Origin of the sequence: Ruminococcoides bili (assembly GCF_040093295.1) — a bacterium.
Taxonomy (GTDB): Bacteria; Bacillota; Clostridia; order Oscillospirales; family Acutalibacteraceae; genus Ruminococcoides; species Ruminococcoides intestinale_A.
The window spans coordinates 1-56,248 of the sequence record NZ_JBBNJY010000011.1 but is presented as its reverse complement, the minus strand read 5'-3'; the positions used below and the strand labels follow the sequence as shown (position 1 = coordinate 56,248).

Genomic DNA, 56,248 nt, shown 5'->3' with positions numbered 1-56,248 from the left:
CCTCAATTTGCGCCTGTAAAGCCTCAATCTGTGATTTGCAAGTTGCTATTGCGGTTTCAAGCTGCGGCTTTTGATTGTTTTCAAATTCACTTTTTGCGGCATTGAATTCATCTTCTTTTTCGGCAAGAGTTTCTTCCGCTATGCTGATTTTTGAATTATATTCTTCAACGCCTGCATTATATTCGGCTTTTGCACTGTCAAGTTCCGCCTGTGCAGAAGAAAGTTCGCTTTCACCTGTCGCAATGCCGTTTTTGTATTCTTTTTTAGCAGTTTCAAGCTGACTTTTTCCGTCATCTATCTGCTTTTTGGCTGTGTCAAGTTGCGATTGTGCATCTGAAATCTTATCTGTATATTCTTTTTCCGAATTATCTAAAGTTGCTTTTGCATCATCAAGTTTTGTAAGAGCCTCGGATTTTTCGGTTTCATAATCGTTTTTACTGTCCTCAAGTTCCTGTTTTGCTTTGCCTATAACATCTTTATCAAATGCCTCACAGCGTAAATCGGCGGTATTTTCAAGAACAGTTGTAAAGCTTTCAATGTCTTTTTCATATTCGTCATCAAAGACTGAACCGTCGCCGTCAGAAAAAACGGTTTTCACATACATTTCCGTATATCTTTCGGTTACAAAATCATCCTGATAAATATACATAAATGCTGCAATATTGCCGTTGCCGATTGTAGTTGAGCCACGCTGATACGAAATATACATAGGTGATTCCACTTTACCGACGACAGTATATTCAAGCGTATCTACCATATCAAGTGCATTGGATTCTCCGCTTTCACTTCCAAATACAACCTTGTCGCCGATTTTATAATCACTGCTGCCGACACTGCCGTATTCAACAAGGATTTCACCCTTTTTCTCGGGTAGTCTTCCCTCTTTTATGTTTAATGTATTAAGAGTTTTATTATTGTTATAACTTTTAGGTGCAGCGGTTACTCTTATAACCTTGCCGTTACCGCCGTTTCCGTTTGATTTTAAAACAAGGTCGGCAAAATACGATGGCATAACATCGGTTACATTGTCAAGATTTTCAACCGCTTTTACATCATCTTTATCAAATCCGACAGTAGATACAAGCCTGTAATCCATAAGATCGGATTGAGAATAATACTCGTCTGCCATATTGTACATTGACGGAATCGTAGCTTTGATTCCGGCAAAAAATCCAACACCGAGTGCAATAATCGCAAGTATAGAAATAAACCTTGCTTTAGAATTTGCAATTTCTCTGAAAGTATTTTTTAACAGGGTTTTAGTCAATGTCCTCTCCCCTTTCGCAGAAAATATGAATTACCATTCGATTTCTTCAACATTTTTAGGTTCATCATTGTGAACATCCATAATTACCCTGCCGCTTCTCATCTTTATAATATGATCTGCCATTGGGGTAATTGCTGAATTATGGGTTATGAGAACTACCGTCATATTTTCTTTTCGGCAGGTTTCCTGCAAAAGTTTTAAAATCTGTCTGCCGGTGTTATAGTCAAGAGCACCCGTCGGCTCATCGCAAAGTAAAAGTTTAGGTCGCTTGGCAAGTGCTCTTGCAATAGAAACTCTCTGCTGTTCACCGCCCGAAAGTTGAGCGGGAAAGTTTGCACTGCGCTGTGAAAGTCCGACGCTTTCAAGCGCCTCTGTACTGTCCATCGGATTTTTACTTATCTGCGTTGCAAGCTCTACATTTTCTTTTGCGGTAAGGTTAGGCACAAGGTTATAAAACTGAAATACAAAACCAATGTCAAACCGTCTGTATTCAATAAGCTGTTTGTCTTTCAGCTTGCTTATATCTCTGCCGCCGACAATAATACTGCCTTTTGTACAGGTATCCATTCCGCCGAGAATATTAAGTACGGTTGTCTTGCCTGCACCCGATGCACCGACTACCACGCAAAACTCGCCCTGCTCTATATTAAAAGAAACACCCTCGACAGCGTTAATAGTCACTTCGCCCATTTTATATATTTTATAAACATCTTTAAATTCAACAAGGCTCATAATATCCTCCCGTAACGGTAAATTTTCTTTGCTTTTTAAAGTGCTGAATATACAGAATAAACCTGCTTATAATATAATATTATAGCACTTTTTGCACCTCTTATCAATATACAAATACAGTGTTGATGTCGAATAAACCACAATACGACAAAACCGACCAAATTAATTGGCAATTGGCTTGACGAGGGTAAAAAATTATGCTAAAATACTTAAGAACATAGGTTATTGCAGTGTAGATTGTTTGGTAATTACAACTCACCGCAAATTCTGATACTATGTAATTTAAGAAACAGAAAGGTTGATACTGAAATGGCAAAGATTGATTTAACTAAGTATGGTATTACCGGTACTACTGAAATTATCCACAATCCTTCCTATGACGAACTCTTTAACGAGGAAACAAAGGCTGATTTGGAAGGCTATGAGGTTGGACAGGAAACTGAGCTTGGCGCAGTTAATGTTATGACCGGTATTTACACAGGCCGTTCACCTAAAGATAAGTTCATCGTTATGGACGAGAATTCAAAGGACACTGTATGGTGGACTTCTGACGAATACAAGAACGACAACCATCCTGCAACACAGGAAGCTTGGGAAGCTGTAAAAGCGCTTGCTAAGAAAGAGCTTTCAAACAAGAAGCTTTATGTTGTAGATGCATTCTGCGGCGCTAACCATGATACAAGAATGGCAGTTCGTTTCATCGTTGAGGTTGCTTGGCAGGCTCACTTTGTAACAAATATGTTCATCAAGCCATCTGCTGAAGAGCTTGAGAACTTTGAGCCTGATTTCGTTGTTTACAACGCATCAAAGGCTAAGGTTGAAAACTACAAGGAGCTCGGTCTTAACTCTGAAACAGCTGTAATGTTCAACATCACAAGCCGTGAGCAGGTTATCGTAAACACATGGTACGGCGGTGAGATGAAGAAGGGTATGTTCTCAATGATGAACTACTACCTCCCACTTAAGGGTATTGCTTCAATGCACTGTTCAGCTAACACAGATAAGAACGGCGAGAACACAGCTATCTTCTTCGGTCTTTCAGGTACAGGTAAAACTACACTTTCAACAGATCCTAAAAGACTTCTCATCGGTGATGACGAGCACGGTTGGGACGACAACGGTGTATTTAACTTCGAGGGCGGCTGCTATGCTAAGGTTATTAACCTTGACAAAGAGTCAGAGCCTGACATCTACAACGCAATCAGAAGAGATGCTCTTCTTGAGAACGTAACAGTAGATAAGGACGGTAAAATTGACTTTAACGACAAGACAGTTACAGAGAACACTCGTGTATCTTACCCAATCAACCACATTGAGAACATTGTTCGTCCTGTATCTTCAGCTCCTGCTGCTAAGAATGTAATCTTCCTTTCAGCAGATGCTTTCGGTGTACTTCCGCCTGTATCAATCCTTACTCCTGAGCAGACAAAGTACTACTTCCTTTCAGGCTTTACAGCTAAGCTCGCAGGTACAGAGCGTGGCATTACAGAGCCAACTCCAACATTCTCTGCTTGCTTCGGTCAGGCTTTCCTTGAGCTTCACCCAACAAAGTATGCTGAAGAGCTCGTTAAGAAGATGGAAAAGAGCGGTGCTAAAGCTTACCTCGTAAACACAGGTTGGAACGGCACAGGCAAGCGTATCTCTATTAAGGATACAAGAGGTATCATCGACGCTATTCTCGACGGTTCTATCACAAAGGCTCCTACAAAGACAATCCCTCACTTCAACTTTGAAGTTCCTACAGAGCTTCCGGGTGTTGATCCTGCAATTCTCGACCCACGTGACACATATACAAATGTTGCTGATTGGGAAGCAAAGGCACAGGATCTTGCAGCTCGTTTTGTTAAGAACTTTGCTAAGTACGAAGGCAACGAGGCAGGTAAGGCTCTCGTAGAGGCAGGCCCTAAGGCTTAATCTTTGTATTTAATTTAATACAAATAAATTTGGGTGCTTTCCAAACGGAAAGCACCCTTTTTTTTAATAATTATTATACTAAATTTTTGTCAATAAATTCTATGTATGACTTGCGATTATATATGCTGTTATGATTATTTTTATACCATTCATATTCTTCTTTTAAACCAACTTCGAGTGGAATTGTTGTTGGCATAAGTTCATTTTGTTTTTTAACATCAAGAATATATTCATAATCATAAAAGCAAAAATAATCTCTCTGTTGAACAGATTTATCTACTTCTACAAATTCAGGTATTTTTCCTACTGCTTTATAACAAAGTTTAACCCATTCCTTAACAGTAATTATATCACTGTTTCCGACATTGTATATATGATTGTCAGGTTTCTTTTTAATAATTAATTCTATAAATTTACATAAATCAGATACATTATAAAACTGTAACTTCATATCACCGTTTTGCGGAATATAAAACTTTCTGCCTTTTTCGGCACAGTCAAAAGGAAATGCTTCACGGTAAAGGTTTTCATAAATTCCATAAAAATATGGAGGTCTTAAAATATATGCATTAGTGCAATGTTCAAGTAAGTAGTTCTCTGCCATTAATTTATTAACACCGTAATCACCCCATACAGAATTTTTACCACAAGTTTGTTCCTCTGTAAAAGGCTGACTGTTAGTTTCAGGATATACTGCGCTTGAACTTATGAAAATATAATCATCAAATGTAACACCGGAATTCAGCAAACTTTCTATGTGAGCCTTATTATAAGCTGTAACATCAATAATTAAATCAAAATGTTTATCTTTTAACAAGTTTTTTAAATTCATTCTGTCACAGTTAATCAGATGAACTCCGTCTAATTGCGCTCTGCTGTTTCTGTTAATAACATACACTTCATTATTTCTTTTGAGAAAATATTCCGCAGTAAATTTACTAACAAATGTTGTTCCGCCGGAAACAAGAATTTTCATAGTAACAACTCCCTTTTGAATATTATAAAATGCATAACACACCTTACACTTTTAATTATACTTTACACGCAAATTTTTTGTCAACTGAAAACTTGAAAAATGCAATTACCTCAATTATAATAATTACATAACATTATAATTGAGGTAATTATGAAAACTAAAAAACGAAAAACCGCAAAAATCACTGTACCTACCGCACTTGCTTTGATATGCTGTTTTGCGGTGATTTTAATTATAAACAATCAGCCGACAGAAAATACTGCAAAAGACGAAATTATCTCCCTTAAAGATATTCCCGATTATTCAGGTTCTGCTTTTATAGAAATAAACGGAAACGAACCGTATTTCAGTGATGACGATTACACAACATCATCGTTTGAATATTATGCCGATTTAGACGAATTAGGAAGATGCGGCACAGCCTATGCCTGCGTAGGTACAGATATAATGCCTACAGAAGAGAGAGGTCAGATAGGCAGAATTAAACCGTCAGGCTGGCAAACAATAAAATATGACTTTATTGACGGAAAATATCTGTACAATCGCTGTCACCTTATCGCCTATCAGCTTACGGGCGAAAATGCAAATGAAAAGAATTTGATAACAGGAACAAGATACCTAAATGTAACGGGTATGCTGCCCTTTGAAAAGATGGTTGCAAATTATGTAAAAACAACCGGTAATCACGCGCTTTACCGTGTAACTCCTGTTTTTGAAAATGACGACCTTGTTGCCAAAGGAGTATTAATTGAGGCAAAATCCGTTGAAGATAAAGGCGAGGGTGTAACATTGTGCGTATACTGCTACAATGTTCAGCCAAATGTAACTATCGACTATAAGACAGGTAAAAGTGAATATAACGAAAATGAATACTAAACAAATTCCCGCAATGCATTAATCTGCATTACGGGAATTTTTCGTATTACGATCTTTTACATAATTATATAGCTGTCAAAATATTTTTCTTGAAATTTAATCTGCCGCATAATTTCTTATTTAGTAAAAGAAATGTTTTCAGGTGTAACAATCCATTTTTCTTCTATATCACCATTACGATGAACAACCACAATTACTTTTCTTTTAAAAGATTTAAGCGGATAATTCAAGCCTAAAATATAAGAGTTCTGCACCTCACCATCCGGTGCAATTACACCGGGTACATAACCGTAATTAACAGAACAGTGAATATATTTACATATTTTGCTTTTTAAAAATATTTATCTTCTTTTATATATGACAATTTCAGGATTTGAACAATTTTCACCGTACTCGCTTACAAGAATAAAATCCAATCCGGCAACCAAACCAAAACATCTTGTAATAGAGCCGTCATTAAATTCACATTCAACTTGATTACACAAGTATATACTGTTATCATCAAGCAATTTTAAATTTTTACCGTTCGGCATACGATAAGACAAATTTACATATACCCCATTCATTGCATATAACTCATTTATAGCAGGCATTCCCGGAATATTAAGAGAATTAAACTCGTCAATCAACTGATTTTTCAGCACAATATAGTTGTTCATTCCTCCCATATCAATACATTGATAAATAAAACATTGCTTTCCAAACGGAGAACCTTTAGTTTCATTGCAGCCTTTGCAATTTCTGCTTTTGCCATAGCCACAGTTATCACAATCCGCCCCACATAATGATTTCATATTTATCCTCCAATTATTTTGAAAATTTGGATAATTATTATAATGCAATATAACATTAATGTCAACAGTTTAAAAAATATAAATATTTATATCAAATTTATCTAAAACATTTATATAAAACTTAATAATCAATTATTTGTTTGTTTTTTGGGGAAGTGTTACAAGCATTACTGTTCCATTTTTGTCGCTTTTTTCAGCTTTTACCGTACCGTTGTGCAAAAGTACAATTTCCCATACAAGTGATAGTCCAAGACCTACACCGCCGTATGCTCTGCTACGAGATTTATCAACACGAAAAAATGGTTGAAAGATACTTTCTCTGTACTGCTCGGGTATACCATAACCGTTATCTTTAACTCGTATATAAAGCTGATTATTCTTTTCGTCAACAGTTATAATTACAGAAGCATTTTCTCTGTTGTAGCGTATTGCGTTTTCAGTTAAATTAAATAATAAACGATAAATTAAGGTGTCACTGCCTATCATCATACCATTGCCGTTGTATTCAAGGCGAATATTCTTTTTTTCTGCAAGGGGAGCAAGGTCGGTAAATATTTCTTCAATCATAGGGGCAATTTCTATTGTATCTTTGCACTCAACTGTACGAAGCTCACTCATTTCAAGCAGAGTTTTTGTCATTTGTGACATTCTTTCGTTTTGCTCTTGTAGCAGTACAAGAAATTCTGCTGTATCGTTGCTCATATTTGGGTGCTCAACAGAAAAAAGTTCAATTTGTGCTTGAATTAAGGCAAGTGGTGTTCTTAACTCGTGCGCTGCATTTCCTGTGAATTGCCGTTGAGCAGCAAAACCGTTGTCGAGTCGGTCAAGCATATTGTTAAATGATTGACAAAACTGTTTAAATTCCGGCAAAACATCGTCGCTTATTTTCATATCTGCCAAATTGTTGGGCTGTACATTCTCTACTTGAGAGGCAAAACTTTTTAGCGGCTTTAAAGCACGACCACTGACAAAATATGCAAGTATACCACCAAGTACGCTTACGGCAATTGTTATGTACCAATTAGTAGTATTGAATGAATCTTGTGCACCACTGATAATAATGGTAAGCTCACTGTCGGGATTTTCATTTTCCGGATTAAATGAACTCGGTTTTCCTTTATCAATTTCACTATATGCTGATATTCCGTTGCCTATTGAATCCATATATCGTTTGCCTGAATAACCGATTAAACAATTCATTAGCACACAAGTTATGCAAATTAAAACTGTGGTCATTAAGGTTATTCGCCATTGTAAAGAAAGTTTTTTCATTTTTTCTCCTCCATTACATAGCCCTCGCCTATACGGTTGTGAATAGGGTCATAGTCTAATGCATTACGAAGCTTTTTCCTTAATGATGAAATGTGCACTCTTATTGAGTTACTGAAATTGTCAACACTGCTGTCCCATACGTGTTCAATCAACTCCTCTTGACTTACAGGTCTGCCTTGATTTAACATTAGATATTCAAGTATTCCTGTTTCCTTGCGAGTTAAAGATAATTCTTCATCATTTACATCTGCTTTGCGTGTTTTTGTGTTAAATGAAAGATTTGAACATTTTAAAACAATATCGTTTTGAGTGAACTTTCTAAGGGTAAGGTTTCGTATTCTTGCCGAAAGCTCATCTAAGTGAAATGGTTTTGTTAAATAATCATTTGCACCTTCATCTAATCCTAAAACCTTGTCTGCAACCTCACAACGAGCCGACAGAATTAAAACCTTTGTGTCAATGTCTGTTTGCCTCAGAGTTTTCAATACTGTCATTCCGTCAACATTAGGTAGGTTTAAATCGAGCACAACAAGGTCGAAACTTTCAACAGTAAGCATATCTAATGCCTTTTGACCCTCATAGCAATAATCAACACTGTAAGCAAGACGCTTAAGACTTCTTACGATTGTGTCACAAAGAGCAACCTCGTCTTCAACAACTAAAATATGCATAATTATCTCCTAACACTTGTATTATTGGTAAAATATCTTTATTATAGATTATAACACATTATAACACAAAAAAATAAAATCTTTGTTAAATTTCTTTCTTAACAAGGATTTTATATCGTTCGTGATATAATAAGGCTAAAGATGAAGGGAGTGGTTAAATTGTTCAAAGTAAAAAAAGCAATATTTCAAATCGGTTTCCTTGTTGCCGGAGTGGTTATGCTGTGCTATGGAGCAATGCGTGGTGAGGCAGACACCGTGCTTAGCAAAGCAATAAGATTATGCTTGGAGTGTATTGGAATTGGATAAAAGGAAAAAGAATCTTTCAAAGCTTGTAAGCCGTTTTCGTACTTTTATTCAGGCAGGTGCAACGCTTTTGACAAATATTCATTTACCTAATTTTTTTAAAGGCGGAATATATCAGGGCAATGGCAAGGCTGTGTGCGTACCGGGGCTAAATTGCTACTCTTGTCCTGCTGCGTCAGGTGCGTGTCCAATCGGCTCGTTTCAGGCTGTTGTAGGCTCATCAAAATTTAAGTTTTCCTATTATGTAACAGGATTTTTAATTTTGCTTGGCGTGTTGCTTGGTCGATTTATTTGTGGCTTTTTGTGTCCGTTTGGTTGGCTTCAAGATTTGCTTAATAAAATACCGTGTAAAAAGCTTTCAACAAAAAAACTAAAGCCTTTAACATATTTAAAATATATCATCTTGCTGGTGACGGTTATATTGCTACCTGTACTTGTGGTTAATGATGTTGGAATGGGCGACCCGTTCTTTTGTAAATATATATGCCCACAGGGTGTGCTTGAGGGTGCAATTCCATTGTCTGCTATTGATGAGGGTATACGCTCGGCTTTAGGAAATAAATTTATTCAAAAGCTTATTATTTTGATTATTGTAGTTGTACTGAGTGTGGTTTTCTATCGTCCGTTTTGCAAGTGGATTTGTCCACTCGGTGCTTTTTATGCATTGATGAACAAGGTGTCGTTGCTTGGAATAAAGGTTGATAAGCATAAATGCGTGTCTTGTGGCAAATGTGCAAGAGCGTGTAAAATGGATGTTGATGTAGTAAAAACACCAAACAGCACTGAGTGTATTCGTTGTGGTAAGTGTATAACTGCTTGTCCTACTGATGCAATAAGCTTTCGCTACGGATTTGGTATGCCTGAAAAAAATCTTTGCAACACTGTAAAAGAAAATAATAAAACAGATATTAAAACAAATAACAACAAAGATATAACAACGGAGGAATAAAATTATGAAAAAATCAAAAATATTAACTATACTTATGGCTTTAGTGCTTATGTTTAGCCTTGTTGCTTGTTCAACAACTAAAAATAACGACAAATCTCAGTCAAATAATACTGCTGATATTTCAAATTTAATGGAAAGTGAACCAAGCAATTTAGATGACGCAACTGCACTTTATCAAAAGCTTATGCAAAAAGAAAATGAAATTTTTACAAGTAATTCACAGCTTTGGGAAAAAGTGTTTATGTCAGCAAATAAGGACACTCCTATGATTGAAGACGGAACAAATTATGGCGACTTTTTGCTCAATACTATTGAAAACGGTAAAGATAAGTTTACTGCAGATGAGTTGAAAATTCTTAAAGACGGTGCAAATCAAATTAAAGAAATTGAGGGTAAACTCACAATTTTAGAACAAAAATATCCGGGCTGTGGCAGTAAGCCGAGCGAGGGTGACAGTATTGACGCTGAAAGTGCAGGTATGGTAAGTGACAATAGCGAACTTACTAAGTTTCCAAGCTTTAAGGGTAAGGACCTTGACGGAAATGATGTTAACAGTGATGACATCTTCTCATCTAACAATGTAACTGTTATTAACTTTTGGTTTACTACTTGTAATCCTTGTGTAGGTGAACTTGGCGATTTGGAAAAGCTTAATAAAGAACTTGCAGAAAAAGGTGGTACCGTTATAGGTATTAACTCATTTACTCTTGACGGTGACAAGACTGCTATATCTGAGGCTAAGGATGTTTTGACTAAAAAGGGTATTACCTACAAAAATATTTGGTTTGATTCAAACAGTGAGGCCGGTAAATTTGCTTCAGGTCTTTATTCATATCCAACAACATATGTAGTTGATAAAAACGGAAATATTGTAGGTCAACCAATTGTTGGTGCAATAACTTCATCATCACAAGCACAGCAACTTAATAAACTTATTGATGAAGCAATTGAAAACAGTAAAAAATAAAGATTTTAAATATCTCTCTAAATCTTATTAAAACCATATAAAGAAATAAATCCCAAGGCACATTTAATCGTGTGTTTTGGGGTTTATTCGTTTATATTGGTTCATCACGATTTTTTGCTGCAAAAAGCCCTTGATCCAGTTTGCTGCTCGGTATGTTATCCGTGTTCCGGGATTTTTGAAAGGTATTTCTTCTGTAAATGTTTCGGGCAACAGTTGCATTGATATCTATGGATAAAGAAGTTCCATATGTGTGTGGTACCTCTCTGTATTGGAATATCTTTGAGTTTGACTTGTCCGTTTTCATAAATATATACACTGCCTCCGCAATAAGGACACCGAACTGTCTGCGTTGATTTTACGCTTTCCAGAAACAGTACGCTTAGGGCTGATTCCTATATGTGTTCCTTGAAATCCTTTACTTTAAAATTCGACTTTGATATTATCTAAATAGAGCATAGGTTTCTCTCCTCCATTGTTTGTCTCTTCAACTACAATTCTGGAACTTCCTATGCTCTTTTTCAATATTTATTTTTGATTATCCCACATTTTTTCCGTGATGAGGGAAAATATTAAACTTTTTTGTTTTATGTTGCTTGACATATACTAAACATATATGATATACTGATTGCACATTACATAAGTAAGGAGTGCAATTTTATGGCAATCGGAGAGAGAATAAGATTCTTTCGTAATCTTTGCGGAATGACACAGAAATATTTAGGACAGGTGGTCGGATTTCCTGAAAAGACCGCTGACATTCGTATGGCACAATATGAATCCGGCTCAAGAACTCCAAAAACAGATTTAACGAATAAACTTGCAGAGGTTTTCGATATATCTCCGCAGGCTCTTTCTGTTCCCGACATTGAAAGCTATATAGGGTTAATGCACACCTTGTTTACATTAGAGGACAGATACGGATTGACAATATTAAAGACTGAAAACGGTGTTTCAATGTATGCAGACCCTCGCAAGGGGACGGACGCTGCCGAGCTTTCGGAAATGCTTAATGCGTGGGCTGAACAATCGGAGAAATATCATAATGGCGACATTAACCGTGACGAATATGACAAGTGGCGCTACAATTATCCGAAGTATGATGAAACTTCCGGTTTTGTAAAAGTACCGTCACAGAATTTCAGCGATGCTATGGTTGAGTCTTTCAAAGACAGACTGAAAGATATGTGAGGTAAGATAATGGATTGGAAAAGAAACTTTTTAGAATCTTCTTTATTGCGCCGGTCAACAAATAAGAACAACCCAAATGAGGTGCAAGCAAAATGCGTTGATTTGGCATATAAGGACATGATGACAGCTGGACGCTACTATAGTGCCTTATTTTTGCATACGCGAGAGAAAATATGTCGTGATACAAATGAAGCAATAAAACAATGTGATTATGTCTTTTCAAGAGACTTGATACAAAAGACCTCATTACTATTTTGCAAAGATATAAAAGATATAATTGGAAGCGGAAACAAATATGTAACAGGGTATGGTCTTGCCCAGAAGTTAATAAATATGACATTCAAATATCTATATGTTTTTAGTGATTTGATATTTGTAGACAAAGCTATTCCTGATTTTTCATCGTGTGATTGCCCTCTTGACAGTATTATTATTAAAAAAGCGCATATTAAGGATTGCGTTTGGAGCAAGCTTACTGAGCAACAATATCTGGAATGTCAAGCAAAAATAACAGAACTACTAAATGCAAATTCTTTAGATTTAGAGTTATCAAAGCTTGGCAATCTAGCTTATGACTTTATTAATTGGTAATCGGCAATAATACACGATAAAACAAAAAGAGCTAACTGACTTCTCAAAAAGTCAGTTAGCTCTTTACTTTTACAATAATTCAAATTATGTTGCCATTTTGTTTCCACAGAGGGCTTTCAAACGGCGAAAAGCCTTTATTTACGGGCTTTTTCACGGGTGCGAAATTACTCCCACTCGCTCCCTGTAAATCAATCTTAAACGCATTTGTTTATGAAATTTATCAGAGAGTATTTATATTACTTGAATTATCGGTAAAGCATACGCTATCCGATTTTTTGTTGCCATTTCGTTGCCAAAGTACATATCATTAAAGTACAACTGTGAACAAGACCAAATTATGTTTCGTATCTTTGCTTGATTTCATCAATAATGCTTGCTGCGTAAAGAGTTGTTTTTGTTGTTTTGGCTTTTTTAGGATTAAGCCTTCTTGTATATGCATAAGTATTGTTCTCTTTTAAAGAAGACATTATTTCATTGAACTTTTTACCCTGCTTGAAGTTCGGGATATCAGCTCTGCATTTTTTGCATATATCACTGTATGTAAATGGATAGAGTTTAACTATTTCATCATCTGAAAGTTTTATTTTTTGTGCATTAGGATCATCTGATAATTGAACTTTATTAATTTTTGCAAAATTTGCATCTGCTGCATCTTGTGAAGTAATCGCAATAAGTAAATCGCTATTTTTCATTCGTTTAACATTTTCTAAATATATATCAAATCCAACAACAATGGTATCCTCAATGCCTTCATCATTCAAATCGGTAATAACTTTAACCATTGAGGATATAAACTCTTTTGATTCTTTAGAAGAAATGTAATTAGCTGCCCTTTTGGTCAGAAAATCTTCTGGCTTGAACGGTAATTTGAACCCTAATGGTAAAATAAACAAACCTTCATTTGCCATTATATCCTTTGAAAAGTACTTTTTAAGAAAATCCACATAGTTTAGTGCCGCCTTAGCTGTCAGCATAAAAATATATGGTTCTAATTGTTCATTGTAATAATGCACAATATTATTCCTGTACTCTTCAATAAGACATAAATTTTCTTTTATTGCTATAAACGCTTTTGGCTCCTGCTTGTTAATATACTCGTCTGTATAATCAATTGCTTTATCAATGGAAATTGTATGCCCGTCTTTTTTGTATATAGACTTGCTCTTAATGTACTTTTTCACAAAGCATTTTAAAATCAATTCCCAAGCATTCATAATCAATAATGTTACTGTTTCGTAACGATACGAAAAATTGGGCTTATTATGTATTTCAATTGCTGCAAAATATGCTGAAATTGAATTTTTAAGTAAATTATTTTGAACCATTTTTCTTTTGGGCATATCTATCACCTGCCATATACTTATTGTATGTAGACTTTTTGTGTTCATTTTTATTATACTATAAATTTAGGAGGATTGCAACTATGGATATTATAAAAGTATTTGGTGACAACCTAAAAAAATATCGTACAGCTATGGGAATATCTCAAGAAGCATTCGCCGAAAAGTGCGGTATGCACCGTACCTACATAAGTGCTATCGAGTGTTACCGCCGCAGCATTTCGCTTGAAAATATACAGCGTATAGCTGATGCGCTCGGAATTGAAACCTATAAATTGTTTTTGGAGGAAGACAAAAATGCCAAAAAAGAAAACAAAAATCGAATTATTTGAGGAATTGGCCGGAATAGATGAGAACGGTTTCAGCAGATGGGTATCTGTTGATGAATTTGTGGGAGAATACCAAGGTCTCCAACTCTTAAATGGTGCTGGATGGTCAAGAGATGACGGACCATTTGGAAGAAAATACATTGTTGAAAGAGATAAAACTCGTACTCCGGGAAACAGAACCGATGCAATAAGAACTGTAGGGTTCAATAATGGTGATTATTCACAACATATTAGAGCAGATATAAAAAGGCAAATCCAAAGTCAGCGTTGTGTAATATTAGGGACGTCAAATCCAGAGGTAGACCATAAAAATGGCATGAAAAATGAAGATCGTGTTATGCGAAATGAAGATCAAAAATTATCTGATTTTCAGCCATTAAGCAAAGCCGCAAATGATGCAAAACGCCAATTTTGTAAAGAATGCATTAGAACAGGCATAAGATATGACGCTAAGAAATTAGGTTATCCCATGTCATATTACAAAGGTGACGCTCGTCACAATGGCGAAGAAAATGCCTGCGAGGGCTGTTTTTGGTATGACCCATTAGAATTTAGAAAACATTTGAAGGAAAAATAATATGAATACACACGTTTTTATTGTAAATGGACAAACATTTAAATACCACTTAGAATATATGTTCGCAGGTACTGGTGCAAGCGAAAAAAAATCACCTTTTTTGAATAATCCTACTATTCAATATAACGCAACTGCAGAGCGCAACTTAATGGGAATGATAGCCGACATTTCTCGCATTCAGATTGGCGACAATATTATTTTTTACTTACAAGCAACCAATGGTAATCAAGGACAGTTCTTTGGAATATTCAGAGCAAAATCTAGAGCATTTTTCGATGAAAATGATACTGATAATTACTTAAAAATTAAACTTGGGAAAGGATTGTCATACCGCATACTCATTGAGGCATCTGATTATGGCGTATACCCAATAGGCATAACAGAACACGAATATTTAGATTCCTTAGAAGGTAAAAATTATCCTTATGAATTATGTTGGAGTTTAATATATAGAAAATTAAAAGGTAATCGCGGATGCACTATGATTACTGATTTTGAATTCAACGACTTATTATCAAAATTACAAAATAAAAGCAAATGCCTAACAGTATCTGATAACTATACATATGATTTTTCATCAAACAAAATATCAGAATATAATAATGTCGCAATTTATGGCGGTAGACAAAATTCGCTATCTATAAAAGAAAGATTGCTATATAAAGCAAACAGACAAAATGCGTTTGAAACACATTTACAAGCTTTTATTTTACAAAATTTAAGCTCGCTAAATTTACTTGAATTTCCAGAAAAGGATTTTTGGGTAGGCAATGAGGTTTCTTGCGGAGTAGGTATGCAGCGAATAGATATATTGACAATGCAAGAAAGCAACAATAATATTCACTTTAAAATAATTGAATTAAAAGACGAACAGCCTACAGCGAATATTGTGGATTATCAACTTAACTGGTATATAAAATGGCTATTTGATTATATTATTCCGAACTATGATAGAAAAGCAGTAGAAATAACCCCTTGCATTGTTGCTGCTAAAACAAATGATATGGGATTGATAAAATATATTGCTGAAAAAAAGTTTAACAATCCGTATTCATATGCATCTATTCATAAGACCGAGTATTATGCTTTTAATATAAGCAAAGATGATATTGACTTTGAGAAAATTGTATAATCGATTCGTTATAGGTAAAGTGATTTTAATCACTTTACCTTTTTAAATACAAAAATATATTCGTGTTTGAATATGTAGAAATCGCTGGCTAAGGCACGATATCGCCATATGCCTTGTTTATTTGATTTACCTTTTGTTTCACCAAAGTTTTTAACTAAAATGGCTTTTAAAAGCAAACCTTTTTCCATTATCAAATTCATGCAGTAGAACCCAAGGGGAATTACCTGACTGTTGGCATATTTATCGCCAATAACAACTGCACAATATCTATTTTTCTCCAAAACACTTAACGAGTTATCGATTACTTTGCTAAAAGAATCCAAAAACTCATTAATGCTGTCGCAATTTGACAAATCATTGGGATTTTCAGAAAACTTCACAATATCCCAATATGGAGGATGCATTATTACAAACTGTACTTTATTTATGCCTTCTGATAGTAATATCTTATTCATATCACATGTTTGACTATCAGCAACCACAACCTTTGTTCTTACAACATCATTTTTTTCAGTGTATATTCTGTCATAAGCTTCTTTCGCAACATCATGTTGAATTTCTATTCCAATTGAATTTCTACCCATGCGTTGTGCTTCTATTAATGATGTTCCGCTTCCCATAAATGGGTCTAAAATCCAATTTCCTTTTTTGGTATACCTAGAAAATAACTGGTGCGGAATTTGTGGAACAAAATTTCCATGATAATGTCCACTATGCGCACCGCTATTATCTCTTTTGTCGATTATCCATAAAGAATCCGTTTCGATGTCCGTGTATTCTCTCCATTGAGATAAGTCTAAATCATTATATTTTCCCATTTCATTCCTCTTTTATTAAACAATGCAAATACTCAGTCGTTTCTTTTCCTGAAATATTTCTGTTTTTGTCTTTATCTGCCTTAAATCGCCTATAAGATTGAGTGAAACATCTATATGTTCCGTATCTCGACATTATATTTTTTATTGCATCTACATTCATTAAACCTTCATTATTATAGCTTAAAAAGATGTATCTAAAATTCGCATTAGCAATCAAATTTTCAAATTCACTTTCCAATGTTCTCTTAGAACAATACTTGCTTTTCTGTCCATTGGGCTCTCTCAAACCAGTTTTGCCTTTCAACTCAGGATAATCATATCGTGCAATAGTTTCAAGGACGTGATAATTTGAGCAATATTGTCTAGCATTATATGGCGGATCAAGATATAAAACATCCCCGTGAATTCTCGTTATCAGTTTATTAACATCCTCATTATAAGCTTCTCCTTTTGGTCCCTGAATTCTTGGCAGTAACTCTAACTTAAATTGTTTTTGAGCCGATTTTTTTATGTGCTTAAGAAAGGCTCCGTATACCGATGCCGTATTTGCGTACTTATCTATCGAATTCACAAGACCTGCCAAAAGCCCGAAATATGTTTCTTCAGATATCAAATTTTGACTAAAAAGTCTTTCGATCTCTATCCTTATAGCATCACATTTTTTACCATTGCTATCTGTAAAATAGTTTCTACCACTACCTGAACCTGCACAATAGTTTTCAAATATGAAGCCATCAACATCATCCAATAAATCTAAACTGCTTATCAATGATTCGTCTATATTTTCTGATCCCTCAATTAAATATTTATTAATTACATAGCTATAGTATTGAATGTCGTTTGAAATGACCTTACAGCCTTCTTTTCTATAACTCGCTCCTACAACCCCGGTTCCCGCAAACAAATCTGCAAAAATATAATCATCACCTGACTTGTAACCGGTAACATCCGATATTGTTCTATGAATAAAATCAAGAAGCGAATATTTGGATCCTATATAATTCATTGCTTTTCAACCTCGTCAATATGTTCAATAATATCGGAAACATCGCATGAAAAATGAGAACACAATCTATCTAATATTTCCATTGACACTTTCTCGTTTCTTCCCATTTTATCCATTGTGGATTTTGATATGTTGGTTTCTTCCATCAGTTGTTTTTTGGTCATTTCCTTATCAATTAACAACTTCCATAATGGCTTATATGTAAAAGACAAATCCATCACTCCTTTATATGTTGTGATTATATCATAAAAGTACTGCAAACGCAATACTTTTATATTTATAACTAAACAAATCAGAAATAGCATCAAAAAATCGGCAGGGATTACTCCCTGCCGTCGTTATGTTTATACCGTGTAAATTATATCAGCATTTACAATTTCCGTTGCACGGTTACGGATATTGTTCATTTTTCGAACCCATAGCATTTGGTCGGTTGCTTTTAAGTTTTCAGTTACATTTTCTTTTTCGGCTAAGTCTTTTACAAGCCGAGAAAAAAGGTCTTGAGCCTGCTGTTCAATATCTACAAGATATGAATTGAGCTTACCGCTTGTCAGCAAATTATAATATAACACTTTATGGTGTTGCTTCAAATATCTTTTGTGCCGCATTGCCCAAATACTGATATTCGCTTCCTTTTCTTCTTCCGCCGGTAATAAATCGGGTAACATATAGTCGCCCACCTGCGTATAAGTACCGCCCGTTTGTTCAAAAATTGTGTTTGCCATTTTGTTTTACCTCCAAAAATTTATTTATCTTGAGCGTGGGTTTTCACGCTTGCGACCTTTGATATTTCTTGCCTGTTCAAGCAACTCGTCAATCTGTTTATGCCCGAAAACTTTGCGCAAAAGTTTGTAATCTTTGACCTCTGAACGCAAATTTTCGTTTTCGTTTTTCAGCTTACTGTTGATTTTCGATAACATTTCGTTCTCACGATAGAGATTGCCGTTCGTGATATTTAATCTATGGTAATTGTCCCAACCTTCAAAGCAACGAGCCAATGCCGTCTTGATTAACGCTTTTAATTTTTGAATAAGCGGCTCTGCAATTTTGGTTTTATATGCTTTTGCAGACATAAAACTTTGCGGTTCGGAGAGCTGATATTCGGGGGCATTATCGAGCATTTCTTCCACATTCCTTAATTTTTCCAAACCATCATCATAGTTTAACACTCGCTCGGATAACACATTAAATTCGGCTTGCTTTTCTTCGATTTTAGCACCCAATTGTTCAAGTTCTGCTGTTCTTTCTTGCTTTTTATAATCAAGAACAGACAAATGTTTTTCGTGCGTTCCTTTGTGTTCCCACTCAATTCCGTGTCGTTCCATAACGAATGCGAGTGCAGATTTTTCTGCGCTTACCCATTGATTCCACTCGGTATCTCCACGGGTTCCGCCCTTAAATCCTTGTGCGGCAAGCGCCTGCTTTAGTGATACTCTCGTGTCAAGTCCACGGTTGCTGCCGGTTGTGAACGGAACAAAATCAATATGCAAATGGGGCGTTGCCTCGTCCATATGCAGATGAGCAGAGAACACTTTTAGGTTGGGATTTCGCTCTTGAAATCCCCGATAATACTCATCTAAAACCTGCCGTGCAAGCTGTCCGTTTTCGCTTTCGACGCTCATATTTTCCTTATCGCCAATCTGTAAAATCAGTTCGTGAAACGGCTTTTCTTGCTTTGAGTTTCTGATTTTCTCATAGTAGTTTTCTATTCTGCGGTCGGCTCTTGTCTGCTTTTCGTTGTATCTTTTTAGTGCTTCGTCAAACAATTCGTGATAGATTTTCTTTATCGGCTCGTTACAGTAATCAATGTTCAAATGCGTTCTGCTACCGTCAACATTTTCAGCCTTAAACTTGCGGCTGTTGTGATTTACCGAACCTTTACCCACCATTGCGCTTATCGTTCTTTGCATTATATACACCTCCAATCTCATAAACTTGCTCGTCCTCGGTTCTGTTACTCTTGTCAAGAGTAACGCAAAAGCACTTTTGACAGGCGAGCCCATCAAAAATGCAACCTGCGAGCAGGTTTTGCGCTCTCCGAGGGGCAAAGAGCCGCCTTTGAAAAGGCACTCTCTGCACACTCTGCTAAACTTTTGCTGTGACAAACCGTGACGATGGTGACAATGTTTTAGACCACATCACCGTTCTCGGAGAGTTTGTCACGGTCGTCACACATTGACACGCTTTCTTTCCAAAGGGATATTTTTCGTCCGCTGTGCGTGCGACTCGCTTTGTAATGAATGTCGTAATCTTTAAGCAACCGCCCGGCGTTGATACTAAGTCTTAGCGACAGAACATTAGGCTTAATATCCAATCCAATAAGTTTGCTCAATTCAGAAGCCGTCCCGTCCCATCGGCTACTGTCCGAAGAAAGAACAGTCGATACCTTTTCAAGCAGCGGGTCAGGCGGCTCTGTCCAAACTTCTGTTTCGCTTTTTTCAAATTCCCATATAAGTTTTTGCGGATTGCGAACAAGGTGTATTCGCTGATCCTGCTGATCTCTGCCGGTGACATCAAGCGTTGCGGCATTGGTTGTTCGTTTCTCTTTGCTGAGAACAAAGGCGCCGTCTGCCGCACCGAGCAATCCGTTTGTGCCGGAGATTGTATCAAATTTATCGTCTGCCTGCTGTTTGCGTGTGTGATGGACGATAAGCATTGTTACCTTGTAGCTGTCGGCAAGCGCTTTCAGCTTTGCGACTACATCGTAATCACTGCCGTAGCTGTAATCCGCACCACCTGTCTCTCGAACACGCTTTAGCGTATCTATGATAATCAGTCCGGTGTCAGGGTGTTCCTGAATAAAACCTCTTATTTGGTCTTCCAAACCGCCGTTTACGGTTTTGCTTTCTGTTGCAAAATACAAGTTGTCCGTTCCGTCAGCGCCGAACATATGATAGAGCCTGCGCTGTAAGCGAGGGTAATCATCTTCAAGGGCAAAATAAAGAACGGTTGCATTGCGGACTCTGTAATTCCAAAGCGGAGTTCCAGTGCTGATATGGTAAGCGAGCTGTGCCATCATAAAACTCTTTCCTACTTTCGGAGAACCCACGAACAAGTAAGTTCCCTGATAAAGCAGACCGTCTATAAGTGCGGTTTGTGTTTCGAAATCGGTATCATACAGAGCCGACATTGAAACGGTTTTCAAATATGACGGATCCATTTGTCTCAGCATTTCTCTTTGCATTTCACGAAAACTTTCGTCCAAATCCTTGATATTTTCATCGTTATCGTTTATACTAATGTCAGTACATTTTTGGATTGACTGCTCCGTATCTGCGCCAACAGATACATTCGGGGCGGTCATTTCTTTTTTATCTATCATTCTGATTCCTCCTTTAACCCGCCGAAAATATCGGCTATCATTTCAATTAAGTCAAGTAGTTCGTCATTTACTTCGCCGCCGGCTTCTATTCGCTGTAATTCTGTAAGCACATCGGCAAGCTGATTTCGCAAGGCCTTGAACACTCTCGGATTGCCCTGAACAACAATATCTTTGTGGGTAAGTCGCCTTGTTATATAATCCTGCTTAGTAAGCCCTGATAGTTGTACATAAGTTTCAATTTGCTTATCTTCCTCAGGCGATACACGAAACGCTACGGTTTTGTTTCTCCAGCGGTTGTGATCATCTCTGTTTTTAAGTGACATTTTACTCGCCCCTTTCCATATCTAACTTATCCGCCATTTCAGCCTGCTTTGACGGGAACAAGTGCGCATAGTTGTAAGTTATATCAATGCTTTCATGTCCCACACGGTCTGCAATAGCCGTTGCAGAGAATCCCATATCAATCAGCAAACTAACGTGGCTGTGGCGGATATCGTGAATACGGATTCTTTTTACGCCTGCTTCTTTTGCGCCTCTGTCCATTTCTCTGTGCAGATAGCTTTTTGTAATTGGAAACACTCTGTCCTCCAACCCCACATCGTAAAGCATTTTCAGATAATCCTGCATTTCATCACAAAGGAATTTCGGCAACTGAATTGTGCGGTTACTTTTCTCTGTTTTCGGCGAAGTTATAATATCTCTGCCATTCAAGTGCTGAAATGACTTGTTTATTGTGACAGTCTGCTTTTCAAAATCGAAATCCGCAGGCGTTAATGCCAACAACTCGCCCTCACGAATACCCGTCCAATAGAGCATTTCAAAAGCGTAATAGGATAAAGGCTTATACATCATCACATCGGCGAATTTAAGATATTCGTCTTTTGTCCAAAAGAGCATTTCACGATTTTTCTTTTTGCCCATACTTCCTGCTTTCTGGCAAGGATTTTCTTTCAAATTATAGTACCTGACTGCGTGATTAAAGATTGCAGACAACTGATTGTGAATTGTTTTCAAATACACCGGCGAATAAGGCTTGCCTTTATCATTCTTGTAATTGATAAGTTCATTTTGCCAAGTGATAATTTGCTGTGCCGTTATGTTGCACATTTTCAACTTACCGAAATATGGAATAAGCTTTTTATCAATAATATGTTTCTTGGTTTCCCAAGTGTTTTCTTTAAGTCGAGTCTGCATATCTTCGGAGTAATGTTCAACAAAACTCTTGAAATTCATATCCAAATCTCCGCCAAGCTTATTTAGTTGTTCTCTTTCCCACGCCTGAGCCTCACGTTTTGTTTTGAATCCTCGTTTTTGTGATTGCTTTCGTTCGCCATTCCAATCGGTATAGCGATAGATAACACGCCAAGTATTTGTTTTTTCTTCCTTATAAACAGCCATTGATATCACATCCTTTCTTTTTCGGCTGTACCATAACAAACTCTTTCTAAAAAATACTGTTTGTTTACTCGTCCTGAAATTGTTATAAAGCCTTGTGCTTTTAACTCTTCGTTAAGCTGCTGCACGATTTTATAGGCATAAGATTTTGAAATACCTAATTCGTCGGCAACATCTTGTACTTTCATAAATGTTGTACTCATACTGAAACCTCCTTTCAATTCTTGTTAGTTTGTTTATTTAGTGTCGGAGAACTTTCTGACCGCATTCCGATTTGCCCGAGCGGATACACCATTACCGTGATGTATGACGGATATTCAGTTTTCGCAAACAACTTAACGCTATTTGCTTAATGATTATACTAAACATATTCCGTTATGTCAAGTGGTTTTCGTAAAAATATTAAACTTTTTTGTTTTATGTTACTTGACATATACTAAACATATATGATATACTGTTTGCACATTATATGAATAAGGGAGCGTAAATTTTATGGCAATCGGAGAGAGAATAAGGTTCTTTCGTAATCTTTGCGGAATGACACAGAAATATTTAGGACAGGTGGTCGGATTTCCCGAAAAAACCGCTGACATTCGTATGGCACAGTATGAATCCGGAAGTAGAACGCCTAAGGCTGATTTAACAAATAAACTTGCAGAGGTTTTCGATATATCGCCACAGGCTCTTTCTGTTCCTGACATTGACAGTTACAACGGCTTAATGCACACACTGTTTACTCTTGAGGATTTATATGGTTTCCGTATTGATAAACTTGATGACGAGCTTTGCATACGCCTTGATAAAGGTATGGGAACAAACTATCTTAAAATGTTCGATATGTTTTCCGCTTGGCAGGAACAAGCCAAAAAGTTCAAAAACGGAGAAATCACAAAAGAAGAATACGATAACTGGAGATATAACTATCCAAAGTTTAACGCTTTTAATTCCAAAAAATAAGGAGCTACTATAATGACAATTAAGGAGTTTATGAATTTATTTGATTTAAAAAACGAAAGTACTGTGATTAAATGGATAAAAGATGGATATATCCCAGGAGCTTATATAAATGAAGAATCAAATGAATATTTTATTCCAGATCTTGCACGTCCACCATATACAAAAGCAAGAGCCAAGACCACAAATGCAATCTATAAAAGTATAGTTAAAGCTTGTATTAACAGAGAAGGCGTTTGTGCAAAGCTTTATAAATTAAATGAAGTCGAATTTCAGGTTTATATTAAAGATTTAGCCGATGCCGGATACATACGTATTGAATTACATAATAATATTGAATATTATTTTGCAACAAACAAAAGTAACGAGTTCCTAAAAAGTAAAAAGCCTCAAGAATTAATTAAAAGTTGTATTGGTCTTATTACTGAAAGTGCAGTAAAAGGTATTACAAGTGCTTGCCTCGAAAAAGTAATTGCTTAATAAAAAGCAAAAAAAGAGCTAACTGACTATAAAAATCAGTTAGCTCTTTACTTTTACAATAATTCAAATAATGTTGCCATTTTGTTGCCACAAGGGACACTCAAATGGCTAAATCCGCATAACTACGGGCTTTTTAAACGGTAAGAAATTATTCCCACTCCACGGTTCCGGGGGGTTTGGAGGTTATATCGTAAACAACTCTGTTTACATGTTCTACTTCATTTATGATACGGCTTGAAACTCTGCCGAGGATATCATATGGGATTTTTGCCCAATCGGCTGTCATAAAGTCGTCGGTTGTTACGGCTCTGATTGCCACAAGTTCATCATAGGTACGTGAATCGCCCATTACACCTACTGTCTTTACACCCGGAAGGACTGCAAAGAACTGGCTCATCTGTGAGGCATATCCGCACTTATCCATTTCTTCTCTTAGGATTGCATCTGCCTCCTGCAAAATTTTTACCTTATCAGCTGTAACTTCGCCGATTACTCGAACACCAAGTCCGGGACCCGGGAATGGCTGACGCCATACAAGTTCATGAGGAAGTCCGAGCTTTTCGCCAACTACTCGTACTTCATCTTTAAAAAGATCCTGCAAAGGTTCAATAATTCCCTCAAAAGTAATATCCTGCGGTACTTCTACCTGATTGTGGTGAGTTTTAATCTTTGCTGCATCACCTTTACCGCTTTCAATTCTGTCAGGATAAATAGTGCCTTGAGCAAAGTAACCACTGCCGTAGTTCTCACGAATTTTATTCCAAAACACATTATAAAACTCTGTGCCAATTATCTTTCTCTTTGCTTCCGGCTCTGATACGCCCTTAAGTTTTGAGAGAAATTCCTCTTGGCAATTAATACGAACAAAATTCATATCAAAAAGTTTTGTAAATGTCTGCTCAACAAAGTCGCCTTCGTCTTTACGCATAAGTCCCTGGTCAACAAAAACACAGGTCAGCTGCTTACCGACTGCTTTACTTAAAAGAGCGGCAGCAACAGAAGAATCAACACCGCCGGAAAGTCCGAGGACTACTCCCTTGTCGCCGATTTGCTCTTTAAGTTTTGCAACTGTTGAATCGATAAAACTATCCATCTGCCATTCACCTTTACAACCGCAAACATCATAAAGGAATGAACGGAGCATATCTTTACCGTTTTCTGTGTGATTAACTTCCGGATGGAACTGTACACCGTAAAGTTTTCTTTCAGGGCAACTCATAGCAGCAACAGGACAAACCGCTGTCGTGGCAGTTACGGTAAATCCGTCCGGTACTGTGCTTATATAGTCACGGTGACTCATCCAAGAAACGCCGTGTTCACAAGCATTTGTAAAGATAACATCGTCTTTATTATAGTTTGTCATCGTCTTGCCGTACTCACAAGATGAATTATCTGTAGCAGGAGTTACTACACCGCCAAGGGTATATGCCATAAGCTGACAACCATAGCAAATACCGAGAATAGGAATATTAAGCTCGAAAATTTCTTTTGAAATATGCGGTGAGCTTTCATCGTACACGCTATTCGGACCACCTGTAAAAATAATACCGGTGGGATTTAATTCTTTAATTTTATCAAGACTGACTGTGTACGGCAGTATTTCGCAATATACATTACACTCACGAACACGCCTTGCAATAAGCTGATTATACTGTCCGCCAAAGTCGAGGACAATTACTCTTTCTTTGTTTTCCATTACATTACCGGCCTTTGTTTATCTGTAAATAATATCATCTCTTGATGGACCGTTAGATACAATCTTAATCGGCACACCAATCTGCTCTTCTGCAAATTCAATGTAGTCACGACATTCCTTAGGAAGTTTGTCATACTCTTTAATGCCGGAAATTGAACATTTCCAACCCTTTAATTTCTTAAGAATAGGCTTACATCTCTTAAGTTTTGTTGTTGATGGGAAATAATCGATAACTTCGCCGTCAAGCTCATAACCAACACATACAGGAATCTCATCAAGATAGCCGAGAACATCAAGAACGGTGAATGCAACCTGTGTTGCGCCCTGTACTTTACAGCCGTAACGGGTAGCAACAAGGTCAAGCCAACCCATTCTGCGAGGTCTGCCTGTTGTAGCACCGAATTCGCCGCCGTCGCCGCCTCTTCTTCTAAGCTCGTCTGCCTCTTCACCAAAGATTTCAGAAACAAATTCACCTGCACCTACTGCGCTTGAATAAGCCTTAACAACAGTGATAACTTCTTTAATTTCATAAGGCGGAATACCCGCACCTACTGCGCCGTAACCTGCAATTGTGTTTGAAGATGTAACCATAGGATAAATACCGAAGTCGGTATCCTTAAGTGAGCCAAGCTGACCCTCTAAAAGAATATTCTTACCATCTTTAAGTGCATTATGAATAAACTCAAAAGTATCTCCTACATAAGGAGCAAGAGCCTCTTTGTACTCCATAAGTTTATCAAATACTTCTTCCTCTGTAATCTCAGGCTTATTGTAGAGATTCTTAAGAATAGCATTTTTAATGCCAAGTGCGTGTTTGATTTTTTCTCTTAATGAATCAGGGTCATCGTAAAGCTCGTTAATCTGGAAACCGATTTTTGAGTATTTATCTGAATAGAATGGAGCAATACCGCTCTTTGTTGAGCCAAAGGAATTTTTGCCGAGGCGCTCCTCCTCGTAACAGTCAAAAGCAACATGATAAGGCATAACTATCTGCGCTCTGTCTGAAATAATAATCTTTGGCTTCGGCACGCCTCTGCTCTCAAGTTCTGCGATTTCTTTTACGAAATTTTCAACGCTGAAAGCTACACCGTTGCCAATAATATTAGTAATATTCTGATGAAATACACCGGATGGAAGCTGATGCAAAGCAAATTTGCCATATTCGTTTACGATAGTATGACCTGCATTTGCACCGCCCTGAAAGCGAATTACAATGTCACTGTCATTTGCGAGAACATCGGTAATTTTGCCCTTACCTTCATCTCCCCAGTTTGCACCTACTATTGCTTTAACCATAATTTGTAAAACTCCTTAAATATATAAATACAAGTGTATATAAATTTTATACATTGATTTCAGGCTTATCTGATTCAATGTCAGCATACTTGTCAAGAACAGGCTGAACCAACTCTGCGAGGAAGTCCTCTGTCTGCTCTTTTGCTCTGCCTGTATATTTCTCCGGCTGTAAAATCTTTTCGAGATCCTCTAAAGTTACGCCGAAAGCCTCATCGTTAGCAATTCTTTCGAGAAGGTCGTTTTCGCCGCCCTCTTCTTTAATAACCTTAGATGCAGCCATTGAATGAACACGAATTCTCTCATGGAGCTGCTGTCTGTCAGCACCTCTGTACTTAACTGCGTCCATCATAATATTCTCTGTAGCCATAAACGGAAGTTCTTTTCTTAAACGCTGCTCAATAACCTTTGGATATACTACAAGACCGTCTGCAACATTTGCATAAAGTGAAAGAATACCGTCAACGGCAAGGAATGCCTCCGGAATACTCAAACGCTTGTTAGCAGAGTCATCGAGAGTTCTTTCAAACCACTGTGTCGCAGTTGTGAAATAACCGTTTAATACATCACACATTACATAACGGGAAAGTGAACCTATACGCTCCGAACGCATTGGGTTGCGCTTATAGGCCATTGCAGATGAACCGATCTGATTCTTTTCAAACGGTTCTTCAACCTCTTTAAGATGCTGTAAAAGGCGAATATCATTTGAGAACTTAGACGCACTCTGAGCAATGCCTGCGAGTACATTTAAAAACTGAGAATCGAGCTTTCTTGAGTAGGTCTGACCTGAAACGGCAAAGCAAGAATTATAGCCCATTTTCTGAGCAATTTTCTTGTCGAGTGCCTTACATTTTTCGTGGTCGCCCTCGAAAAGCTCCAAAAAGCTTGCCTGAGTACCTGTTGTACCCTTTGAACCGAGCAGCTTAGCCTTTGAAAGCTGATACTCTACATCTTCAAGATCCATAAGCAATTCCTGTAACCAAAGAGTTGCTCTCTTGCCTACTGTTGTTGGCTGTGCAGGCTGAAAATGTGTGAATGCAAGTGTAGGAAGAGCTTTGTACTCATCTGCAAACTTTGAAAGATTGCGGATTACGGTAATAAGCTTATTTCTGATAAGCTTTAAGCCCTCTGTCATAATGATAATATCTGTATTGTCACCGACATAACATGATGTTGCTCCAAGGTGAATAATGCCTTTTGCATTAGGGCACTGTACACCGTAAGCATAAACATGTGACATTACATCATGACGAACAAGCTTTTCTCTCTCCTGAGCAACCTCATAGTTAATATCGTCAGCGTGAGCCTTAAGCTCGTCAATCTGCTCCTGAGTGATAGGAAGTCCAAGTTCCATTTCAGCCTCAGCAAGAGCAATCCAAAGTTTTCTCCAGGTACGGAATTTCATATCGGGAGAAAAAATATATTTCATTTCCTTGCTTGCATATCTTGCAGACAAGGGTGACTCATAGGTATCCTTAATCATATTAGTAAATCCTTTCAGAATGTAGGTTTATCAGCATTTTTTATCAAAATTCATACCGCCACGCTCTTTGCCCTTAAAGGTCTTTTTTGTGGTTTCAGCAGGATAATTACCGCTGAAACAAGCATCACAAAAGCCTATCGGAGCATTGTGCAACATTTCACGCAGGCTGTCTGCGGGAAGATAACCGAGTGAATCCGCACCGCTTAGCTGACGGATTTCTTCAACCGTATGGTTGCAGGCAATAAGCTCTCCCCTTGACGGAATATCCGTACCGTAGTAGCAAGGCCACATAAACGGCGGTGAACTTATACGCATATGAACTTCTTTGGCACCTGCTTCACGGAGCATAGTGACAATTCTGTCAACAGTAGTACCACGCACGATGCTGTCATCAATAATGACCACACGCTTACCCTTTATTTTATCTACAATAGGGTTAAGTTTTATGCGCACACTCTTCATACGCTCTTTCTGACTGGGTTTAATGAAAGTTCTGCCTATATAGCTGTTTTTTACAATAGCTTTTTCATAAGGAATTCCGGATTCTTCGCTGTAGCCTATAGCGGCGTCAATACCAGATTCAGGTACTCCGACTACCATATCCGCCTCTACCGGAAACTCCCTTGCCAAAATTCTGCCTGCCTGTTTTCTCGCCTCATAGACGCTGATACCATCAATAAAGGAGTCCGAGCGGGCAAAATAAATATATTCAAAAACACAAAGTGACTGCTTCTTTTCTTCTCCGAAATCCGGTTTAATACTGCGGATTTCTTTATTGTCAACAACCACAATTTCACCGGGTTCAATATCTCGGATAAATTTTGCTCCGCATGCGTCAAGAGCTGCGCTCTCACTTGCAAATACCACGGAATCATTATACTTACCCATACAAAGCGGACGGAAACCGTGCGGGTCACGGGCGGCAATAAGTTTTCTCGGACTCATAACAAGCAGAGAATATGCACCCTTAATAACCCTCATAGTACGGGCAACCGCCTCTTCAACAGAATGACATTTCAGTCTTTCTCTTGCAATAACATAACAGATAGCCTCAGAGTCAATAGTGGTCTGAAAAATAGCACCTGTCTGTTCAAGCTGACTGCGAATTTCGAGGGCGTTGGTAAGGTTGCCGTTGTGAGCAACGGCAAGCGTACCCTTGACATAACGCATAACGAGAGGTTGTGAATTTTCAAGCACAGAGCCACCGGCAGTCGAATAACGGACATGAGCAATACCCATCTGACCTTGCAAAGAGTCAAGAATACGGTTATTAAAAACCTCGGTAACAAGTCCCATATCCTTATGATAATCTATTACACCGTCATCGGTAACGGCAATACCACAGCTTTCCTGACCACGATGCTGCAAAGCAAGCAAGCCGTTGTAGCAAGCATAGGCAGGGTTAATTGTGCCGTCACTAAATATTCCGAAAACACCGCATTCCTCGTGCAGTCCTTCTTTTGCGTAATTGTCGAAAGAATTTTTCAAAAAGCGCCACCATCCGTAAAAATATCAAACTAATGCCCTAAAGGGGATTTGTAAATGTATATTTAAACAGAATATTAAGCCAAGCCGATACGCTTCATCATCTCGGCATAAGCCTCTTCAACACCGCCCATATCACGACGGAAACGGTCTTTATCAAGTTTTTCCTGAGTATCAATATCCCAGAAACGGCAAGTATCAGGAGAGATTTCGTCAGCAAGGAGAATTTCGCCCTTGTATCTGCCGAACTCAATCTTAAAGTCGATAAGGTCAACCTTGCACTCCTTAAAGAAGTCAATCATAATTTCGTTAATTTTGAGAGCGTACTTTGAAATAGTATCAATCTCTTCCTTAGTAGCAAAGCCTGCTGCAAGAATGTGGTATTCGTTTACCATAGGGTCGCCAAGCTCATCGTTCTTATAGCAGAACTCAAGAACAGGAGTTTTCATTGGTGTGCCCTCAGGAAGACCAAGTCTTTTTGAAAGGCTGCCTGCTGCCTTATTTCTTACAATAACTTCGAGAGGTACAATTTCAACTTTTTTAAGAACAGTATCTCTGTCATTGAGCTCTTCAACGAAATCAGTAGGAATACCCTTTTCCTCAAGAAGCTTAAACATAAAGTTGCTCATACGGTTGTTTACAACGCCCTTACCGATGATTGTGCCCTTTTTCTCACCGTTAAAAGCAGTAGCGTCATCTTTGTAAGAAACTATACAGTAGTCAGGATTCTCTGTAGAAAATACTTTTTTTGCTTTACCTTCATAAAGAAGCTCTTTTTTATCCATTTTGACATTCCTCCATAAATTGCAGCCTTGACTGCTAATAAAAATACAGATATATTATAATATAATTTTTTTAAATAAGCAACTAAAATGATATTAAAAATTAAAAAAATGTAGAATTTCCTGTTTTTATGCTATTTTATATTCGATATTAGAATATTTATTAAATTTTAAAAAGACTTAAAATATATACTTGATTTTTTATAATATATACTGTATAATTAATTTGTATTTGCCGGTGTGATGGAATTGGCAGACGTAGCGGACTCAAAATCCGCCGGTAGCGATACCGTACCGGTTCAAGTCCGGTCACCGGCACCATGAAAAGGTCTATTGTCTTTAGATAATAGACCTTTTTACTAAAGCAAAAATACCAAAAAAATGTTTGACTTACGAATGAAAAATTTAAATGCAAATTCATAAACCCCTTGATTTATCGCAAAATAAATCAAGGGGTGATTTTATGTGTCACAGAACGAACGGCAGCAATAATATAAAGCCTTTGCCCACTGTAAACGGTGAAAATAAAAAGACTGCTACCGATAATCAATGGGTAACTACAGGGCACAAGCCGCTTGATGACAAACGAGAAAGACAAGACGGACCGGGCGGAAATTAAAATTATTTTCTTTTTGTAAAGTCGAAAACCGACATCAGCTTAAGAGCCGATGCCGGTTTTTGTTATAAAGCCTTTGCCCTTGATAGAGCCGGCTGTAGTTACTATAATAAAAGCTCTTTTATCCACACTTTTTACGGTGTTTGTAATTTTATATACCTGATGCGGTCTGACAGCACACATAATAACTCTTTTCGGCTTGCCGCTGTATGCGCCCTCACCGTTAAGCAAGGTTATTCCTCTGTCATTTTCAGTCATAATCATACTGCAAATTTCTGCGTATTTATCCGTAATAATAAACATAAGTTTACCGTTATCTCTCGCAACACCGTATGAAATGGTGTCAATAACTTTAATACTGAAAAATATTGTAACCACAGCATACAAAACACTTTCAATACTGTTATATACAAAGAACACCATAATAAGCACAAGTGCATCAGCTGCAAAAATAAGATTTCCTGTTGAAAAATACGGGAAATGTTTGTGCAAATTCAGAGCAACAATATCCGTGCCGCCTGTCGAACCGCCACGCATAAATATCATTTCAAGTCCGACACCGTTAAGTATTCCGCCAAATATCGCAACCAAAATTCTGTCGCCCGTATAGGCAGTCATAATCGGCGTAAATACATCTATAAGTATTGAAGCGAATACCGTGCCTGCTATTGTTTTTGTAAGAAATGAAATGCCGTTTTCAACAGCGCCCCATATAAACAAAGGAATGTTCATAACTAACACCATAGTACCTATAGGCAAACCGAACATATGATTAAGCATTGTAGCCACACCTGTAAGTCCGCCCGGTGCAATATCGTTAGGAGCCGTAAAAACCACAACAGAAGTTGCATAAACAGCTGCTCCTGCAAGCATTATTGCATAGTCGGCAACCGCAGTCTTAATATCAAGCTTATTTTTCACAATTACCACTTCCATTTAGCGAAATATGTAAAATAATATCAAACAACTCAGAAATTCTTTCTTTTTCATTTTTTAAATATAAGTATCCGAAAAGGCTCTCAAGTCCCGTAGCACTATGGTAATCTGCCACAGTGCCGTTTTTCGGAGTACATTTAGGGGCGGCATTTCTTCCTCTTTTATATACCGATAATTCTTTTTCTGAAAGATGCGGTATTAAAACTTTGGCATACTCTGCCTGACTTTTGCAATTAACAAAGCCAACCTTTATTTTGTTAAGCTCACCTACAGGACGGTTGCTCTGTCGTACAAGATATGCACGAACAAGCAAATCGTACACACCGTCGCCTACAAACGCAAGCGTAAGCGGAGAAACCTCGTCTGCATAGGTATGCTCAATTATATTCTCATTTTCCATACAAACACCCTGTTAGTCAACAAAATCAAATTCAAGCTCATATATTGAAACCGTGTCGCCCTCTCCGCAGCCTTTTGCTCGAAGTGCGTCAATTACACCGTTATCAATAAGAACTTTTTGGAAATAGTTAAGGCTTTCGTAATCATCGAAATTAATGCCTTTCATAACCTGTAACAGCCAGTCCGCCTCTACAGTATAGATACCGTTGACATTTTTTACGGTAACCGAATGATCCTCAAAATCCTCTGCCGTCACAATCGGAGCAGGTTCTGCCTCATAATGAGTAATCGGAGGAAGTTTTGAGAGCATTTCTCTGATTTTATTTAACATAGGATCAACATCATAACGAATTGCCGCCATAATCGGGAAGAAATCATAACCTTGTGCCTCAACATAAGCCTTGAAATCCGCTATCTGTTCATCAGTTGCCATATCGCATTTGTTTCCCGCAACAATCATAGGTCTTTCCGCAAGCTCGGGATTAAACTTTTTAAGCTCATTGTTAATGGTTTCAAAATCTTCTTTCGGATCTCTTCCCTCCGAACCTGAAACATCAACAATATGAACGAGCATTCTGCAGCGCTCAATATGGCGTAAAAACTGATGTCCAAGACCTGTTCCCTGCCATGCACCCTCAATAAGTCCGGGAATATCAGCCATTACAAAAGACGAACCCTCACCCATTGATACAACACCAAGTACAGGTGTAATGGTTGTGAAATGGTAGTTTGCAATAAGCGGTTTTGCCTGTGAAACTACGGATACAAGTGTACTTTTACCTACATTAGGGAATCCTACAAGTCCGACATCCGCCAAAAGTTTAAGTTCAAGAGTAACATTAAACTCTTCTCCGGGTAAACCGGGTTTTGCAAAACGGGGAACCTGACGAACAGGAGTAGCAAAATGCGGATTACCCCAACCGCCTTTACCGCCTCTCGCAACAATATACGGCTCTGAAGATGATACATCGGCTAAGACTCTGCCTGTTTCCTCTTCTTTAACAAGTGTACCGAGAGGAACACGAATTATTAAATCCTCTGCATTTTTGCCTCTGCAGCGACCGCCTCTGCCGTTTTCACCCTTTTTTGCGAGGTATTTGCGTTTATATCTGAAATCGGCAAGAGTTGAAAGATTAGTGTCTGCAACAAACACTACATTTCCGCCTCTGCCGCCGTCACCGCCATCGGGGCCGCCTGCCGCAACATATTTTTCTCGGTGAAACGATACCGCACCGTCACCGCCGTCACCGGCTTTTATATAAATTTTCGCTGTATCTACAAACATCTCTGCTAACCTCCAAATGACGAATTTTAATTTATGATATATGTTATTATGCCCCAAAGCATAATAAAAATCTGTTTTTTATCAAAAGTTGGGGTAAATTACTGTTTATCGCATAATTTTAGCTAAATAATTTTAAAATTCAGTTCAAACCTTTGAAAAGGTTGATCTAACTTTTATAATTGTTACCCAAAATCTTAAAAACTAACAAAAAAGGGTGGATAATCTAATATCCACCCTAAGATAATGCGCAAATTACTGCTCAACAGGATAAACGCTTGCACGCTTTCTGTCCTTGCCTACACGCTCAAACTTTACAACGCCGTCGATCTTTGCGAATAATGTGTCGTCTGAACCGATACCTACGTTGTTACCTGGATGAATGTGAGTACCTCTCTGCTTAACAAGGATGTTGCCTGCGAGAACCTTCTGTCCGTCTGCACGCTTTACACCAAGACGCTTTGATTCACTGTCACGGCCGTTCTTTGTAGAACCCATACCTTTTTTATGAGCGAAAAGCTGAAGATTTACCTTAATCATTACCTTACACCTCCGAAATAATAACTTTAATATACTTTTTGTACTGCTTTTGTAAAACAGATAAGTGAAGCCATAAGCCCTCAATTAAATGAGATGCTTCTTTTGCCTCTGCACTGCTAAGGCTTAAATTAATAAAGCCGTCGCTGTCGGTAACCTCTGCATCCGTATGCAGAACCTCGGTGATTGTATTGGCTGTCATAATTGCCGCAGAGCTTACGCCTGCACACACTATATCAGGCCCGCTGGTATTAAAATCAGCATGTCCCGAAATTTTAAAGCCTTTAAAATAATCAGCCGATTTAAAAAATGTTACCGTAATCATTCTCAGATCTCGATTGAAGTAATCTTAACCTGTGTGTAAGGCTGTCTGTGACCCATTGCTCTCTTCTCGCCTTTCTTTGGCTTGTAAGTAGCAACTCTGATTTTCTTGCCTTTACCGTTCTTTAATACCTCTGCAGTAACCTTTGCACCCTCAACAACAGGAGTGCCAACCTTAATGCCGTCATCTGTGCCAACAGCAATAACATCGAATGTTACTGTATCGTTTGCCTCTGCGTTAAGCTTTTCAACGAAGATAACCTGATCGTTTGTTACCTTGTACTGCTTACCGCCTGTCTGAATAACTGCGTACATTTTAGTACCCACCTTTACATATGTCTCGCTATCTGCAGGTAGAGAATAACTCATTTAACAACCCACAATATGCGGCTTATATAGCATAACACAAATATAATTTGTTGTCAACCTTATTTTTACAGGTTATTCTGAATTTTTGCAGCCTTTACAGTGTTTTTCATAAGTGTTGCAATTGTCATAGGACCAACACCGCCCGGAACAGGTGTTATGTATGAACATTTGTCCTTTACATTCTCAAAATCAACATCACCGCAAAGTTTGCCGTTTTCATCTCTGTCCATACCTACATCAATTACCACAGCGCCTTCTTTTACCATATCTGCCGTAACAAACTTCGGTTTGCCTACCGCTGCAACAAGAATATCTGCCCTGCTGCAAACCTCTGCAAGATTCTTTGTGCGGCTGTGGCAGATTGTTACAGTGCCGTTTTCGTGAAGTAAAAGCATTCCCATAGGTTTGCCTACAATATTGCTTCTGCCGATTACAACACAATTTTTGCCGCTGACTTCAATATTGTAATAATGGAGCATTTCCATTACACCGGCAGGTGTGCAAGGGAGAAAATCATACTCACCGAGCATAATTTTACCTACATTTACAGCATGGAACGCATCAACATCTTTGAGCGGATTTATTGCCTCAATTACTGCCTTATCATCAAGATGCTTTGGCAATGGGAGCTGAACAAGAATACCGTTTATATCTTTTTTCTCATTAAGTTCTTTTACAAGGCTTAAAAGTTCTTCCTGTGTGGTTTCCGCAGGCAAAGCATATTCCTCGGAATGAAATCCTACAAGTTCGCAGGCTTTCTTTTTATTATTTACATAAACTCTCGACGCAGGGTCGTCACCTACGATTACAACCGCAAGTCCCGGGGTGATTGAATGTTCTTTCTTTAAAAGCTCGGTTTCATTTTTTACTTCTTGCTTTACCTGAGCCGATACCTTTTTTCCGTCTATAATCTGCATAAAAACTGTCCTTTCTCTTTATGTTTATTAAAAGCATAACTATACCTACAATAAAAATAATTGCCGACAAAAGCTGAGATACTCGCACCGCATTGCCAAAAATTTGGAAGTGCATATATAGGCTGTCTGTTCTGAGTCCCTCTACTATCATTCTTTCAAAGCCGTACCACACAAGATAGCTGAAGAAAATTTGTCCTGCATATCTTTGTCTGTATTTACCATAGAAATGTAAAATCACAAATCCGAGCAGGCACCATACCGATTCATAGAAAAAGCACGGGTGAACCGCAACATTGTCTGTACCCTGACTTACCATTCCCCACGGTAAATCGGTAGGTGCGCCGAATGCCTCCTGATTCATAAAATTGCCCCATCTGCCTATTCCCTGTCCGAGCAAAAATCCCATCATAGCAATATCGAGAATCGGCATAACTTTCATTTTTTGAATTTTTGCAACCGTAAGACCGCCTAAAAGCGCACCGATAACGCCGCCGTAAATTGCAAGACCGCCGTTGTTTATATAGAGAATTTCAATCGGATTTTTGCCGTAATAATCCCATTCAAAAAAGCAGTAGTAAAGTCTTGCGCCAATAATACCCGTTATGATTCCCACAAGAATACAATTAATCAGCTTATTGCCGTCAACATTGTATCGTTTGGAACTGACATAGGCATAAAGCACTGCAAGCAGAAGTCCCGACGCAATAATTATACCGTACCAATAAACCGGGTAATTACCAATGGTAAAAGCAACAGGATTTACGGTAAATTCAAGACCAAGTCCCGGAAACGAAACATTATAGTCCATTACTTTTCACCGTCCTGAATTGGCTTTACAACCGACAAAGTACAGTTATTTACATCAAGCATACAATCAAGTCGCTTTGTAACATCTTCTATTGTAGCGTTTGCGATTTCATCAATATAGTCAAACATATTATTGCCTTTGAAATGGTAGTCGGCAAGAATATTTGAAATTGTATCTACAGAATTGAGAGATGCAACTGTATCGCCGTAAATTGATTTTTTGGCAATTTCAAACTCTTCCTTATCAATTCCGTTTTCTTTAAGTTTAACAATATAATCCTTAATCATTTTCGCTGCTTTCTGCGGTTCTCTTGACTCACCGCCAAAGATAACCGAACAGTAACCGGGGCCGTCAAACAGTTCATAAGAGAACGAGCTGTTAATAAGGTTTGCATCAAGCAATTTACGATACAATTCACTTGTTTCAGACGCTAAAAGGAATAGCAAAATATCTGTATGAGCCGCCTGTGCGTCGCCTTTTACGCAATCCGCTTTTTCCTTAAATCCGAGATTAAATATAGGCATAGAAACAGAAAATTCCTGTTCTACATACGGCTTAACAATTTCGTAAGGCTCGTTTTCAAATACATTGTGAATAGTATGTTTTTCACTCGGTTTCAAAAGTCTGTCGGCTGTTTTTAAAACCTTGTCGACAGTAACATTGCCCGAAACGCAAAGCACCATATTGTTAAGGTTGTAGAACACATTATACACTTCGTACAATTTTTCGGCTGTAATTTCAGCAATACTTTCAACCGTACCTGCAATATCAATCTTTACAGGGTGATTGTGATACATATTTTCAAGCATATTGAACATTACTCGCCAGTCAGGTGCATCATCATACATTTTGATTTCCTGACCGATAATACCCTGTTCCTTAGCTACGGTCTGCGCAGTAAAATACGGTGACTGAACAAAATCAAGTAAAATTTCAAGACTTTCGTCAAATTTTTCTGTACAAGAAAAAAGATAGCAGGTCTTTTCAAAACTTGTATAAGCATTGGCATTTGCACCTGTTTGTGCATAACGAACAAATGCGTCGCCGTCTTCGCTTTCAAAAAGTTTATGCTCAAGATAATGCGCTATACCGTCAGGTACGGTAATTGTTTCGCCGTCATCTACAGAAAACTTTGTATTAATACTGCCGTAGCGTGTACCGAAAATAGCATAAGCCGAATTGTATCCATCTTTTGGATATACATAAATTGTAAGTCCCGACGGATGATTTATTTTATAATATTTTTCTGCAACTCTTTCAGATTTTATTTCTTTAATATCCATTTAACACACTTCCTTTCGCAGTTTATTTATTTTTAAGAACATATACAGTATCAAGTGTGAGCTTTTTGGCTGCCTCTACAATTTCTTCCTTTGTAACTGCATTATATTTTGCCGCAAGTTCTTCAATGCTGTTAAAACCGTCATTTATAAACTGTGAAGAATACCAGTTGTCTATACCGGCTGTGGTATCGTTGGATGTACGGAATCCGTTTACTATTGCACGCTTTGTAGCCTCAATTTCAAAGTCGGTGATATTGCCGTTTTTCATATCTTCAACTTCTTTGAGAATTGCTTTCTCGGTTTTTTCAATATTTTCATTGAGTACGCCGCTGTCAACAATCATAAGACCGTTAATAAAATTGTAGCTTGCCGCACAGTAGTAGCAAAGGCTCTGCTTTTCTCTTACATTGTTAAAAAGTTTTGAGTTGGCGGTACCTCCGAGAACAGCGCACATAATTCTGCCTGCAATCCACTCTTTTTCGGTATCTGTACAGCCGACACCCGAACGGAAACCGAGTACAAGCTTTGACTGTGAAACATCCATTTCTTCAACAACACGCTGTACTTCGTCCGCACTCTTGACATAACTCATATCAACCTTGCAAGGTGTTCTGTCAATCTTGCTGTATGCGTCTGTAAATACTTTTTCCGCTTTGTCGGCACCGCTGTCACCGATATAGAAAATTTCCACAACAGAGTCTTTTAATAATTTTTTCCACGCATCAACAAGGCTTTCGGGAGTAATCTTTTTGATTTCTTCAACACTGCCGTAACGCTTGATTCCGCAGGTTTCGTTTTTAAGCATATTTGAAAGCATTGTGCTTATCGCATAGCCACGCTTATCGTTAAACTCTGCGTCAATAGCGTCAAGCAACTGTCTGCGTTCCTGCTCAAAATCATTATCATTAAATTTACCGTCGGTAATGTTAGGATTAAAGATAACCTCACACAAAAGCTTTGAAATTTCCGCTGAAATGATTTCGTCGGTAAACACATATCTGTCGTCAATACCAACCGCTGTAAAAGTCAGCACCTGATAAGCGCCTGTCTTTTTTACGCTTGATACAATATCTGTTCCGTAAAGAGCGCTGAGCTTTTTGCTGAATTGAGTAAAATCAGGGTAAGCCTTGCATGAGCGTGTAAGCAATCCACGCAAAAGAGCATTGTGTGCCGCATCCTCAACATTTAAAGGTACATACAGATTAATGCTCATTCTGATTGTTTTAAATCTATTTACCTTGATGTTGTTAAAAGCAACACCGTCGGCAATAATTTTTCTTTCAATAGAATTCATCATATCATCTCCGAATCTATAATTTGGTTTTTCCAATCTAATATACATTGTTTAGTATAACATAATTTTCAAAGAAATAAAAGCATTTATATAAAAAATAAGAGCATTGTATGTAAACAACGCCCCTATTATGTATATTATTTAAAATAAATTACTTCTTTTTTCTTCTTGCCGCAAAAGCTGTCAGTACAAAGAAAACCGCTGCGGTTGCAACAAGAACAATTATACTTTCAAAATCAGTCACCGTATGGTCGCCGAACGAATAGATTATACCCATCTCGGAATTAATCTGATCAATTACATCAGGTTTTAATTCGGCAGGTACAGATTTGGTACATTCGGTAATTGCACTCTCTGTAAAAATCTGTCTTAACATACTGCCCGCATGAGAAATCGGAAAACATTTTACTGCAGTTGCAACCGAATCAGGTAACGAACCTACAGGAATATAAATACCTGTAATAAATCCGGAAATTGTACCTATAACCGTACATACGGCGGTATATGCACCCTCGGTTGTTATAAACATTGCAATAAACATAACAATAGAAGTTGTCGCAAGGTCGTCAATTGCAATTATGCCGACAACCTTAAGCATATTCAAAAGGCTTAATAATTCTCCGCCGTTTACAACTATGTATATTTCACCGAGAATAAAACCTATCAATGTAATAAAAAACGAAATCAAAGCTAGACTTAAAATATATCCGAGAGTTATTCTGCTGCGGCTTACAGGTGAACAGTAAAAGTCTTTAAAAAGTCCTTTTGACCTGTCGCTTACTATTGATACCGCACCGAGAGATATTGAAAGCGGCATAATAGAAATAATACCTGCCATTATCCAACCGTCTGTAAGAAGTCTTGGACTGTCAAGTCCTATACCCTCAAAACCTTTTGAAAGTTGATCCCCGAGAAAAAGCGCATACAAGCCGATGATTATAAACACCGTAAGCAAAGACGCAAGCCAAGCGCCCTTATTTCTGAAATATATTTTAATATTTCTTTTTACCAAAGCAAGCATTACTTTATCTCCTTTCCTGTAACAGCTACAAATAAATCATCCATTTTACCCTTCTGAACTTCAAAATCAAATATGTAATCCTTTAGCTCATTGACTATCGGCAAAGCTGCAAAAGTTGACTTAACGGGAATTTTCACGGTTTCTTTCGTAAATGTGTATTTCATATTCTTTGACTTCAGTATCCTTTCAATATCCGCCATTGTACTGCCTTTATGGTATATTGTAAGTATATCCGAAACATATTTGCTTTTAAGTTCAACGGGAGTTCCTTGCGCCGCAATTTTACCCGAATCCATAATTACAACATATCCTGCGTTCTCTGCTTCTTCAAGATAATGAGTGGTAAGAAAAACCGTCATTCCGTATTCTTTTCGTAAATTACTTACGGTTTCCCATACTGAAAGTCTTGTTTGCGGGTCAAGTCCAGTAGTCGGTTCGTCAAGGAATAATATTTTAGGTGTATTAATCAATGCTCTTGCAATATCTGCTCTTCTGCGCTGACCGCCCGAAAGTTTACCGTACGGTCTGTTCATAAAATCGGTTGCACCCGATTTTTCGATAGCATCGGCAACTGCATTTTTCAAACTTTTACCTTTTAATCCGTAAAAACTGCCTCGTATTGAGAGGTTTTCTTTTACGGTAAGCAGCGGGTCAAGCAAACTTTCCTGAAATACCGCACCGATTTCGGCTCTTATTTTTGAATCTTCTTTTCCGAGTATTCTTCCGCTGATTTCAACTCTGCCGCCGTCTGGCTTTAAAAAAGTATTCAATATACTTATGGTGGTTGACTTTCCCGCTCCGTTCGGTCCTAAAAATGCAAACAGACTGCCTTCTTCAACATAAAAACTAATATTGTCAACAGCCTTTAAATCGCCGTAAGTCTTTGTTAAATTTTCAATTACTATTGCTTTTTTCATTGCTGTTTCTCTCCTTTAATATTTTATTAATCGTATTTGAATCTGCTTTCATTCTCAACATATGAATTGTAAACACTATCAAAAATACCGCAACAATTACACCTGCCGCAATCAGCAAGTCTGACATTACAAAATCAAACCAACCGAATATTGCTCCGCCTACTACCATAACCACGGCAAAAACTTCTAAAATATCTATTATGCTTACAGTCAACAAACTAAGTTTGAGTTTAAAACCCTTTGACAATATCATATCGGTCACAAACATTAATACAGAAATAACCAATGCGACAATAAAGCATTGAATCACGCTGTATGCATTAAAAACAAAACCGCTGCCTAAAAATACATTGAGCAAAGCAAGTATAAGTGTTTGCCAAGCAAATGAATTTACAAAAACAGAAAAAAACTGACTTAATTTATTCATTGTTCTATCCCCTTTACAGTCCGAATTTACTTTTAAAATCTTTTAAATAATGTCTGTTTACAATCTGAACTTCTCCGTTATTCATATGTACTTCCATTTTTCCGTTAAGCAATGGCTTTACACTCGTAAGTTTGCTTATATTAAGAATACAATTTTTACTTATCCTTACAAAATCGGATTGCGGTAAAAGCTGTTCTGTCTGATAAAGTTTGTAATCGGTTTCATACACCTTATTTTGAGAATAAATAAATGTCTTTTCATCAACGCTTTCTATGTAATAAATCATTTCAGCAGATATAAGAAATGTTTTATCATCAATTCTGCCTGTCAGCTTTGCATTGTTATGTTCAAGCTCGTCAAGCAGTCTTTTTAAATTCTCGTCAACAGCAGCACATTTAACCGTAATCTCGGTTTCGGTAACCGTGCTGTCTTTAATTATCTTTATCTTCATATATTCCCTCTGTGAAGTTAAATTCATTTATTAAGTACATTTATAGAATAACAGAAATTGTATTTAATTTAAAGTGTTTTTAGGTAAAATGCAGAATACAAAGGTTAAGTTGCATAAAAATACCGCCAACCTCTCGGTCAGCGGTAAAAATCAGTTCCAATAGTCAAAGAACAGTACATTTTCGTATTTTGTTATGTAATTTTGAGTTGAATGCCAATTGTTCGGATAAGCGTTATAATACTCATCTGTACACATTACAAGTATACGGTGCTGAACAGCGTTACCGCCATTGTCAAAAACATATGACACGGCATTTTTAGCGTTTGCGTTTACATTTTCTCTGTATCCGTCATACCCCATACCGCCGTTGGCAGATGATTTTCTTAAATCCATAGGATTTTTGCAATATCCGTAAACAAGAGCATCTCTTATACACTGTGCAATAAATACAGAACCTGCATAAGAAGTACCGAACTCACCCATTACAATTTTTTCTATGTAAGCCCTTTCTTTATCGGAAAGTTTATATGTTCTTCCCTTATAACTGCTGTCAATTTTATTTGACGGTAATTTAATTAAAAATGAATTAGCTGCACTTGCTCCGCTGCTTGTACCTCCGCTTGACGCATTCATAAGAATATTTTGCAAAGCGGTTACATCATTAATATTAATTTTGCCGTCACCGTTAATATCCGCACGCTTTTCGTATGAATCGGTCCAATTACTTCTGTTCCCCGAAAGTCTTAACTGCAAAGCGGTTACATCAGATATTGATACCTTTCCGTCGCCGTTCAAATCATAATTACTTTCTGCCGCAAAAGCGGTAACAGTAAGAAGGCTCATAAACAAAGTTACAGCAAGAACACAAGAAACAAATTTACTTATTTTTTTATTCATATTTTCTCCTTCACAATACCTTTTATTCTGTTATTTACTGATGTTTTTCAACATCACAACATTTTTATTATAACACATAAAAATACAAATTGCAAATTTATTGCTTCTGAAATGTATTTTTTCAAAAAAAGTGTTGACATTTGTAAATTACGGTGGTATAATAACACTCGTTGATTGAGAGGAAACAATCTCAATACAAAAACTTAATATTAGCGAGTGTGCTGGAATAGGCAGACAGGCACGTTTGAGGGGCGTGTGTTTCACGACGTACGGGTTCAAGTCCCGTCACTCGCACCATATCGAGTGTTCATAAGGGATTTGACTTATGAACACTCTTTTTGTTTTATCATATAATTTTTATGTACGAGCAAGGGTAACACCTTGCTCTTTTTTATGCCGTGAATTGTTCGGTTATATACTCTACGGCAACACCTTTGCGTGTATCCGCAATATGGGTTTGTTTTGTGGTGTTCGGCAATTCGATATATCCGATAAAACGGTAATATATAACGATTCGTTGCGTTCGACTTTTGCCTGTACCCTCTGTTTCAAAAATATCGATATGGTCAATCAGTTCTCGAAGCAGCGGTGATGTCAGATTATCCATTTGCATAAACCTGCGAATTGCCGATATGAATTTTCCATATTCCGAATTGGTGTTTTTCAACTCTTCGATTTGGTGTCGAGTATCCGCAATTTTGGCTTTTAAGTCCATACGCTCTTTTTCGTATTTATGAGATAACTCAACAAACCACTCATCGCTGACTTTTCCGATTACATTATCCTCATATAGCTTTTCATAAAGTTGTGATACCGTGTTGCTGCGTGCAATCGCTTTTTGCAGTTCCGACTCTAAAAATTTTTTGTCTTTTTCTCTTTCTTCGTCATTTTTCCGCAAAAGCAGTTGTGCAAAATATGACTCGTCAATTTCCAACATTTCAACAAGTCGCCTTAATTCAAGTTTTACAACTTCTTCAAGGGCGTCTGCTCTGACATAATGTCTTCCCGGGCACTTTCCTCGATAATCTACCTTGTTATCAGAACAAGTGAAATAGTGAATTTCTTTATTCGAGGTGCTTGTGTGGTATCTCATTTTACTGTGGCAATCTCCGCAATATATCAAACCGTTAAATATGCTCCGTTCGCCGTTTTCTTTTTTCGGAGCCCGACGCTTTGTTTTTGAAATAAATTTCTGTACGGTTTCAAATGTTTCTCGGTCGATTATCGGCTCATTAACATCCTTGAATACAGTCCAATTCTCTTTGGAGTTTTCATATCTTGTTTTGTTTTTAAATGACTTGGAATATGTTTTGAAATTGATAATATCTCCGCAATACTCTTGTTGAGAAAGAATTTTTTGAACAGTTGTCTTACACCATTTGTACGGATTGGTCTGTGTCTTCTTTCCGCCTCTGTTCAATCCTTTTGACCGCCAATAAGCCATAGGAATAAGCACTTTGTTTTCCTGCAATTTTCTTGCAATGGTTTCATTGCCTTTACCGTCGAGACACATTTTAAATATGCTTTTCACAACGGTTGCGGCTTCGGGGTCAATTATCCATTTCTTTTTGTTTTCCGGTGACTTCATATATCCGTATGGCGGTTGCGATAACGGCTCTCCCATACTGCCTCTGAGCCTGTGGGACGAACGAATCTTTTTTGAAATGTCTCTCGCATACATTTCGTTTAAGATATTCTTGAACGGTGCAATTTCGCTTTCTCCCTCATCGCTGTCAATGGCATCGTTCACGGCAATAAAACGAACATTATGTTCGGGAAAATAGCTGTCGGTATAATTACCTACCGAAACATAATCACGACCCAGGCGGGATAAATCTTTAACCATTACGGCAGAAACAAGCCCGATTTCAATATCGTCGATAAGCTGTTGAAATCCGGGACGGTTAAAATTTGTTCCGGTATATCCGTCATCCACATAATATTTTGTATCCGTTAAACCCATTTCTTTTGCTTTTTGTGATAACAGCTTCTTTTGATTGCCTATGGAGTTGCTCTCGCTTTCCGTTCCGTCATCACGGGATAAACGACAATAAAGAGCCGTTATCCCTATTTGATTTTTGTTTTTCGACTGCATTTAATCCTCCTTTCCGACAGTCGAACAATCATATTCATCTGTCATTTTATCATTGATGCTGTCAACAGACAATTCTGCGAAATCGCCCGTGAGATATTTTTTCAATCTGTTATTCAAATGATTGCTGTCGCTATATTTTTTAATGTTAAAATCCTCAAATTTACCGCAAACGATATATCTTACCCCGTTTATCATATATTCGCCTGTACCCAAGCTGAAATTTGTTATTTGCTTTTTCATATCATCTCTCCCTCTCACGCTGTCGGATTAAATATTTTCTGTAATGTTCGCAAGCTTTAATTATGAAATCTGCGGTCTTTTGCTTATCCATACCCCTTGGGAGAATATCACGTAACTTATCTGCGGATATTCGCACTTGCTCTTTTTGATTTGGCTTTTCTTCATTGAGAACGGCGAAAACCGTATCGACAAAAAAGTTGCCGTCTTTACTGAATTTTCTTAATCTTTGTGCCTGTGACAATGACGGTGTAGCGTCGGTAAATTCTATTTGTTCAAGCAATATTTGTTGTTCATATTCCGACAGATATGAAAGTTCAACCGCAGGAGTAAAGGCTATTCTTTCTTCGTCAACGAGTTTAAGCAATTCGGGTATTAAGTATATTAAGCGGATATATCGCTGTATTTGTCTTGCACTGTCATCGACGGTTTCTGCAATCTTTTCATCTGTTCTTAACTTTGTGCCAAGTTGGCACGAAGTTTTCCCTTGATGCTTCAAAGCCTCTGATTTCATTTTGTAGGCAAAAGCTTTTTCACTCGGTAAAATATGTTCACGGTGTATGTTTGAATCCACCATTTGCACAATTGCCTCATCTTTTGTAAGTTCTTTTATTGTCACCGGGACACTTGTTATCCCTAACGCTTTGCAAGCTTCAACTCGTCTGTGTCCGCTGATAATTTCATATTTACCTGCCGGAAAAGAACGAACGATTATAGGTTCAAGCAATCCGTTTTCTTTTATGCTTTCTGTTAATTCTTGTTGCTCAATCCCGCTTCTTTCCTTAAACGGATGATTTTCAAAGGGAACAAGCAAATCTATACTTATGTTTTTTATCATTTTAACCTCCATATATATTCTTTTCTCGGCCGGTAACAGTCTTAATCTTCTAAGTCTTATTACCTTCCGTTATTCGGAAATCAAGAAAACCGAAAATCAGAATTGTTTCAGATAGATAATGTTCGGTTTACCTTGACCTTGCTTTTTGCGAAGTATTAAGTCCGAAGTTTCAAGTTCGAAGAATAACTTGCATATCTTTTCGTGACCGAAATGCAGTTTTTCTTGTGCTGATTTAATCGTAAAATACTGATATACTCTGCCTTGCTTATCTATCCAACCGTTTTTGACGGACAAATACATTCGGTCAAGCAAAAGTCCGTACAGCATTTTCGCATCGGTTGAAACAGATTTGTACTTTTCTTCAAATAACGCTTTCGGTACTTTGTAGAAAGCAAAGTTTTTAGCATCCGATATTTTGAAATATTTGTTCACTGTATCACCTCTGTTTTTGTATTAAAAAGGTACCGAAATCGGTAATTTTTTCTTTTGTATCGTTTTTTTATTGAAAACAAGTATCACTATGTTAAATTAACCGCTGTCATCATATTCACGGCGATTTTTAACGCTTTTTGCACCTCTTTTGGATTTGTACTTTGGGCAGAAAACAACGATTGCCGTGTGGCTCTGCTTGCATTTGTTTTTGCATTTGAGACAAAGGCTGTTGTATGTTCTTCTGCTTGTTTCGGGATTTATGAAAAAATCCCATTCTTGTTTTGCTTTCTTTGATAATCTCGGCATTGTAAAAACTCCTTTCACTTGTTTGAACCGGGAGAGGCATTTTGCACCCCCTGTTTGCAAATAAATTTTCCCTCTCACTTGGTAGGCAACGAAAACGGTCAAAAATTAACCCTCTGACAAATATTTTTATTAACCCCTTCACTTGTTTGAACAGAGAACGCTTTTTTGGGGGGTGTTTTTGAAAAATTTATAAACATTTAACATTTGCTCCTCTACTCATTTGGACAAAGGGTGACGAAATGCACACCCAAAATTGACGGTTTAATAAAAATTATTTGGGAAAATTTTTTATGCCCTCTACTTGTTTGAACCGTGAGCAAAAAAGTCAGGGTATTTCGGCGAAAAATTTGCAAAAAATAAAGTCCCTCGTTTCTTGAAAGTTCAAAAAACGAAGGACTGGGTATGTAAAAATATTAAATTGTAATTGCAATGCACAAATTTAGCGAGCAGACCGTTTGTATATCCAAACGGTAATTTTGCTATTTAGGGACTCCCTAAGACCCGTTGAAAACAGTTTATTATTATAGAAAAATACCTTCGGGTTGTTTCGTATATCGAAAATTAAATAAAACTATAATTTTGAATAAATATTTAGGGCTGTAAATACAAAAAATTGGCGTTCGCAAACTTATTGTGTTGAATATTTCTGCTCCGAATGTTATAATTGATTCAAACAGGCAAGGAGGTCAATTATGAAAGTCAGCTATGACAAATTATGGAAAATATTGATTGATAAAAAAATGAAAAAATATCAATTAAGAGAACAAGCTCACATAAGCAGCAATTCTGTTGCAAAGTTAAGTAAGGGAGAATTTGTCAGTATGGAAGTCCTGCTTAAAATATGCGAAACCCTTGATTGTAATATAGGCGATGTATGCGAATTTTATAAGGATGACGGAGAAACCGAAAATGCATAAAACAAAAGAACAAATATCATACAATATGCAACAGGTTAAATCCAAAGACACAAAGATAGAAGTTATGCTCAGAAAAGAACTTTGGTCAAGAGGTTTGCGTTATCAAAAGAACAGTAAAAAAGTGTTCGGAAAGCCCGATATTGTTTTTATCGGCAAAAAGGTTGCCGTGTTTTGCGACAGTGAATTTTGGCACGGTTATGATTGGGATAATAAGAAAAAGGAATTCAAATCACATCAAGAGTTTTGGATTCCTAAAATTGAAAAAAACATTGCTCGAGATAATTTGGTAAATGAAACACTTGAAAATTCGGGTTGGACAGTACTTAGATTTTGGGGCAATGATATAAAAAAGAATTTACAGGCGTGTGCCGATGAAATTGAGAGGACGGTAAAAAGTAAAAATGACTAAATATAAATCTATTGATTTGTTTGCGGGAATCGGTGGCATTCGTCTTGGATTTGAACGAGCCTTCGGGGATGAAATTAACACGGTTTTTGTAAGTGAGTGGGATGAATATGCACAGAAAACATACAAGGCAAATTTCGAAGATGATTTTGAAATTGCGGGAGATATAACCAAGATAAACGAAACCGATATTCCGCAATTTGATATATGTCTTGCGGGGTTTCCTTGCCAAGCATTCAGTCTTGCGGGAAAAAGACAAGGGTTTGATGATAATTATAAAGGTCTTTGCCGAGGCACTTTGTTTCTTGATGTTGCGAGAATTTGCGAAGCAGACAAACCAAAGGTTATTTTTTGTGAGAATGTCAAGGGATTAAAGATTCACGACAGAGGAAGAACATTTGAAATAATAAAAAAAACTTTTGAAGATTTGGGTTATAAAGTTTTCAGCGATGTACTTAACAGTAAAGATTTTGGAGTTCCCCAGAACAGAGAAAGAATATATATTGTGGCTTTCAGAAATGATATTGCACCCGAAAAATTTGAATTTCCAAAGGCGACGGATGATACAAAAAGGCTGAAAGATATTATAGAAGAAAAGCCTGTACTGGCTAAATATTATTTAAGCGATGTCTATGTTGAAACCCTCAGAAGGCACAAAGCCCGTCACGAGGCTAAAGGCAACGGCTTCGGATATGAAATTCGTGAATGGGACGGTATTGCCGGTGCTATTGTATGCGGCGGAATGGGCAGAGAACGCAATTTGCTGATTGATAAACGACAAAAAGATTTAACACCGACAACACACATTAAAGGCGAAGTCAACAAGGAGGGTATCAGAAAAATGACTCCGAGAGAATGGGCTCGTTTGCAGGGATTTCCCGATACTTTCAATCTTCCTCTTGCCGATGTCCATCTTTATAAACAATTCGGAAACAGCGTAACTGTAAATGTTATTGAAGCCATCGCAAAACAAATTAAGGAGGTACTCGACAATGCCTAAACTTTCAGGAAACAAAGGCGAATGGAGTGAAATATATGCTTTTCTTCGTTTGCTTGAAATAAAGAAATTGTATGCTGCGGATGCCGAATTGAATAAAAAAGATGATATGTTTTACAATATCATAAACATTATCCGTACCGAGCCTGTTGGAAAACTTGAATTCAGAATAAACAGAACGGAAGATACAATAACTGTTTTCAATACCTCCGACAGCACGGAATTATTAACGCTTCCTTGTTCCGAATTCAAAAATGCGGCAGACAGACTGTACTGCGAAATAATTGAAACAAACGCTTCTGCATTTGCTTTGCCGGATACAGAAGAATTTCTTGATACATTGAACATCGGTGTACTTAAAGCAAAGTCCACCGACAAAGCCGATATTCTGATAAAAATTCACGATATAAATACGGGTTACGAAGCAGTTCAAGGCTTCAGTATAAAATCAAGACTCGGCAGTCCGTCCACTCTTGTTAATGCCGGCAAAACAACAAACTTTGTTTTTGAAGTGACAGGCAATATTGATGATGCGGTTGTGCAAGAATTTAATACCTGTTCAAAGAAATTCAAGGATAGATTTAAAGTACTTGACCGTAACGGTTGTGATATAAGTTACGATTCAATGGAAAATGATGTTTTCGAGAGCAATTTACAACTCATAGACGGCGATTTGCCGAAGATTTGCGGTTATATGCTTAAAGAATATTATTCGTCGGGAGTCAACACAGTAGCAAATTCACTTGAATCTTTAAATGTACATAATCCAATCGGATATGATTTATCAAAAGGTCATCCGTTTTATGAATATAAGTTCAAAAAGTTTCTTGCAGAATGTGCGCTCGGTATGCTTCCGTCAAAAGTTTGGGACGGTACGGCAGACGCAACAGGCGGATATATTATAGTCAGAGAAGATGGTGAGGTTTTGTGTTATCATCTGTTTAACAGAAACGAATTTGAAACCTATCTGATAAATAACACTAAATTTGAAACAGCAAGTACATCCCGTCACGAATTCGGAAGTATATACAAAGATAACGGAAAATATTATATCAAGCTGAATTTGCAGGTTAGATTTATAAAATGAGGTATATATATGTTAAAGAAACTTGGAATAGTAAAGACAAAGAATAAAGGGTATAAAGTATTTATGGAACATATCGCTCCGGATTTTTTAGATAATACTATGATTCCCAGCGAGTATGTTAAGTTTTGTTGGAAAAAATACGAAACATCAGGTGTGTCCAGAACAAATTCTTTAAACGGTACAATTTTTGAATTAATTATAGCAACATTGTTTGTCAAAGAAGGGTTGGTACCCCTGCATTTACAAGCGCAAGTTGCATTTGTGCCTAATGTAAATTTTGATGCAATTTTGTATACAAACGAAACGGGACCGATTGGTCTTAGTTTAAAAACAAGTTTGAGAGAAAGATATAAACAAGCTGACTTAGAGGCTATTGCGTTGAAATATGTACACAGAAAAGCTGAGAACTATCTGTTAACTATGGATGCAACAGAAGCCGGTATGGTTTCAAATAAAATAAAAAACGGGGATGTGCTGGGACTTAATCAAGCAATACTTACAACATCCGATGAATTTAACAATTTTATTGATGAATTAAAGAAGAAAAAGTTTGTTTCTCCAGGTTCAGTTGAAATAATTAAAGCCTCAAGAACGATTACAAGTGATGACATCGCAGCAGCTTGCAAAAAATAATTATGGTTATTTGCAGTTTATTCGCAGGTATCGGCGGAATTGATTTGGCTTTTAAGCAATCGGGTTTTGAAGTGGTATGGGCAAATGAATTTGACAAAGATGCTTGTAAAACTTACAGACATAATTTCCCTGATACCTTGTTATCCGAATGTGATATAAGAAAAGTTAACACAGATGATATACCGGATTTTGATATTCTCGCCGCAGGATTTCCGTGTCAATCGTTCTCGGTATGCGGTAACAAAAAAGGTTTCGCCGATGAAAGAGGTAATCTTTTCTTTGAAATAATGAGAATAGCAGACGCTAAAAAGCCTAAAATTATTTTCCTTGAAAATGTCGCTAATCTTACCGAACACGATAACGGCAAAACCTTTAACCGCATACACAATGAGCTTTCCGATAGGGATTATTATATACGATATCTCATTGCGGATGCTTGCAACTACGGAATACCGCAACACAGAACGAGAACATATATCGTCGCTTTTAAGGATTTTGATATGTGTAATAAATTTCAATTTCCGAAAGAGCAACCGCTCAAAAAGCACATATTTGATATTATCGACCGAAGCGTAAAAGCAGATGACAGCTTTTATCTTAATGAGAATTCTGTACAGTATCAAAAGATGAACGCCGCTATAACGGACGAAAATCAAATATATAGATTTTCTGATTACGGTATTCAAAAAAGCAAAGACGGTATTTCTTTTACGCTTAAAGCCAATATGGGGACTTGGTATAATCGTGTGCCGATTATAAAAGACAACTTTGGAATCAGAACGATTACACCGCAAGAATGTCTTGCCTTGCAGGGATTTCCTAAATCGTTTGATTTTCCCGATATTCCGATGAAAAGTATGTATAAACAATGTGGGAACACAGTGGTTGTGCCAATTGTAAAAAGAATTGCAACTGCTTTTGGAAACGATTAATTTCCTATATATAAAATCATAATGGATTACTGATTAGGAGGGAGTTTAGATGAAAATTGACCTTCATTGCCACACAAAACAAATTAAAAGTGGTGATGGTTCAGGAAGAAATGTTACTAAAGAGCTGTTCTGTAGGAAAATATTTGATGCTGATGTTAAAATTGTAGCTATTACAAATCACAATTCCTTTGATAAAGAACAATTCTGTGACTTTAAAGACGCTGTCTCAGAAAATTGTCAGCTATGGCCTGGTGTTGAAATTGATATTAAACAGTATAATCATTCTCGTTGGCATTTAATTGTAATAGCCAATCCTGATAATGTAGAAACTTTTTCAAACTCGGTAAACAAATTGTTTTCTGGAGAAAATTTAGAAACTTGTACACACACGATTAAGGAAGTATATGATTGTTTAAATAAATGTGACGTTATTTATATTGCACATTTCCATAAAAAACCTGCAATTTCAGAAGAAGATAGGCAAGATTTATTTAATATTGTTAATGACTCTTCTCGTGTATTTGATGAAACTTCCGACAACAGAACATTAGGTGTCTTTGCAAACTATGGATATAATGTTATGATCGGAAGTGATGTTAAAGATTGGAATCAATATGAACTTTCCACATTTGCTGATCTTAGATTACCCATAGCTAATTTTCAGCAGTTTTGTATGTTAGCCAAACGTGATGAAACAATTATAAATACATTGTTAAATAAGCGAGAAACATATAATCTTATTGCAAGTCCTCATAAGTCTGTGAAAATTCCAATCACAATATATCAAGACGTAAATATAATATTCGGTCAAAAAGGAACTGGAAAAAGTGAAATTCTATCATCACTGTATAATCAAATGCTTTCAAATGGAATGAATTGCAAAAAATATATTGGTTCTGAAAAAGACGATGATTTTAAGGCACTCTTAAAAACACAAGATATGGATAGAGACTTATCAAAAATTGAAGCAAATGGTTGTGATGAAGAATTAAAAAGAATTTTTGAATGGAACGATACCAATCCAACTATGTTTCAAAGCTATATAAATTGGTATTCTACAAAAGATAACAGCAAGAATAAAAGCAGAATGAAAATTACAGATTCTACTGCGTTGGTGGTTGATAACCCACAACGATATACGTTATATAGTTCCGATAGAAAGAGTATTAAACAGTTAATCAAAACATTAAAAAGTATTAATTGCGAGTTGTACTTGGACGATAATGATATTTCTCGTCTAAACAAATCAATATCGAAAATCGAACAAAACAATTATAAATTATTATTAAGAGATATTATTGACATAAAATCAACGGAAATAACAAATTATAGTTTGGAAAAAATCAAAAACATTGCTGATAGAAATTCTGATACTGTTTCAAAACCTTCATCTACAGGGTTTAGAGAATTTGCAAATAATCGTTTGTCCTTATTAAGAGATATTAATGTGATAAAAAAAGTTCTTGCAAAACCAGAATATAACGAACGAACTATTTTAGGCACAATAGAAGAAAAAGGGACTATTTATATCAATAAAAAATACAGATTTCTTTGCAAAGATTCTAAAACAGCAGAATTTTCTGTTGGCATAACAAAATTAAATAAAATAGTTGATTTGATAAATGAAATTGCAAATGAATTTGAATCTTCGTCAATTTCCACAAAAATTAATGAATTAGTTCTCCTTTGTAACGAAGAGAATATAGTATCATTAAAATCGTTCTTAGGATTGTCAAAACAAATAGTGACAGAATCAAATGAAGAATACTTGCCATCGAATGGAGAAAAGGGTATTCTGTTACTTCAACGAACCTTGTCAGAAGATGCAGATGCCTATTTTTTAGATGAACCAGAACTTGGAATGGGGAATTCTTTTATTGATACAAATATCAGACCAATTATTTCTTCTCTTGCAAAGCAACATAAAACTATAGTCGTAGCAACGCACAATGCTAATATCGCCGTGCGAACCCTACCATATTTATCTATTTTTAGAACTCATCAAAATGGCGAATACAATACTTACATTGGTAATCCGTTCAATGATAAATTAAAAAACATTTCAGATGAAACAGATGTAAAAAGTTGGACTAAAGAGAGTTTACATACACTTGAAGGCGGCAAAGAAGCTTTTTATGAAAGGAAAAGTATATATGAAACGAGTGGAGAATAAAATAGTAAAAGTAGTATTAACTGTTATGGGAGAAACTGATGTGTTAGTTTTTTTGCTTGATGAAAACGATTCAGAGAAATATGTAATTGATTTGAACGATTCTTCTTGTCAGATTAAAATCAAAGATGTTTTTTCAAAGCTTTTAGAAGAGTTAATTGAATTCGATATTAATTTAGACTTAGAAATTCAAGAAGGATATTCAAAAGGATTGTATAAAGATGTTTGTAAAGAATACATTGCAGAACTTAATAAAGAATTAGTTCAGGTAAAAAACTCAATAAAGAAAGAGTTGCAATAATTTTCTATTTAACGTATTGATTGTCCATACGGTCAGTACAATTCAATATATTTCTTATAGGTCTAAGTGGTGGTTTTGCTATCCAAATACACGGCTTGCTGAGATTGTGCAAAAAGCGGGCAAGCTACCGTTTGGATATCCAAATGGTCTGCTTGCTAAGATTATGCATTGCAACTTGGCAAACAAAATTAAGGCACAGCTTTCGGGAAAGTTTCCGTCGGCTGTGCCTTGTTCTCAGTTAAATATTATTTGTGAATTTACAATTTCCGTTGCTCGATTGCGAATATTATTCATCTTTTGCACCCATAACATCATATCGGTTACTTTGAGTTCTTCGGTAATTTTTTCTTCTTTGGCAAGTGCTTTAACGAGTTCAGAGAACATCTTTTCTGCTTGTTCTTCGATGTCGGCAAGGTATGAATTGAGCTGACCGCTTGTCAGCAAATTGTAATAACGCACTTTGTGGTTTTGTTTCAAATATCGTTTGTGCCTCATTGCCCATACACAGATATTCATTTCTTTTTCTTCCGCCGATAACGAAAGATTAGGCAATAAATAATCACCCGCCTGCATATAAGCACCGCCGTTATTTTCAAAAATTGTTTTCATATTAAAACCTCCTTGATTTTTAGTAAGTTCATTATACGAAAAACAAATTAGAATTGCGAATGTGCGGATTATTATTTGAATATGATGTTCGACTATCGGTAAAACTGTATTTTACCAAATCCTATATGAACATCCGCACCATAAAAAACAGATTAACTTTCTTATTAGTCTGTTTTTTTGTTTTACAAGCAAATTGATAACGGGACTTGAAGGCGACCGTTAAGAAAACAGTCCTGTGGACTGTTTTTAGGGAGAGCGTTGATGATATTTATAATTTTTGCAAGCCGCATCAAACGAGGCAGAAAGTTTGCTTATTTTTTAACTAAGTCACTCGCACCATAAAAAACAGATTAACTTTCTTGTTAGTCTGTTTTTTGTTTTACAAGCAAATTGATAACGGGACTTGAAGGCGACCGTTAAGAAAACAGTCCTGTGGACTGTTTTTAGGGAGAGCGTTGATGATATTTATAATTTTTGCAAGCCGCATCAAACGAGGCAGAAAGTTTACTTATTTTTTAACTAAGTCACTCGCACCATAAGAAACGGATTAACTTTTTGTTAGTCTGTTTTTGTTTTACAAGTATGGTAATTTTTAGACTTATTTTTAGACTTATTATTACTAAATCTTTTCTGTAATAAAGGAGAATAATATGGGACTGTTTGATAAATTTAAAAAGAAAAATAACGAAGAATACATTGATGATGTAACTTATATCAGAGATATAAAGCATATTCCGTCAGTGCCTTGGCATCAATATGATGTGCTTTTGGCGGCACAAGGCTACGGATGGGATTATATTATTGATTGGGCAAACTATATGGCAACCACCGACTTAGAACAGATTTCCCAAGTAACAGTAAGCTCTGCAGACAAAAGCGCAGATATTACGGAATCATACATAAAGAGCAACGGTAAATTCAGCGAAACAGAAGAATTAAAAAACGAAGCGGCAAGTCTTTCTGTTGCCGGAATAAGCAAAACTTTAAAAGCACCAATGAAAATAGTATGGTTTAATCAAACACAGGTTTTACGATTCTTTACAATAGTTGATGATGAAACACTTATTAAGAAATACATTGAAACTGTTATTCGTCGTACTTTTGGAACAAACGATGCTATGAAATTGGCAAAACCTATTTTGAAACAGTAAATTTTATTATTTAGCATAATGCATTAGAAAAACATTTATAAAAGTTTGATCAACCTTTGAAAAGGTT

At 36.9% G+C, this 56,248-nt stretch carries 65 protein-coding genes and 2 tRNA genes (1 of these 67 cut by a window edge); 24 read left to right on the top strand and 43 right to left on the bottom strand.

Annotation, left to right across the window (positions count from 1 at the left end; genetic code table 11):
- On the bottom strand, positions 1-1,267 hold the 5' end (the start) of the coding sequence (locus AAAY30_RS05515; RefSeq protein WP_499215742.1) for an ABC transporter permease. Its footprint begins 2,159 nt before the window's first position; only the first 1,267 of its 3,426 coding nucleotides appear in the window; the start codon lies at positions 1,265-1,267; the stop codon falls past the left edge of the window.
- 30 nt (positions 1,268-1,297) lie between these two features.
- Positions 1,298-1,999, bottom strand: coding sequence for an ABC transporter ATP-binding protein (locus AAAY30_RS05510; protein ID WP_022233843.1), 702 nt, complete (start codon positions 1,997-1,999; stop codon positions 1,298-1,300).
- A gap of 309 nt (positions 2,000-2,308) precedes the next feature.
- On the opposite strand from AAAY30_RS05510, the gene pckA reads away from it, so the two are divergent.
- Positions 2,309-3,913: a phosphoenolpyruvate carboxykinase (ATP) gene (gene pckA / locus AAAY30_RS05505; RefSeq protein ID WP_022233842.1), complete on the top strand. Its 1,605-nt coding sequence runs from the start codon at positions 2,309-2,311 to the stop codon at positions 3,911-3,913.
- A 73-nt stretch (positions 3,914-3,986) separates the two neighbouring features.
- Here the strand turns inward: pckA and AAAY30_RS05500 are convergent, their stop codons facing one another.
- Complete coding sequence (locus AAAY30_RS05500; protein WP_337782060.1) at positions 3,987-4,889, bottom strand: NAD-dependent epimerase/dehydratase family protein; 903 nt, start codon at positions 4,887-4,889, stop codon at positions 3,987-3,989.
- Positions 4,890-5,039: 150 nt separating this feature from the next.
- On the opposite strand from AAAY30_RS05500, the gene AAAY30_RS05495 reads away from it, so the two are divergent.
- Entirely contained in the window at positions 5,040-5,765 is a 726-nt protein-coding gene (locus tag AAAY30_RS05495; RefSeq protein ID WP_337782059.1) for a DNA/RNA non-specific endonuclease, read from the top strand.
- 341 nt (positions 5,766-6,106) lie between these two features.
- Here the strand turns inward: AAAY30_RS05495 and AAAY30_RS05490 are convergent, their stop codons facing one another.
- The 3 genes from AAAY30_RS05490 to AAAY30_RS05480 form a co-directional block, all read right to left on the bottom strand.
- Complete coding sequence (locus AAAY30_RS05490; protein ID WP_337782058.1) at positions 6,107-6,559, bottom strand: DUF3795 domain-containing protein; 453 nt, start codon at positions 6,557-6,559, stop codon at positions 6,107-6,109.
- A 132-nt stretch (positions 6,560-6,691) separates the two neighbouring features.
- Entirely contained in the window at positions 6,692-7,831 is a 1,140-nt protein-coding gene (locus AAAY30_RS05485) for a HAMP domain-containing sensor histidine kinase (protein ID WP_302197047.1), read from the bottom strand.
- Entirely contained in the window at positions 7,828-8,502 is a 675-nt protein-coding gene (locus AAAY30_RS05480; protein WP_412437716.1) for a response regulator transcription factor, read from the bottom strand. Before AAAY30_RS05480 ends, AAAY30_RS05485 begins: the two co-directional genes overlap by 4 nt.
- Before the next feature lie 159 nt (positions 8,503-8,661).
- Here AAAY30_RS05480 and AAAY30_RS05475 point away from each other — a divergent pair, with 159 nt between their 5' ends.
- From AAAY30_RS05475 to AAAY30_RS05465, 3 genes are read left to right on the top strand one after another with little or no spacing between them, the layout of a single operon-like run.
- Entirely contained in the window at positions 8,662-8,808 is a 147-nt protein-coding gene (locus AAAY30_RS05475) for a CD1871A family CXXC motif-containing protein (RefSeq protein ID WP_370740086.1), read from the top strand.
- The gene (locus AAAY30_RS05470) at positions 8,801-9,754 is read left to right on the top strand and encodes a 4Fe-4S binding protein (RefSeq protein ID WP_337782057.1); all 954 of its coding nucleotides are present in this window, start codon (positions 8,801-8,803) and stop codon (positions 9,752-9,754) included. The genes AAAY30_RS05475 and AAAY30_RS05470 overlap by 8 nt, the downstream gene beginning before the upstream one ends.
- A gap of 4 nt (positions 9,755-9,758) precedes the next feature.
- A complete protein-coding gene (locus tag AAAY30_RS05465; protein WP_337782056.1) occupies positions 9,759-10,721 on the top strand; it encodes a TlpA family protein disulfide reductase in 963 nt (320 codons plus the stop codon).
- 91 nt (positions 10,722-10,812) lie between these two features.
- On the opposite strand, the gene AAAY30_RS05460 is transcribed toward AAAY30_RS05465, so the two are convergent.
- A complete protein-coding gene (locus AAAY30_RS05460; RefSeq protein WP_337782055.1) occupies positions 10,813-11,025 on the bottom strand; it encodes a hypothetical protein in 213 nt (70 codons plus the stop codon).
- Positions 11,026-11,378: 353 nt separating this feature from the next.
- Between AAAY30_RS05460 and AAAY30_RS05455 the strand changes: the two genes are divergently transcribed.
- Positions 11,379-11,909 carry a helix-turn-helix domain-containing protein gene (locus AAAY30_RS05455; protein ID WP_252559563.1) on the top strand — a complete coding sequence of 177 codons (531 nt, stop codon included), beginning with the start codon at positions 11,379-11,381 and terminating at the stop codon, positions 11,907-11,909.
- Between the two features lie 9 nt (positions 11,910-11,918).
- Positions 11,919-12,500 carry a hypothetical protein gene (locus tag AAAY30_RS05450; RefSeq protein ID WP_252559562.1) on the top strand — a complete coding sequence of 194 codons (582 nt, stop codon included), beginning with the start codon at positions 11,919-11,921 and terminating at the stop codon, positions 12,498-12,500.
- A gap of 335 nt (positions 12,501-12,835) precedes the next feature.
- On the opposite strand, the gene AAAY30_RS05445 is transcribed toward AAAY30_RS05450, so the two are convergent.
- Complete coding sequence (locus AAAY30_RS05445) at positions 12,836-13,840, bottom strand: DUF3644 domain-containing protein (protein WP_021883128.1); 1,005 nt, start codon at positions 13,838-13,840, stop codon at positions 12,836-12,838.
- An 83-nt stretch (positions 13,841-13,923) separates the two neighbouring features.
- On the opposite strand from AAAY30_RS05445, the gene AAAY30_RS05440 reads away from it, so the two are divergent.
- The 3 genes from AAAY30_RS05440 to AAAY30_RS05430 are packed head-to-tail and all read left to right on the top strand — an operon-like array spanning position 13,924 to position 15,878.
- Entirely contained in the window at positions 13,924-14,172 is a 249-nt protein-coding gene (locus tag AAAY30_RS05440; protein ID WP_021883129.1) for a helix-turn-helix domain-containing protein, read from the top strand.
- Entirely contained in the window at positions 14,138-14,746 is a 609-nt protein-coding gene (locus AAAY30_RS05435; RefSeq protein WP_021883130.1) for an NlaIII/IceA1 family type II restriction endonuclease, read from the top strand. The genes AAAY30_RS05440 and AAAY30_RS05435 overlap by 35 nt, the downstream gene beginning before the upstream one ends.
- Before the next feature lies 1 nt (position 14,747).
- On the top strand, positions 14,748-15,878 hold the full coding sequence (locus AAAY30_RS05430) for a hypothetical protein (RefSeq protein ID WP_499215743.1): 1,131 nt from the start codon (positions 14,748-14,750) through the stop codon (positions 15,876-15,878).
- A gap of 29 nt (positions 15,879-15,907) precedes the next feature.
- On the opposite strand, the gene AAAY30_RS05425 is transcribed toward AAAY30_RS05430, so the two are convergent.
- The 9 genes from AAAY30_RS05425 to AAAY30_RS05385 all read right to left on the bottom strand — a co-directional run bounded on the left by AAAY30_RS05425 (position 15,908) and on the right by AAAY30_RS05385 (position 22,622).
- Positions 15,908-16,696 carry a TRM11 family SAM-dependent methyltransferase gene (locus tag AAAY30_RS05425; protein ID WP_021883132.1) on the bottom strand — a complete coding sequence of 263 codons (789 nt, stop codon included), beginning with the start codon at positions 16,694-16,696 and terminating at the stop codon, positions 15,908-15,910.
- Position 16,697: 1 nt separating this feature from the next.
- Entirely contained in the window at positions 16,698-17,702 is a 1,005-nt protein-coding gene (locus AAAY30_RS05420) for a DNA adenine methylase (protein WP_021883133.1), read from the bottom strand.
- Positions 17,699-17,914 (bottom strand): helix-turn-helix domain-containing protein, encoded by a 216-nt coding sequence (locus AAAY30_RS05415; RefSeq protein WP_021883134.1) that lies wholly within the window; start codon positions 17,912-17,914, stop codon positions 17,699-17,701. The genes AAAY30_RS05420 and AAAY30_RS05415 overlap by 4 nt, the downstream gene beginning before the upstream one ends.
- 132 nt (positions 17,915-18,046) lie before the next feature.
- Entirely contained in the window at positions 18,047-18,427 is a 381-nt protein-coding gene (locus AAAY30_RS05410; RefSeq protein WP_021883135.1) for a TnpV protein, read from the bottom strand.
- 24 nt (positions 18,428-18,451) lie between these two features.
- Positions 18,452-19,612, bottom strand: a complete 1,161-nt coding sequence (locus AAAY30_RS05405) for a plasmid recombination protein (RefSeq protein ID WP_021883136.1) — start codon at positions 19,610-19,612, stop codon at positions 18,452-18,454.
- A gap of 218 nt (positions 19,613-19,830) precedes the next feature.
- The gene (locus AAAY30_RS05400) at positions 19,831-21,024 is read right to left on the bottom strand and encodes an AAA family ATPase (protein WP_021883137.1); all 1,194 of its coding nucleotides are present in this window, start codon (positions 21,022-21,024) and stop codon (positions 19,831-19,833) included.
- The gene (locus AAAY30_RS05395; protein ID WP_021883138.1) at positions 21,021-21,347 is read right to left on the bottom strand and encodes a plasmid mobilization protein; all 327 of its coding nucleotides are present in this window, start codon (positions 21,345-21,347) and stop codon (positions 21,021-21,023) included. The genes AAAY30_RS05400 and AAAY30_RS05395 overlap by 4 nt, the downstream gene beginning before the upstream one ends.
- A 1-nt stretch (position 21,348) precedes the next feature.
- On the bottom strand, positions 21,349-22,422 hold the full coding sequence (locus AAAY30_RS05390; protein ID WP_021883139.1) for a site-specific integrase: 1,074 nt from the start codon (positions 22,420-22,422) through the stop codon (positions 21,349-21,351).
- Positions 22,423-22,427: 5 nt separating this feature from the next.
- Positions 22,428-22,622: a helix-turn-helix domain-containing protein gene (locus AAAY30_RS05385; RefSeq protein ID WP_021883140.1), complete on the bottom strand. Its 195-nt coding sequence runs from the start codon at positions 22,620-22,622 to the stop codon at positions 22,428-22,430.
- A gap of 289 nt (positions 22,623-22,911) precedes the next feature.
- Here AAAY30_RS05385 and AAAY30_RS05380 point away from each other — a divergent pair, with 289 nt between their 5' ends.
- Positions 22,912-23,376 carry a helix-turn-helix domain-containing protein gene (locus AAAY30_RS05380; protein ID WP_021883141.1) on the top strand — a complete coding sequence of 155 codons (465 nt, stop codon included), beginning with the start codon at positions 22,912-22,914 and terminating at the stop codon, positions 23,374-23,376.
- 12 nt (positions 23,377-23,388) lie between these two features.
- A complete protein-coding gene (locus AAAY30_RS05375) occupies positions 23,389-23,853 on the top strand; it encodes a hypothetical protein (protein ID WP_021883142.1) in 465 nt (154 codons plus the stop codon).
- Between the two features lie 148 nt (positions 23,854-24,001).
- Here the strand turns inward: AAAY30_RS05375 and guaA are convergent, their stop codons facing one another.
- The 5 genes from guaA to purC all read right to left on the bottom strand — a co-directional run bounded on the left by guaA (position 24,002) and on the right by purC (position 30,598).
- Positions 24,002-25,549 carry a glutamine-hydrolyzing GMP synthase gene (guaA, locus tag AAAY30_RS05370; protein ID WP_249376441.1) on the bottom strand — a complete coding sequence of 516 codons (1,548 nt, stop codon included), beginning with the start codon at positions 25,547-25,549 and terminating at the stop codon, positions 24,002-24,004.
- An 18-nt stretch (positions 25,550-25,567) separates the two neighbouring features.
- Positions 25,568-26,845 carry an adenylosuccinate synthase gene (locus tag AAAY30_RS05365; protein WP_294663955.1) on the bottom strand — a complete coding sequence of 426 codons (1,278 nt, stop codon included), beginning with the start codon at positions 26,843-26,845 and terminating at the stop codon, positions 25,568-25,570.
- A gap of 46 nt (positions 26,846-26,891) precedes the next feature.
- Entirely contained in the window at positions 26,892-28,328 is a 1,437-nt protein-coding gene (gene purB, locus AAAY30_RS05360) for an adenylosuccinate lyase (protein ID WP_295025745.1), read from the bottom strand.
- Between the two features lie 30 nt (positions 28,329-28,358).
- A complete protein-coding gene (gene purF / locus AAAY30_RS05355) occupies positions 28,359-29,816 on the bottom strand; it encodes an amidophosphoribosyltransferase (RefSeq protein WP_302187180.1) in 1,458 nt (485 codons plus the stop codon).
- A gap of 74 nt (positions 29,817-29,890) precedes the next feature.
- On the bottom strand, positions 29,891-30,598 hold the full coding sequence (gene purC, locus AAAY30_RS05350) for a phosphoribosylaminoimidazolesuccinocarboxamide synthase (protein ID WP_295025747.1): 708 nt from the start codon (positions 30,596-30,598) through the stop codon (positions 29,891-29,893).
- Between the two features lie 231 nt (positions 30,599-30,829).
- On the opposite strand from purC, the gene AAAY30_RS05345 reads away from it, so the two are divergent.
- Positions 30,830-30,916 (top strand) — tRNA-Leu (locus AAAY30_RS05345).
- Between the two features lie 142 nt (positions 30,917-31,058).
- Entirely contained in the window at positions 31,059-31,214 is a 156-nt protein-coding gene (locus tag AAAY30_RS05340) for a hypothetical protein (protein ID WP_294657595.1), read from the top strand.
- Positions 31,215-31,253: 39 nt separating this feature from the next.
- Here AAAY30_RS05340 and AAAY30_RS05335 read toward each other — a convergent pair whose 3' ends face one another.
- From AAAY30_RS05335 to AAAY30_RS05265, 15 genes are all read right to left on the bottom strand, one after another.
- Entirely contained in the window at positions 31,254-32,132 is an 879-nt protein-coding gene (locus tag AAAY30_RS05335; protein WP_249376447.1) for a YitT family protein, read from the bottom strand.
- Positions 32,122-32,547, bottom strand: coding sequence for a Mini-ribonuclease 3 (locus AAAY30_RS05330; protein ID WP_022234727.1), 426 nt, complete (start codon positions 32,545-32,547; stop codon positions 32,122-32,124). The genes AAAY30_RS05335 and AAAY30_RS05330 overlap by 11 nt, the downstream gene beginning before the upstream one ends.
- A 12-nt stretch (positions 32,548-32,559) precedes the next feature.
- Positions 32,560-33,831, bottom strand: a complete 1,272-nt coding sequence (gene obgE / locus AAAY30_RS05325) for a GTPase ObgE (RefSeq protein WP_186936320.1) — start codon at positions 33,829-33,831, stop codon at positions 32,560-32,562.
- A 252-nt stretch (positions 33,832-34,083) separates the two neighbouring features.
- A complete protein-coding gene (gene rpmA, locus AAAY30_RS05320; protein ID WP_022234725.1) occupies positions 34,084-34,368 on the bottom strand; it encodes a 50S ribosomal protein L27 in 285 nt (94 codons plus the stop codon).
- 4 nt (positions 34,369-34,372) lie between these two features.
- The gene (locus AAAY30_RS05315) at positions 34,373-34,690 is read right to left on the bottom strand and encodes a ribosomal-processing cysteine protease Prp (protein ID WP_499215744.1); all 318 of its coding nucleotides are present in this window, start codon (positions 34,688-34,690) and stop codon (positions 34,373-34,375) included.
- A 2-nt stretch (positions 34,691-34,692) separates the two neighbouring features.
- Entirely contained in the window at positions 34,693-35,001 is a 309-nt protein-coding gene (gene rplU, locus AAAY30_RS05310; RefSeq protein WP_186936322.1) for a 50S ribosomal protein L21, read from the bottom strand.
- A 119-nt stretch (positions 35,002-35,120) separates the two neighbouring features.
- The gene (gene folD / locus AAAY30_RS05305; RefSeq protein WP_295057762.1) at positions 35,121-35,972 is read right to left on the bottom strand and encodes a bifunctional methylenetetrahydrofolate dehydrogenase/methenyltetrahydrofolate cyclohydrolase FolD; all 852 of its coding nucleotides are present in this window, start codon (positions 35,970-35,972) and stop codon (positions 35,121-35,123) included.
- Positions 35,914-36,780, bottom strand: a complete 867-nt coding sequence (lgt, locus tag AAAY30_RS05300) for a prolipoprotein diacylglyceryl transferase (protein ID WP_303107220.1) — start codon at positions 36,778-36,780, stop codon at positions 35,914-35,916. The genes folD and lgt overlap by 59 nt, the downstream gene beginning before the upstream one ends.
- Positions 36,780-38,063 (bottom strand): EF-P 5-aminopentanol modification-associated protein YfmH, encoded by a 1,284-nt coding sequence (gene yfmH, locus AAAY30_RS05295; protein ID WP_296153218.1) that lies wholly within the window; start codon positions 38,061-38,063, stop codon positions 36,780-36,782. The genes lgt and yfmH overlap by 1 nt, the downstream gene beginning before the upstream one ends.
- 22 nt (positions 38,064-38,085) lie before the next feature.
- Complete coding sequence (gene yfmF / locus AAAY30_RS05290) at positions 38,086-39,357, bottom strand: EF-P 5-aminopentanol modification-associated protein YfmF (protein ID WP_484330133.1); 1,272 nt, start codon at positions 39,355-39,357, stop codon at positions 38,086-38,088.
- A 151-nt stretch (positions 39,358-39,508) separates the two neighbouring features.
- The gene (locus AAAY30_RS05285) at positions 39,509-40,378 is read right to left on the bottom strand and encodes an ABC transporter permease (RefSeq protein ID WP_302187043.1); all 870 of its coding nucleotides are present in this window, start codon (positions 40,376-40,378) and stop codon (positions 39,509-39,511) included.
- A complete protein-coding gene (locus AAAY30_RS05280) occupies positions 40,378-41,295 on the bottom strand; it encodes an ABC transporter ATP-binding protein (RefSeq protein ID WP_337782052.1) in 918 nt (305 codons plus the stop codon). Before AAAY30_RS05280 ends, AAAY30_RS05285 begins: the two co-directional genes overlap by 1 nt.
- Positions 41,273-41,722, bottom strand: coding sequence for a DUF3021 domain-containing protein (locus AAAY30_RS05275; protein WP_337782051.1), 450 nt, complete (start codon positions 41,720-41,722; stop codon positions 41,273-41,275). The genes AAAY30_RS05280 and AAAY30_RS05275 overlap by 23 nt, the downstream gene beginning before the upstream one ends.
- Before the next feature lie 13 nt (positions 41,723-41,735).
- Positions 41,736-42,173 carry a LytTR family DNA-binding domain-containing protein gene (locus AAAY30_RS05270; RefSeq protein ID WP_186936329.1) on the bottom strand — a complete coding sequence of 146 codons (438 nt, stop codon included), beginning with the start codon at positions 42,171-42,173 and terminating at the stop codon, positions 41,736-41,738.
- A gap of 150 nt (positions 42,174-42,323) precedes the next feature.
- Positions 42,324-43,070, bottom strand: coding sequence for a dockerin type I repeat-containing protein (locus AAAY30_RS05265; protein WP_337782050.1), 747 nt, complete (start codon positions 43,068-43,070; stop codon positions 42,324-42,326).
- Positions 43,071-43,282: 212 nt separating this feature from the next.
- Between AAAY30_RS05265 and AAAY30_RS05260 the strand changes: the two genes are divergently transcribed.
- Positions 43,283-43,367, top strand: a tRNA-Leu gene (locus AAAY30_RS05260).
- A 94-nt stretch (positions 43,368-43,461) separates the two neighbouring features.
- Here AAAY30_RS05260 and AAAY30_RS05255 read toward each other — a convergent pair.
- From AAAY30_RS05255 to AAAY30_RS05235, 5 genes are all read right to left on the bottom strand, one after another.
- Entirely contained in the window at positions 43,462-45,165 is a 1,704-nt protein-coding gene (locus tag AAAY30_RS05255; protein ID WP_337782049.1) for a recombinase family protein, read from the bottom strand.
- Positions 45,166-45,405 carry a hypothetical protein gene (locus tag AAAY30_RS05250; protein ID WP_015524266.1) on the bottom strand — a complete coding sequence of 80 codons (240 nt, stop codon included), beginning with the start codon at positions 45,403-45,405 and terminating at the stop codon, positions 45,166-45,168. It lies immediately after the preceding gene.
- A gap of 1 nt (position 45,406) precedes the next feature.
- Positions 45,407-46,240 (bottom strand): ParB/RepB/Spo0J family partition protein, encoded by an 834-nt coding sequence (locus AAAY30_RS05245; protein WP_499215745.1) that lies wholly within the window; start codon positions 46,238-46,240, stop codon positions 45,407-45,409.
- A gap of 96 nt (positions 46,241-46,336) precedes the next feature.
- A complete protein-coding gene (locus AAAY30_RS05240; protein WP_295025766.1) occupies positions 46,337-46,672 on the bottom strand; it encodes a replication initiator protein A in 336 nt (111 codons plus the stop codon).
- Positions 46,673-46,768: 96 nt separating this feature from the next.
- Positions 46,769-46,978 (bottom strand): hypothetical protein, encoded by a 210-nt coding sequence (locus AAAY30_RS05235; RefSeq protein WP_295025767.1) that lies wholly within the window; start codon positions 46,976-46,978, stop codon positions 46,769-46,771.
- Between the two features lie 692 nt (positions 46,979-47,670).
- Between AAAY30_RS05235 and AAAY30_RS05230 the strand changes: the two genes are divergently transcribed.
- From AAAY30_RS05230 to AAAY30_RS05195, 8 genes are read left to right on the top strand one after another with little or no spacing between them, the layout of a single operon-like run.
- Positions 47,671-47,895 carry a helix-turn-helix domain-containing protein gene (locus tag AAAY30_RS05230; RefSeq protein WP_295053932.1) on the top strand — a complete coding sequence of 75 codons (225 nt, stop codon included), beginning with the start codon at positions 47,671-47,673 and terminating at the stop codon, positions 47,893-47,895.
- A complete protein-coding gene (locus AAAY30_RS05225) occupies positions 47,888-48,304 on the top strand; it encodes a very short patch repair endonuclease (RefSeq protein ID WP_022299857.1) in 417 nt (138 codons plus the stop codon). The genes AAAY30_RS05230 and AAAY30_RS05225 overlap by 8 nt, the downstream gene beginning before the upstream one ends.
- Positions 48,297-49,301 (top strand): DNA cytosine methyltransferase, encoded by a 1,005-nt coding sequence (locus AAAY30_RS05220; protein ID WP_337782048.1) that lies wholly within the window; start codon positions 48,297-48,299, stop codon positions 49,299-49,301. Before AAAY30_RS05225 ends, AAAY30_RS05220 begins: the two co-directional genes overlap by 8 nt.
- Entirely contained in the window at positions 49,294-50,385 is a 1,092-nt protein-coding gene (locus AAAY30_RS05215; RefSeq protein WP_337782047.1) for an HpaII family restriction endonuclease, read from the top strand. The genes AAAY30_RS05220 and AAAY30_RS05215 overlap by 8 nt, the downstream gene beginning before the upstream one ends.
- A 9-nt stretch (positions 50,386-50,394) precedes the next feature.
- Positions 50,395-51,018, top strand: a complete 624-nt coding sequence (locus AAAY30_RS05210; RefSeq protein WP_295025771.1) for a PDDEXK family nuclease — start codon at positions 50,395-50,397, stop codon at positions 51,016-51,018.
- Positions 51,019-51,020: 2 nt separating this feature from the next.
- On the top strand, positions 51,021-51,950 hold the full coding sequence (gene dcm / locus AAAY30_RS05205) for a DNA (cytosine-5-)-methyltransferase (RefSeq protein WP_295025772.1): 930 nt from the start codon (positions 51,021-51,023) through the stop codon (positions 51,948-51,950).
- Between the two features lie 49 nt (positions 51,951-51,999).
- Positions 52,000-54,123, top strand: coding sequence for a PHP domain-containing protein (locus tag AAAY30_RS05200; RefSeq protein WP_302198977.1), 2,124 nt, complete (start codon positions 52,000-52,002; stop codon positions 54,121-54,123).
- The gene (locus AAAY30_RS05195) at positions 54,086-54,421 is read left to right on the top strand and encodes a hypothetical protein (protein WP_337782045.1); all 336 of its coding nucleotides are present in this window, start codon (positions 54,086-54,088) and stop codon (positions 54,419-54,421) included. Before AAAY30_RS05200 ends, AAAY30_RS05195 begins: the two co-directional genes overlap by 38 nt.
- Positions 54,422-54,655: 234 nt before the next feature.
- On the opposite strand, the gene AAAY30_RS05190 is transcribed toward AAAY30_RS05195, so the two are convergent.
- A complete protein-coding gene (locus tag AAAY30_RS05190) occupies positions 54,656-55,030 on the bottom strand; it encodes a TnpV protein (RefSeq protein WP_295025776.1) in 375 nt (124 codons plus the stop codon).
- A 650-nt stretch (positions 55,031-55,680) separates the two neighbouring features.
- Here AAAY30_RS05190 and AAAY30_RS05185 point away from each other — a divergent pair.
- Entirely contained in the window at positions 55,681-56,181 is a 501-nt protein-coding gene (locus AAAY30_RS05185; protein ID WP_295025687.1) for a hypothetical protein, read from the top strand.
- Positions 56,182-56,248: the final 67 nt, after the last annotated feature.

Bases quoted from the DNA above. Each gene is read 5' to 3' on its own strand.
- AAAY30_RS05510 (WP_022233843.1), bottom strand. From the start codon at position 1,999: ATGAGCCTTGTTGAATTTAAAGATGTTTATAAAATATATAAAATGGGC.
- pckA (WP_022233842.1), top strand. From the start codon at position 2,309: ATGGCAAAGATTGATTTAACTAAGTATGGTATTACCGGTACTACTGAA.
- AAAY30_RS05500 (WP_337782060.1), bottom strand. From the start codon at position 4,889: ATGAAAATTCTTGTTTCCGGCGGAACAACATTTGTTAGTAAATTTACT.
- AAAY30_RS05495 (WP_337782059.1), top strand. From the start codon at position 5,040: ATGAAAACTAAAAAACGAAAAACCGCAAAAATCACTGTACCTACCGCA.
- AAAY30_RS05490 (WP_337782058.1), bottom strand. From the start codon at position 6,559: ATGAAATCATTATGTGGGGCGGATTGTGATAACTGTGGCTATGGCAAA.
- AAAY30_RS05485 (WP_302197047.1), bottom strand. From the start codon at position 7,831: ATGAAAAAACTTTCTTTACAATGGCGAATAACCTTAATGACCACAGTT.
- AAAY30_RS05480 (WP_412437716.1), bottom strand. From the start codon at position 8,502: ATGCATATTTTAGTTGTTGAAGACGAGGTTGCTCTTTGTGACACAATC.
- AAAY30_RS05465 (WP_337782056.1), top strand. From the start codon at position 9,759: ATGAAAAAATCAAAAATATTAACTATACTTATGGCTTTAGTGCTTATG.
- AAAY30_RS05460 (WP_337782055.1), bottom strand. From the start codon at position 11,025: ATGAAAACGGACAAGTCAAACTCAAAGATATTCCAATACAGAGAGGTA.
- AAAY30_RS05455 (WP_252559563.1), top strand. From the start codon at position 11,379: ATGGCAATCGGAGAGAGAATAAGATTCTTTCGTAATCTTTGCGGAATG.
- AAAY30_RS05450 (WP_252559562.1), top strand. From the start codon at position 11,919: ATGGATTGGAAAAGAAACTTTTTAGAATCTTCTTTATTGCGCCGGTCA.
- AAAY30_RS05445 (WP_021883128.1), bottom strand. From the start codon at position 13,840: ATGCCCAAAAGAAAAATGGTTCAAAATAATTTACTTAAAAATTCAATT.
- AAAY30_RS05440 (WP_021883129.1), top strand. From the start codon at position 13,924: ATGGATATTATAAAAGTATTTGGTGACAACCTAAAAAAATATCGTACA.
- AAAY30_RS05435 (WP_021883130.1), top strand. From the start codon at position 14,138: ATGCCAAAAAAGAAAACAAAAATCGAATTATTTGAGGAATTGGCCGGA.
- AAAY30_RS05430 (WP_499215743.1), top strand. From the start codon at position 14,748: ATGAATACACACGTTTTTATTGTAAATGGACAAACATTTAAATACCAC.
- AAAY30_RS05425 (WP_021883132.1), bottom strand. From the start codon at position 16,696: ATGGGAAAATATAATGATTTAGACTTATCTCAATGGAGAGAATACACG.
- AAAY30_RS05420 (WP_021883133.1), bottom strand. From the start codon at position 17,702: ATGAATTATATAGGATCCAAATATTCGCTTCTTGATTTTATTCATAGA.
- AAAY30_RS05410 (WP_021883135.1), bottom strand. From the start codon at position 18,427: ATGGCAAACACAATTTTTGAACAAACGGGCGGTACTTATACGCAGGTG.
- AAAY30_RS05405 (WP_021883136.1), bottom strand. From the start codon at position 19,612: ATGCAAAGAACGATAAGCGCAATGGTGGGTAAAGGTTCGGTAAATCAC.
- AAAY30_RS05400 (WP_021883137.1), bottom strand. From the start codon at position 21,024: ATGATAGATAAAAAAGAAATGACCGCCCCGAATGTATCTGTTGGCGCA.
- AAAY30_RS05395 (WP_021883138.1), bottom strand. From the start codon at position 21,347: ATGTCACTTAAAAACAGAGATGATCACAACCGCTGGAGAAACAAAACC.
- AAAY30_RS05390 (WP_021883139.1), bottom strand. From the start codon at position 22,422: ATGGCTGTTTATAAGGAAGAAAAAACAAATACTTGGCGTGTTATCTAT.
- AAAY30_RS05385 (WP_021883140.1), bottom strand. From the start codon at position 22,622: ATGAGTACAACATTTATGAAAGTACAAGATGTTGCCGACGAATTAGGT.
- AAAY30_RS05380 (WP_021883141.1), top strand. From the start codon at position 22,912: ATGGCAATCGGAGAGAGAATAAGGTTCTTTCGTAATCTTTGCGGAATG.
- AAAY30_RS05375 (WP_021883142.1), top strand. From the start codon at position 23,389: ATGACAATTAAGGAGTTTATGAATTTATTTGATTTAAAAAACGAAAGT.
- guaA (WP_249376441.1), bottom strand. From the start codon at position 25,549: ATGGAAAACAAAGAAAGAGTAATTGTCCTCGACTTTGGCGGACAGTAT.
- AAAY30_RS05365 (WP_294663955.1), bottom strand. From the start codon at position 26,845: ATGGTTAAAGCAATAGTAGGTGCAAACTGGGGAGATGAAGGTAAGGGC.
- purB (WP_295025745.1), bottom strand. From the start codon at position 28,328: ATGATTAAGGATACCTATGAGTCACCCTTGTCTGCAAGATATGCAAGC.
- purC (WP_295025747.1), bottom strand. From the start codon at position 30,598: ATGGATAAAAAAGAGCTTCTTTATGAAGGTAAAGCAAAAAAAGTATTT.
- AAAY30_RS05340 (WP_294657595.1), top strand. From the start codon at position 31,059: ATGTGTCACAGAACGAACGGCAGCAATAATATAAAGCCTTTGCCCACT.
- AAAY30_RS05330 (WP_022234727.1), bottom strand. From the start codon at position 32,547: ATGGAAAATGAGAATATAATTGAGCATACCTATGCAGACGAGGTTTCT.
- obgE (WP_186936320.1), bottom strand. From the start codon at position 33,831: ATGTTTGTAGATACAGCGAAAATTTATATAAAAGCCGGTGACGGCGGT.
- rpmA (WP_022234725.1), bottom strand. From the start codon at position 34,368: ATGATTAAGGTAAATCTTCAGCTTTTCGCTCATAAAAAAGGTATGGGT.
- AAAY30_RS05315 (WP_499215744.1), bottom strand. From the start codon at position 34,690: ATGATTACGGTAACATTTTTTAAATCGGCTGATTATTTTAAAGGCTTT.
- rplU (WP_186936322.1), bottom strand. From the start codon at position 35,001: ATGTACGCAGTTATTCAGACAGGCGGTAAGCAGTACAAGGTAACAAAC.
- folD (WP_295057762.1), bottom strand. From the start codon at position 35,972: ATGCAGATTATAGACGGAAAAAAGGTATCGGCTCAGGTAAAGCAAGAA.
- lgt (WP_303107220.1), bottom strand. From the start codon at position 36,780: ATGGACTATAATGTTTCGTTTCCGGGACTTGGTCTTGAATTTACCGTA.
- yfmH (WP_296153218.1), bottom strand. From the start codon at position 38,063: ATGGATATTAAAGAAATAAAATCTGAAAGAGTTGCAGAAAAATATTAT.
- yfmF (WP_484330133.1), bottom strand. From the start codon at position 39,357: ATGAATTCTATTGAAAGAAAAATTATTGCCGACGGTGTTGCTTTTAAC.
- AAAY30_RS05285 (WP_302187043.1), bottom strand. From the start codon at position 40,378: ATGCTTGCTTTGGTAAAAAGAAATATTAAAATATATTTCAGAAATAAG.
- AAAY30_RS05280 (WP_337782052.1), bottom strand. From the start codon at position 41,295: ATGAAAAAAGCAATAGTAATTGAAAATTTAACAAAGACTTACGGCGAT.
- AAAY30_RS05275 (WP_337782051.1), bottom strand. From the start codon at position 41,722: ATGAATAAATTAAGTCAGTTTTTTTCTGTTTTTGTAAATTCATTTGCT.
- AAAY30_RS05270 (WP_186936329.1), bottom strand. From the start codon at position 42,173: ATGAAGATAAAGATAATTAAAGACAGCACGGTTACCGAAACCGAGATT.
- AAAY30_RS05265 (WP_337782050.1), bottom strand. From the start codon at position 43,070: ATGAATAAAAAAATAAGTAAATTTGTTTCTTGTGTTCTTGCTGTAACT.
- AAAY30_RS05255 (WP_337782049.1), bottom strand. From the start codon at position 45,165: ATGCAGTCGAAAAACAAAAATCAAATAGGGATAACGGCTCTTTATTGT.
- AAAY30_RS05250 (WP_015524266.1), bottom strand. From the start codon at position 45,405: ATGAAAAAGCAAATAACAAATTTCAGCTTGGGTACAGGCGAATATATG.
- AAAY30_RS05245 (WP_499215745.1), bottom strand. From the start codon at position 46,240: ATGATAAAAAACATAAGTATAGATTTGCTTGTTCCCTTTGAAAATCAT.
- AAAY30_RS05235 (WP_295025767.1), bottom strand. From the start codon at position 46,978: ATGCCGAGATTATCAAAGAAAGCAAAACAAGAATGGGATTTTTTCATA.
- AAAY30_RS05230 (WP_295053932.1), top strand. From the start codon at position 47,671: ATGAAAGTCAGCTATGACAAATTATGGAAAATATTGATTGATAAAAAA.
- AAAY30_RS05225 (WP_022299857.1), top strand. From the start codon at position 47,888: ATGCATAAAACAAAAGAACAAATATCATACAATATGCAACAGGTTAAA.
- AAAY30_RS05220 (WP_337782048.1), top strand. From the start codon at position 48,297: ATGACTAAATATAAATCTATTGATTTGTTTGCGGGAATCGGTGGCATT.
- AAAY30_RS05215 (WP_337782047.1), top strand. From the start codon at position 49,294: ATGCCTAAACTTTCAGGAAACAAAGGCGAATGGAGTGAAATATATGCT.
- AAAY30_RS05210 (WP_295025771.1), top strand. From the start codon at position 50,395: ATGTTAAAGAAACTTGGAATAGTAAAGACAAAGAATAAAGGGTATAAA.
- dcm (WP_295025772.1), top strand. From the start codon at position 51,021: ATGGTTATTTGCAGTTTATTCGCAGGTATCGGCGGAATTGATTTGGCT.
- AAAY30_RS05200 (WP_302198977.1), top strand. From the start codon at position 52,000: ATGAAAATTGACCTTCATTGCCACACAAAACAAATTAAAAGTGGTGAT.
- AAAY30_RS05195 (WP_337782045.1), top strand. From the start codon at position 54,086: ATGAAAGGAAAAGTATATATGAAACGAGTGGAGAATAAAATAGTAAAA.
- AAAY30_RS05190 (WP_295025776.1), bottom strand. From the start codon at position 55,030: ATGAAAACAATTTTTGAAAATAACGGCGGTGCTTATATGCAGGCGGGT.
- AAAY30_RS05185 (WP_295025687.1), top strand. From the start codon at position 55,681: ATGGGACTGTTTGATAAATTTAAAAAGAAAAATAACGAAGAATACATT.